The sequence below is a fragment of the Nocardia barduliensis genome, assembly GCF_013315795.1.
Taxonomy (GTDB): Bacteria; Actinomycetota; Actinomycetes; order Mycobacteriales; family Mycobacteriaceae; genus Nocardia; species Nocardia barduliensis.
The window spans coordinates 1-54,367 of sequence record NZ_JABLTE010000038.1 but is presented as its reverse complement, the minus strand read 5'-3'; the positions used below and the strand labels follow the sequence as shown (position 1 = coordinate 54,367).

The following is a 54,367-nucleotide window of genomic DNA, read 5'->3' as shown; positions in this document are numbered from 1 at the left end:
GACGCGCAGGCCGTAGTCGAGTACGCGTCCGTGGTCGACGGCCAGACGGCGGATCCACTCGAGTTTCCTGCTCACCGCCAGCAGCGGCTCGCCCCAGGTCAGGTAGGTGTCGCTGTAGCGGGCCGCGATCGGGCCCGCCGGTTCGGAGGAACCGCCGAAGAACACCGGCGGCACCGGATCGGGACGGTTGCTCAGCAGTGCCTGGCGTACCCGGACGTGCTCGCCCTCGAACGTCACCGGCTCGGTGGAGGTCCACAGCTCCCGGACCACGTGCAGGAACTCGCCGGTGCGTGCGTAACGCTGGGTCTTGTCCAGGAAGTCGCCGTATGCCTGCTGCTCGTGTGGTTCGCCGCCGGTCACCACGTTGAGCAGTAGCCTGCCTCCGGAGTGCCGCTGGAACGTCGCCGCCATCTGTGCCGCGAGCGTCGGGCTGACCAGCCCGGGGCGGAAGGCCACCAGGAACTTCAGCGTCTCGGTGGTCTCGACCATCATGGCGGTGGTCAGCCAGGCGTCCTCGCACCACGCGCCGGTGGGGGTGAGCACGGCCTCGAAGCCGTTGTCCTCGGCCGCGGCGCCGATCTGGTTCAGGTACCGCAGGGTGGCCGGGCGGTCGCCGGACATGAAGGTGCCGTGCCCGCCCGCGACCAGCCCGCGGGAATCGCCGTAGGTGGGCAGGAACCAGTGGAACGACAGACTCATGCGGAGCCAACTCCCTTCCGGAGACCGCGGCCGGGTCACCGTGTGACCGCCGCGCGTGCGAAGCACTGGTCCGCGCCGATGACGGACCCGATACCTCGGATAGCGGGACAGAACGAGACGGTGCGCCTTGTGGGCGCGCCGCAGTGCTCAATGCTGGGCGCTCGACCGGCCCGGGTCACGGGTTGGAACCAGGCCGGTTTTTATTCGTGTGCCGGTGCGTGTCACTATTCCGGGCCTAGACGTAACCCCGGATAACACGTAATCTGGCTTCAGCACGCACCCCACGGTGTGCGAGGCGGACGGACGAAACGAGTACCTCAATGACGCGGCATGTCGACGTACTGATCATCGGCGCTGGGCTGTCCGGAATCGGCATGGCCTGCCATCTCACCAAGGAGCAGACCGGACGCAGCTACGCGATCCTGGAACGCAGGACCGCCATCGGCGGCACGTGGGACCTGTTTCGCTACCCCGGCATCCGTTCCGACTCCGACATGTACACCTTCGGCTACGGCTTCCGTCCGTGGAACGGCACCAAGGTCCTCGCCGACGGGCCGAACATCCGCCGGTACATCGAGGAGACCGCGGCCGAATACGGCGTCACCGAGCACATCCGGTTCGGCCGCAAGGTGACCACGGCGCGCTGGTCCAGCGAGACGGCCACCTGGACGGTCGAGGCGCTCGACGAGCAGACCGGTGAGACCGAGGTCTACACCGGCAACTTCCTGGTCGGCTGCACCGGCTACTACGACTACGACAACGGCTACCGCCCGACGTTCCCCGGTGAAGAGAACTTCGCCGGGCAGATCGTGCACCCCCAGCACTGGCCCGAAGACCTCGACTACACCGGCAAGCGGGTCGTGGTGATCGGCTCCGGTGCCACCGCGATCACCCTGATCCCGGCCATGAGCGACGCGGCGGCGCACGTCACCATGCTGCAGCGCTCGCCGACGTACATCACCGCGCTGCCCGCCGAGGACCCGGTCGCGGTGGGGATGAAAGCCGCCAAGGTGCCGGAGAAGCTCGCCTACCGGATCGGGCGGGCGCGCAATATCGCCCTGCAGCGCGCCAGCTTCCAGCTGTCCCGGACCAATCCGGAGGCGGCCAAGAAGCTGCTGCTGGCCGCCGTGCGCATGCAGGTCGGCCGGGATATCGACATGCGCCACTTCACCCCGTCCTACAACCCGTGGGATCAGCGCCTGTGCGTGGTGCCCAACGGTGACCTGTTCAAGGTGCTGCGCAATGGCAAAGCGTCCATCGTCACCGACCGCATCGAGACGTTCACCGAGACCGGCATCCGCCTGGCCTCCGGCGAGGAACTGCCCGCCGACCTGGTGATCAGCGCGACCGGTCTGAGCGTGCAGATGCTCGGCGGCATGAGCGTGGAGATCGACGGCGAGCCGGTGGTCACCCGCGAGCGGGTGGTCTACAAGGGCGCGATGCTCGACGGCGTGCCGAACGCGGTGATGGTGCTCGGCTACACCAACGCGTCCTGGACGCTGAAGGCCGACCTCGCCGCCGAGTACTTCTGCCGCGTGCTCAACCACATGAAGGCGCACGGTTTCACCCGGGTCGAGGCCGTGGCCACCGACCGCGATCGAGGCGCCGATTCGGTGATGGGCGGTGCGCTGACCTCCGGCTACATCCAGCGCGGTGACGCGGTGATGCCGCGGCAGGGCACCAACGGCCCGTGGCAGGTGATCAACAACTACTTCCGCGATCGCAAACTGCTGCGCAAGGGCGCGCTGGAGGACGGGGTGCTCTCCTTCGGTCGCGCCGAGCAGACGCCGACCGCCGCCCGGCGGCTGGAAGGCACGCGCAGCGCCTGAGCGCGGCCCGGCGGTTCACCGCGGCGGGCACGACGAGGTGCCCGCCGCGAGCTCGGACAACTGCACGGAACGCCGAACTCGGCGCGGACCGGAAGCGTCGCGCGCGTCCTCGTGCGCTACAGACCCAGCAGAGTTTCCGCAACCGTCGCCATGGCGTCGCGATACTCGGCGCGGGTCGGCTCGTCGGCGTTCCGTCGGGCCAGCACGCCCGCGGTGAGGGCGTAGCCGATGGTCTCCGCGATCACGCGCGGCGCTACCGCCGGCGCGACGCGGCCCGCGTCGAGCTGGTGCTGGAGATACCGGGTGAAGCGGCGGATCGGGCGCTCGGTGATCTCCTCGGCCAGCGCGGCCACCTTCGGATCCACCGCTCCGCGTTCGTCGATCAGGCGCAGCAGCGGTCCCGCCGCCGCGACGGCGTCGGCGAAGGACTCGATGGTGGCGCGCAACATCGTGCGCGGGTCGTCGTCCTCGATACCCGGCTCCTGGGCGGCGAGGAAGTCGTCGCGCACCCGCTCGGCCAGCGCGAAGAAGATCTCCTCCTTCGAGGCGAAATAGACGTACATCGTCGCGCGGGAGACGCCCGCCTCCGCCGTGATGGCGGCGACCGTGGTGTTGTCGTAGCCGCGCTCGGCGAAGACCCGGGCCGCGGCGTCGAGCAGGTCGCGATGCCGGGAGGTCTGCGAGCGCTCTCGCGCGGCGCGCACCGACCAGGTGGACTGGGTCACGCGGCTCATCGTCGCGCATATTGACGTTGACGTCAATGTCAACGACACTGTGCGGCATGCAGGTCGTCGTGGTGAACAGGGGAGAAGTGGCGGTTCGGGTGCTGCGCACCGCCCGGGAGCGGGGTTGGCGCACCCTGGCGGTGTACACCGCCGAGGAACAGCACGCGCTGCACGTCCGCCTGGCCGACGAAGCCGTGGAGTTGCCGGGCATCGGAGCCGCCGCCTATCTCGACGTTGCGGCGGTCGTCGCGGCGGCCAGGAAGGCGGGGCCGGGCGCGCTCGTCCACCCGGGCTACGGATTCCTCAGTGAGAGCGCGGAACTGGCGCGGGCGTGCGCCGCGGCCGGCCTGGTGTTCGTCGGGCCGTCGGCCGAGGCGCTCGGCGTCTTCGGTGACAAGACCGCGGCTCGCGCGGCCGCCGAGCGCGCGGGGGTGCCGGTGATCCCGGCAACCCGCCGCGGCGCGGAGATCGCCGAAGTCGAGAAGTTGTTGTCCGCGTATCCCGATGGGGTGATGGTCAAGGCCGCCGCGGGGGGCGGAGGGCGTGGCATGCGGGCGGTGCGCGACGCATCTTCCCTCCCGGACGCGTTCGAGCGCTGCCGCGCGGAGGCGCTGGCCGGATTCGGTGACGACGGTGTCTACGCGGAGGCGCTGATCACCGGCGCACGCCACATCGAAGTGCAGGTCGTCGCCGACGGCCGAGCGGCGGCGGCCGTGGGGGACCGCGATTGCAGTGTGCAGCGCAGACAGCAGAAGCTGGTCGAAGTGGCCCCCGCTCCCGAGCTGTCCGTGGCACTGCGGGAGCGGTTGCACAGCTGGGCCGTGCGGGTCGCCGAATCCGTCGGCTGTCGCGGTGTGGTCACCGTCGAGTTCCTGGTGCGCGGCGAGGACGCGTGGTTTCTCGAAGTCAACCCGCGTTTGCAGGTCGAGCACACGGTGACCGAAGTGGTCACGGGGCTCGATCTGGTCGCCGTGCAATGCGATCTCGCCCGCGGAGCCACGCTGGCCGACTTGGCGCTGCCCGATCCCGGTTCGGCACGCGGCTACGCGGTGCAGGCGCGTGTGAACGCCGAGATCCTCACCGCGGGCGGCGACGTGCTGCCCGGCACCGGCACGCTGACCCACTTCGCGCCGCCCACCGGCAGCGGCGTGCGGGTCGACACGGCCGCGTTCGCCGGGATGCGGCAGGACGCGCGCTTCGACTCCCTGCTGGCGAAGATCGTCGCGTCCGGTCCGTCGTATCCGGCGGCGCTGCGCCGATGCGCGGACGCGCTGGCCGAGACCGTCGTGGCCGGTGTGGACACCAATGCCGCGGTGCTGCGCGCGGTCCTGGCGGAGCTGGCGGACGCCCGCGTCGTGCCGACCACGTGGTTCGAGCGGCACCTCGATGAAATGGTGCGACGCGCCGCGGATTTCCCGAGTCTCGTGCCCGCCGCGCCCAGCGCGGGAGCCGCGGCGACGGCCCTGACGCTGGCCGACGACGAGCACCCGGTGCTGTCGCCGATGGGCGGCACGGTGGTCGCCGTCGCCGAGCCGGGCGCGATCGTTCCCGCGGGTGGCGAGGTCGCGGTGCTGGAAGCCATGAAGATGCAGCACGTGGTGCGCGCCGAACGGGATCTGCGGGTGTGCCGCCAGGTCGCGACGCCGGGCGCGGTGGTCGATCCGCACGCGCCGCTGCTGGTCTTCGTGGCCGCCGAACACGACGGAGAGGTCATCGACCAGGTCGCGGTGGATATGGACTCCCTGCGCGCCGATCTCGCCGAGGTCGACGCTCGCCACCGTCTCGTGCAGGACGAATCCCGGCCGGAGGCGGTCGCGAAGCGGCATCGGCTCGGGCGGCGCACCGCGCGCGAGAACATCGCCGACCTGGTCGACGCGGACAGCTTCGTCGAGTACGGCGCGCTCGCGGTCGCCGCGCAACGACTGCGCCGCAGCCAAGAGGACCTGATCGCGAACACGCCGGCGGACGGGCTGATCGCGGGCGTCGCGACCATCGACGCCGAACGATTCGGTCCCGACCGGTCCCGCGCGGTGGTGCTGTCCTACGACTACACGGTGCTGGCGGGCACGCAGGGCATGCGCAACCACGTCAAGACCGATCGGATGCTCGAACTCGCTCGCGAGCAACGACTTCCGGTGATCTTCTTCACCGAGGGCGGCGGCGGCCGGCCGGGCGACACGGACTACTCCGGCATCTCCGGCCTCGATGTCACCACTTTCCGCGCGATGGGCGCGCTCTCGGGCCGGGTTCCGCTGATCGGCATCGTCTCCGGGCGGTGCTTCGCGGGCAACGCGGCACTGCTCGGCATGTGCGACGTCGTGATCGCCACGCCCGACGCGAATATCGGCATGGGCGGTCCCGCCATGATCGAGGGCGGCGGGCTCGGTGTGTACGCCCCGGAGGACATCGGGCCGGTCGAGGTGCAGCGCCGCAACGGCGTCGTGCACATCGTCGCGGCGGACGAAGCCGAGGCCGTCGCCACCGCCCGCCGCTATCTGGCCTACTTTCAAGGCGCGATCGAGGAGTGGACCGCGCCGGACCCGCGCCTGGCGCGGCACGTGGTCCCGGAGAACCGATTGCGCGCGTTCGACATTCGCGCCGCCGTCGAGTCCGTCGCGGATGTGGGGTCGGTACTCGAGTTGCGCCGCGACTGGGGTGCGGGGATCGTCACCGCGCTGATCCGCGTCGAGGGGCGGCCCTTCGGATTGATCGCCAACAACTGCCATCATCACGGCGGCGCGATCGACGCTCCCGCCGCGGACAAGCTCAGCATGTTCCTGCGCCTGTGCGACATCCACGGGTTGCCGATCGTCTCCCTTTGCGACACACCGGGCTTCATGGTCGGACCAGAAGCGGAAAAGGACGCCACGGTCACGAAATTCAGCCGCCTTTTCATCGACGCGGCCGCGCTCTCGGTCCCGCTGGGAACCGTCATCGTGCGCAAGGGCTACGGCCTCGGCGCGCAGGCCATGGCCGCGGGCTCGTTCCGCGCGCCCCGATTCGTCGTCGCCTGGCCCACCGGGGAAATCGGCGGCATGGGCCTGGAAGGCGCTGTCCGTCTCGGCTTCGCCAAGGAGTTGGCCGCGATCGACGATCCGAACGAGCGTCAGAAGGCTTTCGACAACCTCGTCCAACTCGCCTACGCCAACGGCAAGGCCCTCACCGCCGCCACCGTGCTCGAGGTCGACGACGTCATCGACCCCGCCGACACCCGCCGCTGGATACGCACGTTGCGCTGATCAGCGACGGGTGCGGGGCGTCAGGCGTTCGAGCGGATCACAAGGAGCGGCCGAGGAAAGCGGCGAGCCGGTCGGCGGGAGTCGCGGTGGCCGGAGCTTCCACCGAGGGGCCGAAGAGTCCCACGCCGTCGGGGCCGCGGTACTTGTCGTCGACCCAGTTTCGCGCCGCGGCGAGAAGTGCTCCGGCCAAGTCGGGGTCCAGATCAGTGGACTGTCCGGTGGCGCGTGCGAGATCCCATCCGTGAACGAACTGATCCTGCGTGGACATTGCCAGCAACCCGGCCGCGGACAGACCGCCGAAAACCGCTACACCAGCGTCCTCGATGTCGTCGAGGGCCGCGAGCGCGGCCCGGCCGCTGTCGTCGTAGGCGTCGAGGTGCTCGCTCGCCGCGTAGTTCCTCGCGCCGCTGGGTTCGGTGCCGCGGACCACGTCGGCGATCCAACGCGCCGATCCGATGAAGTGTGCGATGAGGGCGCTCACGTCCCAGGACGCGCACGGCGTCGGCGCGGCCAGCTGGTCGGTGCGAACTTCCGCGAGCACGGCGCGCGTGCTGGAGAACGCACGCCGCAGCGGGGCGGTGTCGAGGGCGGAGGAGTTGGTCATCGGCCGATCCCGTCTGTGAGCGCGGGTCGTTGTCCCGCAACGTATCTCACTGTACGAGTTGTCTAGACGATTTGTATAGACAACTCGTGCAGGTGCTCTGCTACGGTGACCCGATGGCGGCAACGGGTGATTCGGCGGACCGGCGTCCGCGCCGGGACGAAGACAGGGTCGTCCGGCGGCAGATCCTGGACGCCACTCGGGACCTGTTGGCGAAGCGGCGGTTCGACGAACTCAGCGTGGCCGACATCCTCAAGCAGGCCGGGGTCGCCCGCGGCAGCTTCTACTTCTACTTCGCAGGCAAGAACGACGTCCTGGCCGAACTGGTGCGCGAAGCCGTGGCGCGCGGACACGAAACCGCGCACCCGCTACTGGGCCGCGCAGGGGAGGACTCGCGCCGCGCCACCGTGGCGCACGGCGTCGCCGCGAGCGCCCGGTTGTGGCGGGAACAAGCCCCCGTCCTGCGCGCGATCGTGGAGAACTGGCGCAGCGACCCGGCGCTCACCGCGCTGTGGTCCGAGCAGATGGACACGTTCACCCGAGCGACCACCGCGGGCCTCGAAGCCGACCGCGCCGCCGGCCTGTTGCGCGACGACATCCCCGACACGAAAGCGCTCGCCACAGCGTTGACCTGGATCGGGGAACGCCTGCACTACTTGGCCGCCGTCGAGGAGTCCCCGTTCGACGACCAGGAAACGCTGGTCGAGGCGCTCACCCACATCTGGATGAGCACCCTGTATGCCCGGTGACACGAGCTGCGGCGCGCCGCCCGACGGATCCGCGCGGAAGTCATCGCACGCTCAGCCGGTGGACCCGGCGCGCCGCGGCTGCGCGGTCGTAGGCGACACCGCGGGCGCTCGCCAGGCAAGTCCGACGGCGGCGGAGCGGGCGATGAGCGCCCCGCAGCAGCGCTACCCGCGTTCCGAGCCACCTGAGCGCCGACCGGTCGCGTCGAAGCGGGACGGAACTTGTCGTGGTGGACCGCGATACTCGGTCGACCGATCCTCGTGGACGAACTGGAGGTGCGCATGGCGCGCGAACTCGACGACCTGCCCTACGCGCGGTATCTGACCGACCTGGACGGCGACCTCGAGGCGGAAGGTGACTACGACTGCCTCCGGGTGGACGGCGGCGAACTGGACGACCTCGACGTGCGGCACGCGCGATTCAACGAGTCGGTGTTCACCTCGGTCGGCTTCACCAGGGGCAGTCTGCGCTACAGCCGCTTCACCGACGTGTGGCTGCGTCACGTGCGCTGGGTGGGCACCGAACTGGCCGACACCGGCTGGTTCGACGGGGAGGTGGTCTCGGGTGCGATGTCCGGCGTCGACTTCGCGGGCGCGAACCTGCGACGGATCCGTTTCGAAGGGTGCAAGTTCGACTCGGTCAACTTCCGCGGGGCTCAGTTGCGCGAGGTGTCCTTCGTCGACTGTGTGCTGCGCGATTGCGATTTCGCCGAAGCCGCCCTGACCGAGGTGACGGTGCCCGGCTCGGCGTTGGTCCGGCTGTCGTTGCGCAAAGCCCGGCTGGCGAAGGTGGACCTGCGCGGTGCGACCGCGCTCGACGTCACCGACGGGCTCGACAGCCTGCGTGGCGTGACGATCACCAGTCTGCAACTGATGGATCTCGCGCCCGCCTTCGCGCGTTCGGTCGGCATCACCGTGCGAGATTGAACTCGACCGCGCGGATCGAAAAAGACTGTGCCGCAGTAGCTGCCGGACGCCATTTCGGCGAACCGCCGATGCGCCGGACACCCGATTGATACATTGCGCCGATACCGCGCAGTACCGCTTCATCGAGGACGCGAGCATGGTCGATCGGGATTCCCTCCGCAGTACCGTCGGCGTGCGCGCTCTGGTGCGCATCGCCGGAGAGCGGGGCGTGGCGCCCGCGGAGTGCCTGGCCGGTACGGCGCTGGCGCCCGCCGAACTGGGTGACCCGTCCGCCGAGATCACCGCGCACGACGAACTGCGGATCGTGCACACGGTGCTCGGCCGCTTCGGCGACGAGCCGGGGCTCGGTCTCGCCGCGGCGGTCCGCCACCACCTGCGGTCGCGCGGGCCGTGGGGGCTCGCGCTGCTGGGCAGCCGGACGCCGCGCGAGCTGATCGAGGTGGGACTGCGGTGCGTAGGTCGCACGGTGCCGTTCGGACGGTTGACGGTCGAGGAAGCTGACGGCGAAGCGCGACTGGTGTTCCAGGACGGCGACCTCCCGGTGGGCACGCGGGCGTTCTTTGCCGAGGCGACGCTGGCGGGGCTGCCGGCGTTCGACCGAGAGCTGTTCTCCTTCGGCGTCCCGGTGCGGCGGGTCAGTTTTCGCCACGCGTCCCCGCGCGACCTCACGCGCTATCGCGACATCTTCGGCGTCGCGCCGGTTTTCGGCGCACCGGTGAGCGCGGTGGTCTTCGATCGCGGGATGCTGGACCTGCCGCTGCCACCGGCGAACGACGCGGCGCGGGACACCTGCGGGCAACTGTGCCGCGACCTGCTCGACAAGCGCCGCGCGCGCACCGGCGTCGCGGCGTCGGTGCGCGCGCGCCTGGTGCGCACTCCCGGTGAGATCCCCGATCAGGCGACGGTCGCCCTGGATCTGTACATGAGCTCGCGCACCCTCTCGCGGCGGCTGCACGAGGAGGGGACGTCGTTCCGGGCACTGCTGGACGAAGTGCGCCACACCATGTCGGAGGTACTGCTCGCGCATACCGACATGACCACCGAACAGGTCGCCGCCCGGCTCGGCTACGCGGAGGCGGCCTCCTTCATCCGCGCTTTCCGCCGCTGGCAGGGCTGCCCGCCGCAGACGTTCCGCTCCCGCGGCAGGCAATCGCGCCGCACGCCCGAATTGGTCTGAGCCACAGCGGCTCCCCACCGGGCGGGCCCTCCGGCGGAACGAGCCGTACCGCGGCGGCGCGGGCAGACCGTCCGCTATCGTGCTGCCGGGCAGCGCCCGGGTCGATCCAGTACTGGGATTCGACCCCGGGCACGCTCCCGTACTATCGCGATCGGAGTCGGCCTGCCGGGGAGATGAAGGAGGAGGGTGTGGAAGTTCGCACCAGCAACGAGCCACTGTGGTTACGGTTGGGCCAACGACTTCCGGAGCATACCGCGGGCGCCACGGCGCCCTCGGCGAGGGAAACGGTCCGATGAGCGAGGAGAGCGCCGACCTACGCTGCGCGGGATGCTCGGCGGCCGGACTCGACAGCCGCCGATGCGCGTCGTGCGGCCGCGAACTCGGATATCGGTACGTCGCGCTGCCCGGGCCGGATTCGGCGCCGTGCGCCGAGTGCGGGGGAGACCGCTTCCACGACGACGGCCGCTGCGCGCAATGCGGCCGGTCCCGCGCGCTGCCGGATCGCTTCGACACCGATCTCGGCGCGGTCGCGGTGCTCACCGATCGTGGCATCGTCCACGCGCGCAACGAGGACGCGGTGGCCGCCGGGGTGCTCGAAGCCGTGGTGCCCGGGGCGCCGACGACCGTCGTGATCGCGGTGAGCGACGGCGTGTCGACCTCGTCGCGACCGCAGGTGGCCTCCGGCGCGGCGGTCCGGGCGGGCGTCGGCGCCACCGCCGCCGCGCTCGTCGCCGGACAGCCCGCGACCGAGGCGATCATGGCCGGACTCGCGGCCGCGGCGCAGGCTGTGCGCGATGTCGACGTTCCGGACGGTCCGGCGCCCTCGTGCACCTACGTGTCCGCGATCGTCTCCCATCACGGCGCCGAGACCGACGTCACCGTGGCCAACGTGGGCGACAGCCGGGCATATTGGCTGCCCGCCGCCGAGGGCGGCGAGCCCGCCCAGCGGTTGAGCGTGGACGACTCGTGGGCGCAGGCGCTGGTCGACGCCGGGGCGATGGACGAGCGCGCCGCGATGGCCGACCCCAGGGCGCACACGCTGATCCGCTGGCTCGGCGCGGACAGCCCGGCGCAGCCGTGGGCGGACAACTGCGTGCGCACGGCGCGCTTCGGCGGACCCGGCATGCTGCTGCTGTGCTCCGACGGGCTGTGGAACTACGCGCCCGCTCCCACCGCGCTGGCCGAGCAGGTGGGCGACGCGGCTCCAGGGGCGGCGGCGACCGCGCTGGCGGAGTTCGCGCTGCGTTGCGGCGGCGGTGACAACATCACGGTCGCGCTGGCTCCCGTCCCGTGGGAAAGCCGTTCCGCAGTTCCATAGACAGCGGTGTTCATGGTTGCGTATGGTCGTCGACTATGACGAAGTTCGCCGGGAAAACCTGTCTGATCACCGGCGCGGCCAGCGGTCTCGGTCGCAGCACGGCGCTCGCGGCCGCGGCCGAGGGCGCCGCGCTCGTGCTGACCGACATCGCCGCCGAGGGACTGGCCCGGACCGCCGCCGACGCGCGCGTCGCGGGCGCGACCGTCCACTTGGCCACGGCCGCCGACGTCAGTGACTACGACCAGGTCGTCGCGCTGGCGGCCGAGGCGCACGACGTGGTCGGCAGCGTCGACATCGTCATGAACGTGGCGGGTATCGCTACGTGGGGCACCGTCGACCGGCTGACCCACAGCCAATGGCGGCGCACCATCGACATCGACCTCATGGGCCCGATCCACGTGATCGAATCGTTCGTTCCGCCGATGATCGCGGCCGGACGCGGCGGCCACGTGGTCAACGTGTCCTCCGCCGCGGGCCTGTTCGGATTGCCCTGGCACGCGCCCTACAGCGCGAGCAAGTTCGGCCTGCGTGGCGTGTCGGAGGTGCTGCGCTTCGATTTGGCGCGCCACCGCATCGGCGTCAGCCTGGTGTGCCCCGGCGCGATGGCCACGCCCATGGTCGACAGCGTCGATATCGCGGGCGTGGACCGCACGGCCGAGGCGGTGCAGCGTGGCATCGCGCTGTTCATGCGGCACGCGGTCACCCCGGAGGCCGCGGCCCGATCGATCGTGCGCGGCGTCGAGCGCGACCGCTACCTGATCTTCACCTCGCCCGACATCCGCGTGGGCTTCTGGGCGCAGCGGTACTTCCCGCCCGCCTACATCCTCGCGATGCGCGGGCTGAACTGGGCGATGCACCGCTATGTCCAGGAGAAGACCGGCGCCGCGGCGAGCTGAGCCCACCGGAGCCGACGACCGGAAACCAGTGGACGTCGCCGCGCCCGATCGCCAAGATCGACGCCATGACATCGGCTGTCTACCTGGTCACCGGCATCCAGGCCGCGGGTAAATCCACCGTCGCCCAGGCACTGGCCGAACGGCTGCCGCGCTCGGCGCACGTACGCGGTGACGCGTTCCGCCGCTTCGTGGTGCGCGGGCGCGCGGAGATGAGCGCAGACCCGTCGCCCGAGGCGCTCGCCCAGTTGCGGTTGCGGCATCGCCTGGCTGCGGCGACGGCCGACGCGTATGCCGAAGCCGGATTCACGGCGGTCCTGCAAGACGTCGTCCTGGGCGAATTCCTGCCTTGGACGGCGGAACTCATCCGCACCCGGCCGCTCTATGTCGTCGTGCTCGCGCCGCGCCCCGCGGTGGTCGCCGCACGGGAGGCCGGGCGCGGCAAGGACGCCTACGACGAATTCACCGTCGCGGCCCTGGACAGGGTGCTGCGCGAGAGCACGCCCCGCATCGGCCTGTGGCTCGACACATCGGATCTGACGGTCGCGGAGACGGTCGATCGAATACTGACCGAGGCCGAGCCCTTGCGGGACTGACTCGTCGTCCCACCGCTCCGGTGCGCTCACTCGGAATCGCGCGGCACCTGCAAGGGGGTGAGCGAACTGGTGGCCGGGCCCTCGAGCAGTGTGCCGTCGGCGGCGAAGCGCGAACCGTGCAGCGGGCAGTCCCAGGTGCGTTCGGCGTCGTTCCAGTTGACGATGCCGTACAGGTGCGGGCATACGGCGGAGACCCGGTTGGTGCTGCCGTCCACCGTGCAGACGGCGGTCGGATGCAGGCCCTCGCGCAGCACCGTGCCGCAGCCTTCGGGCGGAGCGCCGCCGTCGTGGTGCGTCGCGACGCGCAACCAGCCCGCCGAAAGATGCTGCGCCACGGAGCCGTTGGCCTTCGTGACCGCGGGAAGCGCTTTGAGTTCGTCGGTCCGCCAGCTGGCCAGCGCGCCCGCCCAGCGGGGCGGCGCTCCGGTGAGCCGTCCGGCCAGGGCGATGGCCGCGGCGACGCCATTGGTCAGGCCCCACTTGGCGTAGCCGGTGGCCACCTGGATCTCCTGCTGTCCGGGCAGCAGCGGACCCACGTAGGGCAGTTCGGCGACGGGCGAGTAGTCCTGGGCCGACCAGCGGTGCGTCGGCTCGGCGCTGGGGAACCAGGTGCGGGTCCAGCGCACCAGGTCTTCCACCTTCTCGCGGGTCGATCCGCCCCGTCCGACGACGTGGCCGTTGCCCCCGACCAGCAAGAGTTCGCCGTCCGGCCCCTGAGCGCGACGCAGGGAGCGGGTGGGGCTGCCCGCGTTGATGTACATGTCCCGCGGAATCGGCTCGTCCAGGGTGAACGCCGCCAGATAGGAACGTTGCGGGACCAGACGGGCGAAGAACCCGCCGCGGTCGAGGATGGGTATGCCGGTGGCCAGCACCACCCGGCGCGCGCCGAGGTCCCCGTGCTCGGTGGAGACGACGAGATCGCCCTTCGCGCCGTGCTGCACGCCGCGTACCAGGGTGGATTCGTAGATCGGCGCGCCGTGGGCCTCCACATCGGCCGCGAGCGCGGCCAGCAGCGCCATCGGGTCCAGTTGTGCCTGGTCGGCCAGGCGGACCGCGCCGTGCGCGGGGAACGGGACGTCCAGGTCGCTCAGCAGTTCGGTGGGCAGACCCGCCTTCTGGGTGGCGGCGTATTCGGCGCGCACGGCCGACATCTCGTCCTCGCTCTGCGCGTAGGTCAACGCGGCGACGCGATCGACCTCCACGCCGTGCGCGGCGCAGAACCGCAGCAGCCATTCCTGGCCTTCGCGATTGGCCGCCACATAGTCGCGCAGCACGTCGTCGGAATGGTGCCGGGCGATCTGCTGAGCCCGAGTCCCTTGCAGCAGGCTGACTTTGCCGGTGGTGGCGCCGGTCGTCCCCGCTCCCACGCGCCTGCCCTCGACGACGGCCACCTCGACACCGCGTTCGACCAGCAGCAGCGCGGTCACCAGCCCGGTGAGCCCACCGCCGATCACCACCGTGTCGAAGCGCGATCCCGGCGTCAACCGCAACCGCGCCGGGACCTGCGCTTCGTGCAACCATAGGGACGTCATAAGCCCGGCATAGCCGGTCTCGACGGGGTGAAACGCCCTGGCCGCATCCTCGTCACACCCGCACCGCGCGGCTGAGCTGTCGATCCGCTGCGGCGAGCACTTCGGCGGCGCTGATCATCTCCAGCCCCGGCGCGGGAGTGCCGACCGGTGCGTCGCCTACCTGTCCGGCCCAGAGGGCGACGTGTGCCGCACGCTCCGGCGGCGGTCCCCAGATCGCGGGCGAATCAGGGCCGAAGATCAGCACCGACGGGGTGCCGAACGCGGTGGCCAGATGCCCGACACCGGTGTCGCCGCTGAGCACGAGGGCCGCGTCGGCCACTGTCACGGCCAGCTGGCGTAGCGTGAGTTGTCCTGCCAGCACGGTGCTTTCGGGCAATCCGGCCCGTTCGGCGACTTCGCGTGCGAGCGGACGGTCGGTGGCACTGCCGACGACGCGCACCGGGCAGCCCCAGTCGCGCAGGCCGGCCGCCACGGCCGCGAACCGGTCGGCGGGCCAGCGCCGGGCGGGCGCACCGCCTGGATAGACGACGATGTCGCGTCGCTCGCCGGTGCACTCCGCGGGCGGTCTGATGTCCAGTCGCGCCGGGTCGGCGGCGATACCCGCCCATTCCAGCAGTCGGCACCACCGCACGGTCTCGTGCAAGCCGGGCTCCCACCGCGGGCCGGGCAGCTGGGGAAAGTCTTTGTGGCGATGGGTGATCGTCCGCTCCGGATCGGTCGCGACCAGTGCACCGATGCCGTCGGCCGCGCCGCTGTGCAGGTTGACCGCGAAAGTGGGCGGTGGCGCGTTCCAGCGCAGGGCTTCCGCCATCGGGGTGGCGTGCAGGTCGTCGACGCAATCCGCCAAATCGATCACCGGCCGCAGCCAGCCGGGTGCGGCGAGGACGAGCCGGTGGCGCGGCTCGGCCTCGTGTAACGCGCGCAGCGCGGGAATCGCGGTCAGCAGCTCCCGCAGCCCGTGAGCGCGCAGCGCGAGCGTGACAGTCACAGGATGCCTCCAGATTCGGCGCTCGGGGCATGGACCCGCCGCCGGATCGACGTCGTCGGCGGTCCGGGGCGGGTGTGCCACGAAGCTTCGAGGTAGATGCGTCTCGAAGCCCGCCGGTCAGTGCGTCCTCGACGCCGTTGGCGAGGTTCGCGCAGCAGTCCGGCGGTACTCCCACCGGGTTCGGCGCCTGATGACCCTGGCGGGAGCGGTCTTTGCGAGGGCGCTATTTCGGCACGAAGATGCCGGTGAGATCGGCTTTGCGGATCGGGGTGTCCGGGTTGGCCTGGGCCGCGCACATCAGCTTGATCGCCGCGATCGCGGCATCGACGGTCCTGGCGTCGGGTGTCCCGTCGCCTTCGCGTTCCTGTTCGAGGAATTTCTCGGTGGTGACGCGCTGCTTGTCGGCGTCCTGGGCGACGTATTCGTTGCAGGGGGTGTCACCGCCCTTGTTCACGATCTTCTCCGGCTCGTCGCCGCATCCGCCCGCGCACACCGCCAGCGCCGCCAGCACGGCGATGCCCATCCGGCCGGGCCTGCCCGCGCCGCTCATCGGCCGAACCCCGCCAGCGCCGAGGCCAGATCCGGCACGTCGAGCGCCTCGACCGCCTGCTGGCGCACGTCCGGGCAGTTCTGCGTGGTGACGGCGTCGATACTGCCGCGGTCGGTGACGACCACGTCGTTCAGGCCGCCGTTGCGGGCCGCCCAATTGTGCACGGTGCCGTTGAACGTCACCTTGGCCACCGTGGCGCCCTGATCGCGCCAGGTGCCGATATCGGCGCGCATCATGTCGCAGAGCTGCTGCGCGGCCTCCGCGGTGATCTGGTCGGGGTTCGGTACCTGCGCGCTGGTCGGGCTCGGAATGGTGATCGAGACCGTCGCGGGCTCCTGCGTCGCCGCACCCGGATCGCTGTCGTCGTTCGAGCATGCCGTGAGCGCCGAACCCGCCGCCAGCGCGCCCACGAGCAGGGCGAGGCGGCCGAAGGACCGGTTGAGCTGTTTCGTCATTCTCTTCTCCCTCGAAGTCGAGCCGCGTTCTTCCGGCGCAGCGCCCTAGCGCTGCGCCTGCGAGAACGGGCGACCGCCCGATTCAGTGACCGGCGGCGTCGCGCAGCCGTCTGCCTTCGCGAACCTTGATCCGGCGGTGCTCGGCGATGATCACGAAGACGCCCGCGAGGATGCACACCGCGCTGACCACTCCCGCGATCACCGCCCAGCCCTCGAATCCGTATCCGGCGGCGGTGAGCGTGAGCGCGAGGCTCACGATGCCGATCGCGACCAGGATGATCCCCGGCCAGTTGCGCGCGTCCTCGATGGACTCTCCGGCGTGCGTGCGGGAAGTGCGGGTGTCGTCGGGAAATGTGTGGGACCGGTGCTGCTCCCCGGCGCCGGATCCCGCGCTCGACTCGTTCGGTGCTGGCAGCATCGGATGTCCTTTCTCCAGAGCGGCAACGATTTCGATGCGTGGGCGACCCCGGTTCCGGAGCGGGAGACTCGGGCCATCGGGGGCGGCCATAACGGACGGATGCCCGCGTTAACGGATCCGAAACGGGGGTACGACGTGAGCGAGTAGCCCGATCGATGGGCGCTCGTACCGGCGAGAGTCCCAGGAGGACCCCGATGACAACAGCACGGGACATCATGACCCCGAACGTGGAATGCGTCCGGTCCAGCGACACGGTGGTCGCGGCCGCGCAACGAATGGCGGAGCTGAATGTCGGCGCCTTGCCGATCTGCGGTGAGGACGACAAGTTGAAGGGAATGCTCACCGACCGTGACATCGTCGTCAAAGTGATCGCCCAGCGCAAGGACCCGCTCGGGGTGGACGCTGGCGAACTCGGCGGGGAGTTGATCACCGTCGAGGCCGACGACGACGTGCGCAAGGTGATGTCGGTGATGTCGCAGCATCAGGTACGCCGTGTGCCGGTGCTGGAGAACGGCCGGCTGGTCGGCATCATCGCGCAGGCCGACGTCGCGACCACGGTCGAGAACACCCAGTCCGGCAGCACGGTGGAGGCGATCTCCACCGACTTCTGAGCGGCCCGCTCAGACCGCGGCCGGGTGCAGGTCGTAGACCGCGTACGCCGCACGGATCACCGGCTGGGCGACATTGCGCACCCGGATGCCGCCCGGCGTGGTGCCCCGCTCCGCTCCCGCATGCGCGTGACCGTGCAATGCCAAGTCGGCGCCGTGCTCATCGATCGCCTCGCCGAGCAGGTAGGAACCGAGGAACGGGTAGATCTCCCTCGGCTCGCCGTGCAGGGTGTCGCTGATCGGGGAGTAGTGCGTGAGCGCGATGGTGACGTCGGTGTCCAGGCTCGCCAGCGCATCGCCGAGCGCGGCGGCCACGTCCACGGTGTGCGCGGCGAATTCCCGCATGATGGGTTCCCCGAAGACGCTCGCGCATTTGCCCGCGAATCCGCCGCCGAACCCTTTCGCGCCCGCGACCCCGAGCGTGCTCCCGTCGAGGTCGAGCGTCACCGCGGAACCTTCCAGGACGGTGATGCCGTTGTCGTCGAGTACGGTGGCGATCTCCTCGTCGGCGTCGCCGTGGTAGTCGTGATTGCCCAGAACGGCGACGACCGGTATGCCCAAGTCGGCGAACTCCGCCGCGACGACCCTCGCTTCGTCGACGGTGCCGTGGCGCGTCAGGTCGCCCGCGAGTAACAGCACGTCCGCGCGCGTGGGCAGGTCGTGCAGGGCGGGCCGCCACTGCCCTTGCGAATCCACGCCTAGATGTACGTCGCCGACCGCGGCTATCCGCATGCCGCTCAACTCCTTTCGGGTCCGTCCGCTTCCAGCGTCTCGGTGTCGACCGGCGCCGCGGGGCGGGTGACATGGACGTCGTTGTGGATTCGCGCGTGCGGAAGCTGCTCGCGCACCACGGTTTCCATCTGCTGCTTGCGCTGATCGCTGCTGACCTCACCGCCGAGCACCACGACGTCGCCGCGGATCGTCACCTGCACACCGAGTTCGGCGGTGCGGGGATCCTCGGCCAGCGCCCGGCGCAATCGTGCGACGAGGTATTGCGGCTGCTCCATCTACTCCACCTTTCCGGTGCGGGTGATGCCGAGATCGTCGAGCAGGCCCATGAACGCCCGCGCGTAGGGCGAGGCCTTGGTCTGCTCGCGTGCCGACTCCCAGTCCACCTGTTCGCGCAGGTCGCGCGCGATGTGCAGGATCGGGCTCAGGTCGAGGCGGTGCGCGTCGAAGACGAGCATCTTGTCCACCATCAGATCGGTGCCGCTGATCACCGGAGCCTTGGCGGGCCCGATCCGCATCACCGTGGCGCGGTCGAGCAGTTCGTCGGTCACGTCGCGATCGTTGGGACGGTGGATCACGTCGACGAGGATGTCGTCGGCGTAGACCTTGCGCAACCAGTTCTCCGGCGGGTCGCACACCCGCAGGCCCGCGCGGGCCAGTGTCTGGATCGCCCGCGCGCTGTCCTCCGGTTTGACGAAGATGTCGACGTCGTGCTGGGAGGCGGGGCCGCCGCGCGCATAGACCGCGCAGCCGCCCGCCACCGCGAAACGGATGTCGGTCGCGGCCAGTGCGTTCACCGTGCGGGTGAGCGCGTGTAGCAGTTGATCGGTAGTCGCAACCATGCAGCGGTGGTACCCGGCGGACACCGGGTTAATCGGCGTTTCTCCGGGTATGCGACCGGATACCGAAGGCTCGCACGCGTCATCGTACCGGGCTTCCGGACCGTCGGTTCGGGAAAGGAGAGACTCATGCCGAAGACGACAGCACGCGGTGGAGTCGAGAAGTCCGAGTTGCCGAGCACCCTGGCGCGGTCGGAAGAGAAGGCGCAGCGCACCTTCGCCAAGGCGCACGACGCCGCGCTCGAACAGTACGACGGCGACGAGGAGCGCGCCTACCGCGTCGCCTACGCCGCGCTGAAGCACAGCTACGAGCGGGTCGGCGACCATTGGGAACCCAAACCCAGCCGTGGCCCCTCCGACGAACGCGCCGAACAAGGCGGCCCGAACGCCAGGGGAGAGACCGCCGAAGGCGTCGACGCCAACGCTTCGAAGGAGCATCTGCTCGGCATCGCCCGGCGGCTGGCGATCTCCGGGCGATCCCGGATGACCAAGGACGAACTCGTCGAGGCGATCAAGAAGCGCAATCGCCGGGAGGCCGCGCGTGCCCGAGAATGACGACGCCTGGGCGCGCCGCGCGCGAGGGGAGACCGAACTCGAACGGCTGGACCGGAACTGGGGCAGCCTGGTGCAAGAGTTGCGCGTCGTGCAGACCGGTGTGCAGTTCCTGTTCGGGGCGCTGCTGATCCTGCCGTTCCAGGCGTCGTTCGGCACGCTGTCGCCGGGCATGCGGGCGCTGTACCTGGCCACCTTCGCCGCTGTGCTGGGGGCGACGGTGTTCCTGATCGCGCCGGTGTCCTGGCATCGGATCCTGTTCCGCCGTCATCGGCTCGGCAATGTCGTCGCCGCGGCGCATCGGTGCGCGATGGCAGGCGTCGCGCTGCTGGGTCTCGCGTTGATCGGCGCGGTGATCCTCGTGGTTGACTACGTGACAGGGACGCTCGCCGCACTGATATCCGCGGTCCTCACCGTCGCGTTGTTCGTCGCGACATGGCTCGTCGCGCCGTGGCGCTGGCGCAGCGCCTCGGAGGACGCCGCGCCCGACCGGTCCTGACTCACCGGGCCCAGGACACCACCTCGCCCGCCCGGGCCGGAGCGCCGCGGTGGTAGGCGCTGAGCGTCTCGGTCGCCACCCGATCCCACGAATTGCGGCTCGCGGCTCGCTGATAGCCGGCGGCCCCCCACGTCTCGCGCAACGTCGTGTCGGTCAGCAGCGGACGTACTGCCCGTGCGATCGCGTCGGGCTCGGGCGGGGCGACGAATCGGCCGGTGACACCGTCGACCACGGTATCGAGCAGTCCGCCGACCGCCGTGGCCACGACCGGCTTCCCGCACGCCATCGCCTCCAGCGCCACCCGGCCCGACGGCTCGTACCAGGGGGTGCAGAGCACGACGTCGGCGGAGCGGTACAGCCGCGGCAGCATCGGCCGCGTCACCGCGCCGGCCAGTCGAAAGCGTTCGCGCACACCATGATCGGAGGCGATACGGCGCAGCCTGCGGCCTTCGGTGTCGTCTTCGTCGTCGGCGGCGGGTCCGCCCGCGATCACCAGTTCGGTGTCCGGGAGTTCCGGCAGCGCTTTGATGACCGGGTCGAAACCGCTGCGCCGCACCAACTCTCCGGACGCGACCAATCGGTGCGTCGCGTGCCGCTCGGCGGCGGCGCCCTCCGGGGTGAACGTGGTGAGGTCCACCCCGCAGGGCACCATCGAGGTGCGGAAGCGTGGCACACCCATCCTGGCCAGCTCCGCGACCTCTTCGGAGCAGGTCGCCACGACGTGCGCCGCGCGCGTCGCGATGAGCCGCTCGAACCGGATACGCGAGCGCGGGCTCGGGTCGGCGAGACCTTCGCAGCGCCGCTGCACGGTGCCGAGCCCGTGGAAGGTCAGCACCACCGGGATGCCGTGCGCACGTGACGCCAGCTCCGCGGCGAGCCCGGACTTCCAGTAGTGCGCGTGCGCGATGTCCGGTTGCTCGGCGGTCCAGTGCCGCCGCAGGAACGTGCCGAACTCGCCGAGATAGGGCAGGGTCCGATCGGACGGCAGCGGAGCAGGCGGTCCGGCTTGGACGTGCACGACCCGGTAGCCGCCTTCGGCGAACAGTTCGGCGGGGGCGCGCGGACTGGTCCGCCGGGTATACACCGTCACCTCGTGCCCGCGTCGCGCGTACGCCGCGGACAACTCCGCTACGTACCGGCCGCGGCCGCCGCCACCGGCGGGACCTTCTTCGGCGAGTGGGCTGGCGTCCTCGGAAACCATGGCAATCTTCACCGGGTGCTCCGTTCTCCTCGCGGGGCGCCGCGCGGACGCGCGGATCCGCGCGGCTGCCCTACGACCGGCATCGCGTGACGTTCGGGATATATGTTCGGTATATGCCCGGACGTGGCCGGATGAAACCCCACGTCAGAGCTCGGTTTGCCAGCCGAACGGTCGGTTCGTACCGGCGGGCGGGCCCTCCGGCGGCGGTCACGTTCTCCTACCGAACGCTGTCGATAGCGGGTCGGCCGTGCCACACTGTAGGGAGGTTGAGATCACAGCCGACCCCGGTTCGACGCATACGGCGCAGCCGGTCGATGGGACGGCACGGCAACCGATTCGCGTTCGCGCCGCCCTCGCCCCGAAACGCTGCCGAGGACTGGATACCCCCTATCCGGGAGGTTCGACTTGTCTGCCATTTCTCTGCTACGGGAGCACGCGGAGGGCGTGCATCTCAATGGTTCGGGACCAGGACGTCGTCGGGACGGCCGGTTGTGGGCACAGCGGGTGGACCGCCGCCGCGAATGCGTGGTGGTTCGAGTCGAAGGCGAGTTGGACGCCGCCGTGTCGGCCGAGTTCTTCGAGACGGTCGACCGTGCGTTGCAGTCACCGTGTGATGCCGTGGTGATCGATCTGCGGGCCGCGAGGTTCATGAGCCTGCGCGCGGCCGCGCGGCTCGGCGCGCTGCGCAGGGACGGGGTGGGCCGTCCTGATCTGCGAATCGTCGCGGGCGGGTCGGGAGTGGAGCGCGCGCTCGAGGTGACCGGCGTGCGGTCGTTGTTCCCCAGCTACCCGTCCATGCGGACCGCTCTCGACGCCTGAGCGGGGTCGCCGCCGAACCCGCCGGTGTGGCCCGCGCCGATCCGGTCACGCCGCGCGCATCGGCATCGGATACTTCAGCGGTGAGAGATAGTGAGTCGGTACAGCCCGAGGACGCCCTCGCGCTGGACCGAGTGATCGGCATGGGAACGCCGCAGAGCGTAGGCAGTTTCCGATTCTGGTTCGCCGACCAGCGCTGGGAATGGTCGGACGAGGTCGCGTCGATGCACGGCTACGCGCCGGGGACGGTGACGCCGACGACAGAGTTGTTGCTGACACACAAACATCCGGAGGATCGCGACGCGGTGGCCAGCGCCTTGGCGCGGTCGATCGCGGACGCGGAACCTTTCTCCAGCAGGCACCGCATCATCGACACCACGGGCATCGTGCACCACGTGATCCTGGTCGCCGATCGGTTGGCCGACGAGTCCGGCGACGTGGTCGGCACCTCCGGCTACTACATCGACGTGACCGAGACCCTCGAGGAACACCGGCAGGAGACGCTGGACGGCGCTCTGCCCGAGCTCTACGCCGCCAGGGCGGTGATCGAACAGGCCAAGGGCGCGCTCATGCTGGTCTACGGCATCGGCCCCGAACAAGCCTTCCGGGTGCTGAGCTGGCGATCGCAGGAAACCAACGTCAAGCTGCGCACCCTGGCCGCGCGCCTGGTCGCCGATCTGCCCGGACTCGCGGGCATCACGCCCGGTATGCGGACCGAATTCGACCATCTACTGCTCACCGCCCACGAGCGGATCGACGGCCACTGACCCGCGTTTCGATCCGCCCTCGGCGGGTACGTCCTCCGACGAGGAACGCGGCGGCCTTTCTGCTCCACTGTCCGCGGCGTCTGCGGTGTTCCGGTCGCTCAGGGGCGCCCGCAGCGGAATCCAGGCCACAGTGGAGTGCTGCGAGGACAAGGTGGTGATGGGCAAATGGGGGAGTGGACGTACCGATCCTCTACCGAGACGACGACAGTCGGGGTGCGGGTGCCCGCCAGGCTGGAGCAGCTGACCATGCTGCGCGCGCTCGCCGAGACGGTTGCCCTCATCGCCGACTTCGCCTTGGACGAGGTGACCGACATCCGGCTGGCGCTGGACGAGGTGGCCACCTCGCTCATTCTGGACGCGGCCGCCGGTTCGATGCTCGACTGCGAGTTCACCTACGACACCGACAAAATGTTCGTGCACGTGTCGTCGGTCGCGGCCACCGACTCGGTGGTCGGCCAGGCGGGCTTCGGCTGGCACATCGTGCGGACCCTGACCGACTCGATCGCGGCCGCCCAAGGCTCCTACGACAGCGTGCTCGGCGGATATCCGACCGTGATCGATTTCAGCTGGGTGCGGGGTGCCCCGAATGGCGGGTGAGCCGAGGTCGCGGGGGGACAGCTACGACAACATCGAGCCGCTGTTCGAGAAGATCGCCGCGCTGGATTCGGACGATCCGCGCCGCGAGCCGATGCGCCAAGAGCTGATCGAACGCTGTCTGCCCCTGGCCGAGCACATCGCCCGCAAATTCGCCGGGCGCGGTGAGAACTTCGACGACCTGCTGCAAGTCGCACGCCTTGGCTTGGTGCAGGCCGCGGACCGTTTCGACGTGGCGCGCGGGTCGTCGTTCCTGTCCTTCGCGGTGCCAACCATCATGGGTGAGGTCCGGCGGCATTTCCGGGACAACACCTGGGCCGTGCGGGTGCCGCGACGGACGAAGGAGATCCAGCTGAGCATCGGCCCGACCGTCGAGGCGCTGTCGCAGCGACTGGGCCGGATGCCACGAGCCAGGGAGATCGCGGCGGAGCTGGATGTCGACCTGGTCGAGGTGACCCAGGCCCTGATCGCGGGCAACGCCTACCAGTCCTCGTCCATCGACGCGGTGGTCGGCGCGGACACCGAGAGCGCCCCGCAGCCCCTGCTGGACAGCCTCGGGATCGAGGAGTCGTCCTATCACCTGGTCGAAGACGTCATGGCGGTGAAACCGCTGCTCGGCGAGCTTCCCGAGCGCGAGCGCCAGGTGCTGATCATGCGATTCTTCGAGTCGTTGACGCAGAATCAGATCGCCGAGCGGCTGGGCGTCTCCCAGATGCATGTCTCGCGCATTCTGTCCAGGACGTTGAACTCGCTGCGCGAGCAGGCGCTGCGGGACTGAGCCGCGGGCGCTACACCGGATTCGGCGGCGCGGGGTCCGGTGACGGCCCGGGCAGTCCCGGGTCCGGCGTCGGCGGCCGCGGCGCGGGGCCGGGCACCGGCGGCAACGGATGCGGATCAGGTTCCGGCGGAATGGGATTCGGGCCCGGAATAGGGTCGGGCTCGGGAACCGGCGGCACCGGGTCGGGGTCGGGAATGGGCGGCACCGGATCGGGTTCGGGAATGGGCGGCACCGGGTCCGGCTCGGGTGTGGGTGGAACCGGTTGCGTCGCGTCGACGCTGGACATGCGAACTCCTCCTGGTTGTCGGTCGATCGCCGGGCGCTACGTCCGCGGACTCGCGCATCCGGCCGATCATCGGCCGGTTACCCATCGCCCACCGGACGAACCCGGCAGGGCTCGGGCAGCCTACGGTGCGGCCGACCAGTTTGCGGATCACGCCCGCCGGGTAGTCAGACAGGAGCCGGACAACAGATGCCGATGCCTCGAGGAGCTCGTCATGACCGACCAGCGCCGACTACGCACCCGGAATCAACGGTTCGGGCCGGGGGATGCCGGGGCGCCGCCCCGGGCCGAGGGGATTTCCGTCACCAGGAATCACGACGTCATCCGTCGCTGGGCCGAACAGCGCGGCGCCCGGCCCGCCACCGTGCCGGGCAGCGAGTACAACGGACGGCTCGGGGTGCTGCGGTTCGACTTCCCCGGGTACGGCGGCGCCGTGTTGCGCCGGGTGGGGTGGGACGAGTGGTTCGCCACTTTCGACGACCGGGAACTGCGTTTCTGGTACCAGGAGCCGAGTGCCGACCGTCCGCCGAGCAACTTCAACCGCTTGGAGCCGCCGCGATAGCCGGGAGACCGCTGGAAAGGCCGTGAGACCGGTCACCGTCTTCCGCCGCCGACCGGAGCACGCGAACTATGTGACGCAGAGCACGGATTCGTGGTGAGCTTCGTTATCGACCCTGGGGTCGGTGCTGGCGCAGACCAGTTCGGCTCCATGCTCGAAATTTCCCGCTGTACAGCCATTTTCGTGCCGGAGTCCGCCTTCGGCGGGCATGTGCCGTGTCGGAATCCCGAGCGGGGAGACAGCCCCCCGCGCCCTGTCGCGTCGGCCGGGCGTATAGCGTCGAGGGACGAACCAAGGGGCCCGAATCGGTCTGCCGGACGTTTACCGGCTGCGACTCCGGGTACTCCAGGCCGAGCAAGGGTTGCTCGAAAGCGGAAGGTCGCGTCGGTATGGGGATGCGGTTGTCCGCACCGTGACGCGCTTCCGCATGTCTGCAAGGGATAAGGTCTTGAGCGCAAACCTGATGATCGTGGAGGACGACGACCGGGTCCGTGGCGCGTTACGACTCGCCATGGAGGACGAGGGTTACGACGTCGACGAGGCGGAGGAAGCCGAAGACGCGCTCACACATCTGCGCAGCAATGGGGTTCCCGACGTCATGATCGTCGATCTGATGCTCGGTGGCATGGACGGATTCGAGTGTATTCGCGAGATCCGCCGCGACCACGATGTTCCCATCATCGTGGTCAGCGCCCGCGACGACACCCACGACGTGGTGGCCGCGCTGGAGGCAGGCGCCGACGATTTCGTCACCAAGCCGTTCGAGATCAAGGAGATCACCGCCCGCATGCGCGCGGTGCGCAGGCGTTCCCGCCCTGCCGCGGAACGGGAGTCGCCCCAGGAGATACTGCTCGAGGCCGATGACACGGCGCCGCTGGTGCTCGCCCCGGACAGCGGCGTCGTTCGCCGCGGGGACGAGGAGATCCGGCTCACGCTCACCGAGTTCCGCTTGCTGTGTGAACTGGCCGAATCGCCGGGGCGGGTGCTCAGCCGTACCGTGCTGCTCGAAAGAGTCTGGGATCGTGGGTTTTTCGGCGACGAGCGCATCGTGGACGTGCACATGCGCCGGTTGCGCACGAAGATCGAACGGGATCCGTCCGATCCGCGCGTCGTGGTGACGGTGCGGGGGCTCGGCTACCGCCTCGATGTCCGGCGCTGAGCGCTGCCTCGACGCCCCCCGCTGGAGTCCGAACGCCTGGAGTCTGCGTGCCCGCGTGACGGCCGTCTTCGCGACGATCGCCGCGCTGATGTCGCTGGTTCTGGTCGTCTCGGTGTTCGTGATCAGCCGCAGCTACCTGGAGGCGCAACGAGCGAACGCGGGCACCGAGTCGCCCGCCGATCTCGACGCCGATCTCGATCTGCTGCGCAACGTGCTGATCGGCTGCGCGCTCGTGGTCACCCTGATCGGCGCGGCGGTCGGCTGGTGGGCGAGCAGGCGGGTGCTCACCCCGCTGCACCAGCTCGCCGGCGCCGCCGCGCGGATCGCCTCCGGCGACCTCGGCCTGCGGCTGCCCGCCACCGGTGACCAGGACCTCGCCATCACCGTCGAATCGTTCAACACCATGGTGGACTCGCTGCAACGCCGCATCGAGCGCGAACACCGGCTCTTCGGTGACGTCAGCCACGAGCTGCGCACCCCGCTGACCACCCTGATGGCCGGCGTGGGCGTGCTCAACCGGCATCGCGCTGATCTGCCGGAACGTTCGCAGCGGGCGCTGGGCCTGGTCACCGCCGAGGTGGAGCACCTGCGCAAGCTGCTGGACGATCTCCTCGCGCTGGCGCGGGTGGAGGCGGGGATGCACCACGGCGACGCCGAGCCGCTATCGGTGCGCGACCTGCTGGTGCACACCCTGGCCGACCGGCGCTATCCGGGCGAGCTGCTCACGGTGGTACAGGACGTCACCGTGCGCGGGCGCAAGGTGGAGCTGGAACGTGCGGTGGCCAATCTGCTGCACAACGCCGACCGGCACGGCGGCGGAGTGGTCGCGGTCACCGTCGACCGCGACGGCACCGACGCGGTGCTCACCGTTGACGACGCGGGTCCCGGCGTGGCGCCCGCGGACCGGAGCCGGATCTTCGAACGATTCGCGACCGCCCGCAGCGGCCGCCGCTCGCCCGACGGGACGGGCATCGGCCTGGCGTTGGTCGCCGAGACGGTCGCCACGCACGGCGGCCGCGTGGACTGCACCGACCGGCCGGGCGGGGGCGCGCGATTCGTCGTGCGGTTGCCCCGGCTCGGCGACACACATCCGTAATACGACCGTAAAGAAGTCGACTGGTCGACCTCAAAGTCGCTTCGTAAGCCTGGATAAGTACTGCTGACCGACGAGGAGTTGTATGTCTGTGCCAACCCTGTCCCCAGCGGAGATCGAGCGATCGCGCGTCGACAACGCCGCGGCCGCCCTGGGAGTCACCCCGAACCGGAAAGACACCGGGCGGGCCGTGGTCCTGCGCACGCCCCGGTTGGGCGACGGCGCTCCGATGTGGCGAATCGCCAAGGATTCCGCGGTGCTCGACGTCAATTCGAGCTACGCGTACCTGATGTGGTGCCGGGATTTCGCCGGGACATCGGTGGTCGCCGAAGTGGACGGCCGCGTCGTGGGATACGTGATCGGCTTCGTCCGCCCGCAGGCCCCCGACACCGTCTTCGTCTGGCAGATCGCGGTGGATCGTGCGCAGCGTGGCCGCGGCATCGCCGCCGAGCTGCTGCACACCCTGCTCAACAGTGTTGCCGCGCAGGGCGTCTCGGTGCTCGAGACGACGATCTCGCCGGACAACGCCGCTTCCGTCGCGCTGTTCACGTCGGTGGCGAAGGAGCGGGACGCGGAACTGACCAAGCGCCCCTTGTTCGACGCCGGAGTCTTCCCCGACGACCACGCACCCGAAGACCTGTATCGCATCGCCCCGACCGCCCGCCCCACCGAGGAGGATCACCGATGATCAACACCGACACCACCGTTTTCGAGAGCCTGGAGTCGAACGTGCGCGGTTACTGCCGCGCCTGGCCCACCGTGTTCACCACCGCGAAGGGCAGCTGGCTGCGCGACGAGGAAGGCAAGGACTACCTGGACTTCTTCGCGGGCGCGGGCGCGCTGAACTACGGCCACAACAACGACGTGCTCAAGCGCTCGCTGCTGGACTACATCGCCGGCGACGGCATCACCCACGGGTTGGACATGTCCACCGCGGCCAAGCGGGACCTGCTGGAGGCGTTGCGCGACACCCTCTTCACCCCGCGCGGCCTGGACTACAAGGTCCAGTTCCCCGGCCCCACCGGCGCCAACGCGGTCGAGGCCGCGCTGAAGCTGGCGCGCAAGATCACCGGCCGGGAGACGATCGTCAGCTTCACCAACGCCTTCCACGGCATGACCCTGGGCGCGCTGTCGGTGACCGGTAACGCGGCCAAGCGCGCGGGCGCCGGTGTGCCGCTGGTGCACGCCGCGCACATGCCCTACGACGGCTATTTCGACGGCACCACCGCGGACTTCCAGTGGATGGAGAAGGTGCTCGACGACACTTCCTCCGGCTTCGACCGCCCCGCCGCGGTGATCGTGGAGACCGTGCAGGGCGAAGGCGGCGTCAACGTCGCCCGCGCGGAGTGGCTGCGCCACCTCGCAGGCCTGTGCGCGGAGCGGGAGATCCTGCTGATCGTGGACGACGTCCAGATGGGCTGCGGCCGCACCGGACCGTTCTTCTCCTTCGAGGTCGCGGGCATCACACCCGACATCGTGACGCTGTCGAAGTCGATCGGCGGCTACGGGCTGCCGATGGCGCTGGTGCTGTTCAAGCCCGAGCTGGACGAATGGTCGCCGGGTGAGCACAACGGCACCTTCCGCGGCAACAACCCCGCGTTCGTCACCGCGACGACCGCGTTGCGCCACTACTGGTCCGACGACGCGCTGCAGACCGCGACCCAGACCAAGGGTGAGAAGATCGCGCGCACCCTGGGTGAGCTGGCCGGGTACTTCCCCGGGATCGCCACCCGTGGACGCGGCCTGGTGCACGGCGTCGTGTTCGACGACCCCTCGCAGGCGGGCAAGGTCTGCCAGATCGCCTTCGAGCGCGGCCTGCTGGTGGAGACCTCCGGTTCCACCGACGAGGTCGTGAAGCTGCTGCCGCCGCTGACGGTCACCGAGCAGGAACTCGACCAGGGCCTGCACATCCTCTCCGGCGCCGTGGAGTCGGTGTGCGGCGGCATGGGGGCGGTCGCATGATCGTGCGCACGACCGCGGAGATCACCGGCACCGAGCGTGACGTGGCGGGCGAGGGCTGGCGCAGCAAGCGCATCGTCCTCGGTGGCGACGGCGTCGGTTTCTCCTTTCACGAGACCACCATCGACGCGGGGACGGTGCACGAGTTCCACTACGTGCACCACGTGGAAGCCGTGTGGCTCATCGAAGGCTCGGGCACCCTCACCGATCTGGACAACGGCGTCACCTACGAGCTCGCACCCGGCTCGATGTACCTGCTCGACGGACATGAACGGCACCGCTTGGAGGTGCGCACCACGATGCGGATGATGTGCGTGTTCAATCCGCCGGTGACCGGGCAGGAGGTTCACGACAGCGACGGCGTCTACCCGCTGGTCGCCGCGACGATCGGAAGTTGAGCACACCAATGGTTCTGCAGGACACCGAAACCCGGCCCGAGACGGCTCGCTACGATCGCTACCCGACCCGTCTCGGCGCGCCCGCTCCGCACCTGGAGCGTGCCGATCCCGCGGTGTGGGGAGAGGTCGAGAGCCCGGAACTCGCCTCGTTCGACGCCGACGGGTTCGCCATCCTCGACCAGTTGCTCGCCCCCGACGAAGTGGCCGAGTTCAGCGGCGAGATCAGCAGGCTCGCGAACGATCCGGCCCTGCGCGATGACGACCGGGTCATCGTGGAGAAGTCGTCGAACCGGGTGCGCTCGGTCTTCGAAGTGCACAAGCTGAGCGAGGCGATCGCCGATCTGGTGCGTCAGCCGCGGGTGCTCCAGCTTGCCGAGCAGGTGCTGGGGTCGCCGGTGTACGTGCATCAGAGCCGGGTGAACTACATGCCCGGTTTCCGCGGCACCGGTTTCTACTGGCACTCCGATTTCGAGACCTGGCACGCCGAGGACGGTATGCCCGCGCCGCGTGCGGTGAGCCTGTCGATCGCGCTGACCGACAATTACCCGATCAACGGCAGCCTGATGGTGATGCCCGGCTCGCACCACACCTTCGTGCCGTGCCTGGGCAGCACCCCGGCCGAGCATTATCGGGAGTCGTTGCAGGAGCAGGAGATCGGCGTGCCGACGACCGACGACATCACCGCGCTGGCGAACCGCTACGGGATCAGTCAGTTCACCGGCCGGGCGGGCTCGGCGCTGCTGTTCGATTCCAATCTGATGCACGGGTCGTCGAACAACATCACGCCGTTCCCGCGGTCGAACATCTTCGTGGTGTTCAACAGCGTGCACAACACGCTGGTCGAGCCGTTCGCCGCGCCCGCGCCGCGACCGGGCTACATCGGCAGCCGCGACTTCACGCCGCTGTCGGTCTGATCGAGAGCCGCCCCGCGCGTGCGGCCCGCCCAGCCGGTGGGCCGCACGCGCGGGGCGTTTCGCATGGGCGCGAGTACGCGCGTGCCGACTCAGGAGACGCGCCGGATCGCCTCCGGAGTGAGGTCGGCGATCGTCGGATACCCGTCCACCGCCATGAGCAGGTCGGCCTCGGCCAGCAGCGAGCGCAGCACGTGCACGAGGCCGTCCACCCCGCCGAGGGCGAGTCCGTACGGGTAGGGGCGGCCGATGCCGACGGCCGTCGCGCCGAGCGCCAGCGCTTTGACGATGTCGGCGCCGGTGCGGACGCCGGAGTCGAACAGCACCGGCAGTCCGTCGGCGGCCGCCGCCACTTCCGGCAGATGCTCGATCGCCGGGATGCCGCCGTTGGCCTGCCTGCCGCCGTGATTCGAGCAGTAGATGCCGTCCACGCCCGCGTCTACGGCCCGCCGGGCGTCGTCGGGATGACAGATGCCCTTGAGCACCAGCGGCAGGTCGGTCATCGACCGCAGCCAGGTCAGGTCCTCCCAGGTCAACGGGTTGCCGAACAGTGAGATCCAGGTCAAGATGGCGGTTTTCGGGTCCTGTTCGGGCGGGCTGGGCAGCAGGGCGCGGAACACCGGATCGCTGAAGTAGTTGGCCAGGCAGTGCCCGCGCAGCTGCGGGAAGTTGGACACCGCCAGATCGCGCGGGCGCCAGCCGGGCACCCAGGTGTCCAGGGTGACCACGATGGCCTCGAAACCCGCGGCTTCCGCCCGGCGGACCAGGCTTTGGGCGAGGTCGCGATCGGTCGGGGTGTAGAGCTGGAACATGCCCGGGGTGTCGCCGAACTGGGCGGCCACCTCCTCCAGCGGATCGACGGTGAGGGTGGAGGCGACCATCGGCACGCCGGTGCGCGCCGCGGCCCGCGCGGTGGCGATATCGCCGTGCCCGTCCTGGGCGCACAGTCCGATCACGCCCACCGGGGCCAGGAAGATCGGTGTCGGCAGCGTCATCCCGAACAGCTCGATCGAGAGGTCGCGCGTCTTGCTCGCGCGCAGCATGCGAGGCACCAAGCCCAGCTTCTCGAAAGCCGTCACATTGGCCCGCTGGGTCAGTTCGTCGCCCGCGCCACCTGCCACGTACGACCAGATGCCCGGTGGCAGTGCCGCCCGCGCCTTCGCCTCCAATTCGGCGTAGGTCATCGGAAGCTCGGGCAGCACACCCCCGAGTCCTTGGAAGTAGATCTCGTTCTGGTAGTCGCCGAAGTTGGTCACGCCACTCCTGTCCTCGTCTCGATGCATGAATGTATCCGATACGTTTCTGTAGCGATCGCGATTCCGGTCAGGCGCGCAGCGCGCGGTAGAGGGTCAACCAGCGATCCGGGGAGACCAGCCCGACCGGCCGGTCGAGCGGTATCCCGGCCGCTTCGCAGGCGCTGTGCACGGAGTGGGCCGGGAACTCTCGACGCAACGACGCCGCGACGCTGCCCCCGACGCCGGAGAAACCCAGTTCGACCACTCGGCGGTAGTCCCCGAATCGCTCACGCGGCAGCAGCGGAACGGGCCGGTTGCGTATCCGCAGGACGGCGGCGTCGACCTGGGGCACCGGATGGAAACTGTGCTTGCCGACACGCGCGCCGATTTCGATCGCCGTCGTGGGCCAGTGGCCGACGGTGAGCTTGGTCCACCGGCCGTAGGCGCCGGAGTGCTTGCGGGCGAACTCGAGCTGGGTGAGCAGGGTCGCCGAGGTGAGCTGTGGCGCGGCCAGGCACCAGCGCACGATGTCGGTCGTGATGGCGAACGGCACGTTGGCCACGACCGCGAACGGCTCGCGTGGCGGACGCACGGTGCGGAAGTCTTGATGGTACAAGCGGATTCCCGGATCGTCGGCGTATCGGCGGCGCAGCAGGGTCGCGTAGTGCCGGTCCTTCTCATAGGCGCGCACCCGGCCGGCCGCGCCGAGCAGCTGCCTGGTCAGCATGCCGTCACCGGGGCCGATCTCGAGGACGAGGTCGTCGGCGGTGACGCCGGAGGCGCGCACGATCAACCGGGCGGCGCGGGCATCGGTGAGGAAGTTCTGCGACAGTCGTTTACGCGTGGGCGCGGCGTGGCCTTCGCCGCGGGCATGCGAAAGAGAACGTCGACGGGACATGGGTGTCCTCCGAACGGAGTGGTCGAATCAGGAAGAGTGATTCGCCCGGACCCATGCCAGGGCACGAGGAGTCCAGCGGCCGCTATCGGCCGCCGACGTGGATTCCGATCGAACGGATCAGCGGATCGGAGCGTTACGGTGCGCCGGCAGAGCCCGAGCCTCCGTACGCAGCCGGATGTAGTACGCGCCGACCGCGTACCCTCCGTTCACACCAGGACTGCCACACATGCCCCGCAACCTACGACATCCGCGCATTCGGATGCCAGTTCTTTTCGGGACGGGTGCGCCGATACCCCGCCGAGGGGCTCAGCGCGACGTCGACTGACCGACCACGTCCGGGTCCTGCTGCTCCGCGGCGTAGGTCCGCCAGGACTTGGCCTCCGCGTGCTTGCCCAGCTGATCGAGCAGATCGGCCAGCTCCGCGATGGCGCGAGGTTCGCGACGGTCGGCGGCGGTGCGCCACCAGGATTCGGCTCCCATGGGATCACCGCGCCGCAGTCGCACCATGCCGAGTTCGTACGCGGCGCCCGCGTGCCCCGCCTCGGACGCCTGGGCCCAGAGGCCGCACGCCTGTTCTTCCTCACCGCGGCGGTACATCGCGACGCCGAGGTCGTAGAGCGCGCCGCGGTAGCCGGGGTCGCCCGATTGCCCCGACTTGCTCGCGCGTGGCGAGGCATCGGCCGTCGCGACGGGCTCTCTGAGCCTGTCCGGTGCCGGAGCGGTGTCGGGAACTCGGGTGATCGGCGCGGGATGAGTGTTCGTGCGCTGTGAGCCGGGTGCGTCGACGGGGCCATCGGGCGCGTGACCGGGTGAGATCGCGGGCCCAAGCGTGCGATACGGCTCCGGCGGCAGCGGGCCGGATGCGGTCTCTGCTGTGTCCTGGGTGTGCGTGCCCGCCGGGTCGAAAGCGCGGAAGGAGTCGGCGGGGAGCGAAGGGCTCGTGGCAGGCGGGTTGGCACCGGTGTGCGGACCAGCAGCGGTCGGAGCTGGTGCGGAGCCGGGAATGACCAGGGCGGGATGCGCTGGTGCCGGGTCTGGATCGCGTGGCGCAGTGTGCGTCGGAGCCAGGTGCTGCGAGCCTATGGGGTCGAAAGCGCGGTAGGAGTCCGCGGGTGGACTGGGGTTCGTGGCTCGCGAGTTCGAGCCGGTGTGCGGACCATCGGCGATGGGACGGGCAGCCGCGAAAGGTGGAGCCCCGTGCGATTCTGCGGGAGGAGCGGAGGCGGGCGGCGCGGCCTGCGCCACGCCGTCGACAGCGCGAGACCGGTCCGCTGTGGGCCGGGCGAGTGCGGAGTCCGCGAAGGTCGTAGCGGGAGTTTCTGCAGCTGTGCCAGGGGCGCTCGGCAACGTCGGTGCCGGGGCTGGGGTGCGCGCTCCTGCGGGGTCGAACGCGCGGTACGAGTCTCCCGTGGCCCGGGGGTCCGTGGCGAGTGGGCCGGAACCGGTGTGCGGACCATCGGCGGCTGGTCGGCCGGTGGTGAAGTCCGGGAAGACCGGGGCGAGCGGTGAATCCGCTGGCTGCGGGCCGGAAGGTGGCAACGCTTGTCGCGGTGCTGGGGTATCGGCGACCGTGGGATCGAACGCGCGGAATGAGTCTCCGGTGGTCCGAAGGTCCGCTGCGACTGGGCCTGAGTCGGTGTGCGGATCGTTCGGTGCGGGTGGGGTGGTGGTGGAGTCCGGGAAGACCGGCGCGGGCGGTGAATTCGCTGGCCGCGGGCCAGAAGGTGGCAACGTGTGTTGCGGTGCTGGGGTGTGGGTGACCGAGGGGTCGAAGGCGCGGAATGAGTCTCCGGTGGTCCGAAGGTTCGCGGCGAGTGGGCCTGAGCCGGTGTGCGGATCGTTCGGTGCGGGTCGGGTGGTCGGGGAGGGCGGCACTCCCGGTCCAGACGGCGGGTTGCCGATCAGCAGGCCGGCAGCGTGGCGTGCCGGGTCTGCGGGGGGATGCGTATGCGCGACCGGAGGGCCGAAGGCGCCGTAGGAGTCCCCGGTGGATCTACCGCTCTCGCCCCGGGAATCGTGCGCAGAGCGCGCAGGTGAGTCGGTCCGCGGGCGCGGGACCAGCGAGCCGGGCGCCGGGTTCGCGGCCTCTGGTTTCGGCGGGGTGGCGGCGAGTGGTGCGCTGTCCATGACGTCCGCGACCGACGATCCATTCGATCGGCTCGCCGTGGGCTGCCCATGGTCCGGCGGTGCGTCCGGAGCTAGCGCCGACGAAGAATCGGGGGTTGGCGAAGCGGATCGTCCAGGGCGGGACGACTGCATGTTCGCGAAGAGGCTGCCCGCGCCCCGGACCTGGCTGCTCTCTGGCGCTTGCCCGTTCGCGGGCCGATGCCCGTTCCCCGCCACCGGCGGCTCGGGGGCGAGCGGCTCGATCCGGGCTGCCGGTCCGGTCGGGGCGGGCGCGGCGTCGATACGGGGAACCGGCATGGTGGGCGCGGTGGGCGGACCTGACGAAAAGGTGGGCGAGGCCATCCCGATCGGGGTAGCGGGCGCCGCCGGTTTCACCGCGACGGTCGAGGCGGCGGTGGAGACCTCCACGACCAGGTTCGCGAAATTCGGCGGCCCCTCGCCGATGCTGCACCACAGGACGACGCGACCATTGGGCCGGTGCTCCACTACGATGCCGTAATTCCCCGACCAGGACTTCTGCGTGCCGAATTCGTCCACCCAGACCGGGGTCAGGGTCACCAGGGTCGCCGACGCGGTAGGCGTGACGTCGAAGCTGACGCCGGCGGCCAGGGCGTCGCTCCATGCGTCGACCCCGGCCAGCGAACGCCCGTGCAGGTCGAGATAGCCGTCGACGACCGAGAGTCCCATACCGAGCCCACGCAGTCCGGCGGGCGGCGCGGCGGAGATCATCGTCAAGGTGACCGTGGTGGGCGCAGGGCCGACTTGCTCGGTGTACATCGGATAGACCATGCTGCCGGACCAGACGATCGGGTCCGCGCTCGTGTAGCGCGCGGCCAGCGGCAGTTCTTCGGGCGAATTCCGGGCGGCCCACGACGAATATCGCTCGTTCACTGTCGCGCGCCTGCCTTTCCACCCGATCCCGACCGCCGTCCCCGCGCCGGGCGGCGGGGTATACCGTACTCGCCGCGAATCAGAACCGCGCCCGATCCCCTGGCGGTCGGTGATGCCCCTGGCGTCAACGCTACCGGGGAGTTCACTCCATTTCCCAATGGTGCGCAGCGGCGTGTCCACCCCGCTCTCGATGCTCGACCGGCTACCGCGGCGCGATCTCCGCCGCGCGGAGAGAGACCCGCCACGGGCTGGCCGCTGAGGCGGCGTGGGCCCATTCGCGGGCGCCGCGGTGATCGTCCGGGCACCAGGCCCGGGCGCGGGCTACCGGCGCCCGGCGGCGAGCCGTTCCAGCGCGGCCAAGTCCTTTTCCAGCATCCGGAACAGCCAGTACACGCCGATGAACGCCACCGCGGTGCCTGCGCAGAGCACGCGGAGCGGCACGATGACGGCGGGGATGTCCGCCGGCGGGATGAAAGTCGCGCCCGCGACGCCGAGCAGCGGGACGGCGGCGGCGAGGACGAGAAAGTATGTGCTGTCGGCGTCCAGCTGCCGCAGGCGGAGCGCGTCCTCGGCGCCGAGGCCGCTGTGCGGGAGGAACATCGGGTACAGCGACCGCACCGCGTAGAAACTTACCAAGAAGTACGGGTAGGCCATCGCGATGGCGCCGCAGACGATCTGGGTGAGGAAGAAGTGCAGGTAGGACGCTGCGGTGATCTGATTGCCGGACACCTGGACCGACACCGGGACCGCCACGCCCGCGACCGCCCAGAGCGCGAAACACGTGAGCACGTTGCGTCTGCCCAGTCGCAACGTGTCAGCCCGGGCCCCCGCGAGGGCCTGCCAGCCGTACGGTCTGCCCTTGCGCAACCCGCGCGCGATCGACCAGAGCGGGGCGATCAGCAGATTGGTCACCACGAAGCCGATCAGGAAGCACACCGCGTAGGTCCCGAGCGCGACCTGGTCGAAGCGGTGCTGCGCTTGCGCGTCGAGTTTGTCGATGATCAGCGTGCGATTGTGGTTGTAGCCGTACCAGATCGCGAGCGCGTTGGGTACGGCGATGGCCAGCGCCATGATCGGATGCATCAGCAGGCGGGCGCGCAGCCGCCAGCTGTTCGGCGGCGGGTCGACGAGATCGCGGGCACGGGCGTCGAGGCTGACCGCGAGCTGCTGGGCCATGTCGGCGCCGGTCGGCCAGCGGTGGGCGGGGTCCGGGTCGAGCGCACGGACGAGGGCACGCTGTAACGCCTCCGGGCAGTCCGGGGGCAGGTCGGCGTAGGGCAGATCGCGCGGGCTGTGGGATCGGCGTTCGAGCATCGCGTCGAGGGCGGTGCGGTCGCCGCCGGTCACCGCGTCGTCGTCGAAGGGCTTGCGGCCGGTGAGCAGTTCCCAGAGCACGACGGCCAGGGCGTACAGATCACTGCGGGTGTCGAGATCCGCGGCGGTGGCGGGCAGGTCCGGATGCACCGCGGCGAGTTGCTCGGGTGACATGTACGCCAGCGAACCACCGAAATACGCGACCGGGCTGGCACCGGAGACGTTGCCGCTGAAGCTGATGTTGAAGTCGGCCAGTTTGGGGACGCCGTCGGCGGTGAGCAGGACATTGGCCGGCTTGACGTCGCGGTGCAGTACTCCGGCCCGGCCCGCGTAGTCGAGCGCCTCCGCCAAGCGCCGCCCGAGCCAGGCGACGGTCTCGGGCCAGGACAGTCCGGCCAGTTCGGCGCGCAGCGGCGATTCACTGGGCCGGATCTCGCCTTTCGTGGCGAGCACCCCGTCGATGACTTCCAGCAGCATCGCTCCGCCGCGCTGTGCCTGTGGTGTCGCGCGCACACGTTCGAGCACCGTGAACAGGGTGCCGCCCGGCACGTACTGCATGTACAGCAGGCGCAGTTTCCGGCTCACCAGCACGCGCTGGTCGAAGACGCGCACGATGTAGTCGTGGTCGAGCTGGGCGAGCGTCTGTGGCTCGGCGCCTTTGTCGCGGGAGATCTTCAGCGCGACCAGTCGCTGCATCGACCGCTGCCGGGCCAGGAAGACCCGGGCGAACGCGCCGCGGCCCAGCCCGGTCATCAGGTCGAAGTCGTCGATCTTCTGTCCCGCGGCGAGGGCGTCGAGATCGGCAGGTTCGGCGGCCGTCGTCAGCGTGCTGTGGTAGTCGTCGGTGGCGAGCAGTTCCGAGAGCTGGTCGGCCTGGTCGGGGTAGGCGGCGGTGTATTCGGTGACGTCGACCGAGCCGCCCGCGCGCCTGCGGACGTGGAACTCCTCGTAGATCAGGTCCGGCGGCAGCGGCCAGGTGCGCAGTTCCGGGAGTTCCTCGACATAGTCGGCCAGCCGTTTCGGCGCGGTTCCACGACTCCACCGGTTGGCCAGGTCGACCTTGATCAGTTCGATCAGCGAGACCCGGCGGATCGCGGGCGAGTCCGGCAGATACGCGGCCAGTTCCGGGGGAGTCTCCGCCGTGCGCCACGCGTCGGCGAAGCGTTCGACCACCTCGGCGACGCCGATGCCCCGCGCTTGCCCGGGCGATCGGCCCGCTTCGGCCGTCGCCCCCCGAACCGGCGGGGCGGGGTGCGCCATGGGGGCATCGTATCGGACGCGAGCGGGCTTTCGCGGAACGCCGAACGGCTGACCAAGCGCTTGCTACGCTCGATCGATGATCTCCACGGTGGTCTGGGGCACCGGCAACGTCGGCCGGGCGGCTATCCGGGCCGTCGACGCCCATCCGGCGCTGCGCCTGACCGGCGTGCTCGTGCACGCTCCGGCGAAAGTCGGTCGCGACGCGGGCGAACTCGCCGGGTTCGGGCGCGAACTCGGCGTCGCCGCCACCGACGACATCGGCGAAGTGCTCGGTGCGCGCCCGGACGCGGTGGTCTACGCGGCCTCCGGCGACATCCGCCCCGACGACGCGCTCACCGACATCGTGCGCGCACTCCGCGCGGGCGCGGTGGTCGTCACCCCGGCCCTCTACGCCCTCTACGACCCCCGCAACGCACCGCCGGAGATACGGGATCCGGTGCTGGCCGCGATCGCCGAAGGCGGCGGATCGCTGTTCGTCTCCGGCATCGACCCCGGCTGGGGCAACGATGTGCTGCCCCTGCTGATCAGCGGGCTCGGCAGCACGGTGGAGACGATCCGCTGCCAGGAGATCTTCGACTACTCCACCTATGACCAGCCGGACTCGGTGCGCTATCTGGTCGGCATGGGTCAGCCGATGGACTACGAGCCGCCGATGCTCGCGCCGTCGGTGCCGACCATGGTCTGGGGCGGGCAGATTCGGCTCATGGCTCGGGCGCTCGGTGTCGCACTCGACGAGATCCGGGAGACGCTGGACCGGCGCGCCCTGGACGTCACCGTCGCCACGGCCGCCATGGGCGAGTTCGCGGCGGGCACCCAGGGAGCTGTGCGATTCGAGGTCCAAGGCATCGTCGAGGGGCAGCCGCGTCTGGTCGTCGAGCACGTCACCCGCATCCATCCGTCCTGCGCGCCGGACTGGCCGACGCCGGCCGACGGCGGCGCCGGCGCGCACCGGGTGATCATCGAAGGACATCCGCGGATCGAAGTGACCGTCGAGGCGACCGACGAAGACGGCAACCGGTCCGCGGGCGGGAACGCCACGGCCGTCGGCCGCCTGGTCGGCGCCATCGACTGGCTGGTGGCCGCGAAGCCCGGACTCTACGACGCACTGGACATTCCTTTGCGTCCCGCGGTCGGCAAACTCGGAAGGAAACACACATGATCATCGACATTCCCGAGGGGAAGGATCCGATCGGCTACGTCTGGGGCGAGATGGTTCCCGGAATCGGTGTGGCCGCCTCGAATTTCTCGCTGTCGGTGTATTCGCACAGCACGCTGGGACTGCGCGAATTCGAGGCCGCGAGGCTGCGCATCGCCCAGATCAACGGCTGCCTGTTCTGCATGGACTGGCGCACCGAGCGCGACGGAGCGAAGGTCGAACCCGAATTCGCCGACGCCGTCGCCAATTGGCGCACCACCGACGCCTTCGACGAACGCACCCGGCTCGCCGCCGAATACGCCGAACGCTACGCCATCGATCACCACAATCTGGATGCGGAATTCTGGAGCCGGATGTTCGCCGGCTACAGCCAAGCGGAAGTGGTCGAGTTGAGCATGAGCATCGGCTCATGGCTCGCTTTCGGGCGGCTCAATCACGTCCTCGGCCTGGACGCGGTCTGCGTGCTGCCGAGTCATGCCACCGGCCGGTAGCACGCCGCCAGGAGTTCACACCGGAATTCGCGACACCCACGCGGGCTGCCCATCGACCAGGCCCAGTTCGAACTCCTCCGGAGCGTCGAGCACGGCGCCCAGTTGACGCAGCGCTTGATCCGCCGAGATCTCCGCGGGAAAGCGGATGTATTCCAGAGTGGCGCCGGATATCCGGGCCCGGAATCGGTACCGGAATTCCACCTGGCCCGCGTAGGTCAGCGCGATGCGTCCCTGCCAGTCGATGTCGTGCCTGCCGTCGGCGCGCCGGGTGAAGAACACTTCCTGGTCGGCGACCGAATCGTGCCCGAGCAGATAGATGTTGAACGCCAGGCATTCCACGTCGTCGGCGTGGGCCAAGGGCAGCGGATCGACCGTGAGGCGTTGCGGCTGGTCGGATCTCAGCAGAAAGGGGCGGCCCGGCGCGGCAGCCCGCAGCCCGGTGGCGTCGTCCTCGCCCCAATACGTGGACGAGAGCGTGCAGCTGTGATAGTTCTGCCAGACGATCGGCGACAGCCAGCTTTCGCAATCCTCCTCGTCGTCACCGGGATCGCGTTCGGCGTTGTATGCGGCGGACCGAAGATGCAGATCGAACCACAGGCCGCCGGCCTGGTCCATGCGGCCGGTCCACGCGAACTCTTCGATCGCGTGCCCCTCCGGCCACGGATTTCCCGGGAAAACGATTCTCCCAGCCGGCGAAAAACACACCAGGTCGGTCCTTTCCATGCCGACACACCCTAGCGACCGAGGCCGACAAACTCGACATGCCAGATCCGGGAAGCCGCGTCCGGCTCGCCGCGCCTCAGGCGCCGGCCTGCGCTTGCTCCTCCGGCCTGTCGGTGGGCGGCTCGTCCACGGTCCGCTTCGGCCCGGTGAACCAATCGCGGGCCGACACCAGCCACCAGATACCGATCGCGCCCACCACGCCGACCAAGGTGATCGGCGCGTAATTCACGGTGGTCCAGGTGAACTCGCTGTGCCAGGGGTAGCCGCGGGCGTCGGTGGGCAGGATGAACAGGAAGCTGATCAGCGCGATCCAGATCAGCGCGACCACACCGATCGGGCGGTACCAGGCCCCCAGCTGCCATGGGCCGGTGCGGAATCGAGCCCCGTGGCGCTGGCGCAGCAGGATCGGAATGCCATAGGCGATGTAGAGCCCGATCGTCGCCACCGAGGTGGCCGCGGCGTAGGCGGTCGGCGCGTTCGCCGCAGGCACCAGCATCGAGGGGATCAGCAGCACGAAGGCGAAGAACGAGATGAACAGCACCGCGTTCACCGGCACCCGCCGCGCGGAGAGCCGCGACCAGAACTTCGAACCGGGCACCGCGCCGTCGCGGGCGAAGGCGAACAGCATCCGGGAAGCCGAGGTCACCGAGGCGTATCCGCAGAACAGTTGCGCTACCGCCGCGATGATCAGCAGCAGTCCCGACCAGAACCCGCTCAGCGAGTTCTCCAGGATGTAGATCACGGGGTATCCGCTGTTCTTCTCTGGATCCAGCGCGTCGTCCAGATTCGGAATGGCGAAGGTCACCGCCATGATGAGCAGATATCCGGCGATCGCCGAGACGACGATCGTGTTGATGATGCCTTTGGCCGCCATGCGGGACGCGTCGTGCGTCTCCTCCGACATATGGGCGGACGCGTCGTAGCCGGTGAACGTGTACTGCGCGTGCAGCAGCCCGAGCAGGAAACTGAACGCGACCCCGCCGAATCCGATCGCACTGTTGTCGACCGTCTCGGTGAACACGAACTCGGCGCTCTGGTGCTGTCGCGCGCCGAAGCCGAGCACCACCACGAAGATCGCCACGCCGCCCACGTGCCACCACGCGGATACGTTGTTGATCACCGCCGACAGATGCGGGCCGAGGACGTTCAAGACGGCGTGCAGCACCAGGATCGCGGCGAACACCAGGAAGATCGCGGTGCGGTCGGTGCCGATGTCGATTCCGACGACGTTCAGCACGACCGTGGTGAAGATCGCCGCGCCGTAATCGATCGCCGCGGTGACGGCGATCTGCCCGATCAGGTTGAACCATCCGGTGAACCAGCCCCACACCGGTCCGCCCAGTTCGGCGGCCCACCAGTACAGCCCGCCCGAGGTCGGGTAGGCGGAGGCCAGTTCCGCCATGGCCAGGCCCACCAACAGCACCATGACCGAGACCAGGGGCCACCCCCAGGCCATCGTGATCGGCCCGCCGTTGGCCAAACCGATGCCGTAACTGGCCAATCCACCGGTGAGGATGGACACGATGGTGAAGCTGATGGCGAAATTCGAGAAGCCGGACCAGGATCTGGCGAGTTCTTGTTTGTAGCCCAGTTCGGCCAGCCGACGTTCGTCGTCGGAAGGGGATCGAGTCTCGGTCATATCGTGCTCCCGGGTGAAAACGCTGCCCTCATACCGCGTTTGCCAGACGTTCAGTGTGAAGTACCGATCGGTCAACCGCACGGCAACCAGCGAATCCGCGAAACAACCGCCCCGGCGCCCGGGTGGTGCGCGCCGAACGTAGCGTAGGACCATGAGCGAGCGACTGGTGGTCATCGGCGGTGACGCGACGGGGATGTCGGCAGCCTCGCAGGCGCGCCGGATGAAGGACGCGAACGCGCTGGAGATCGTCGTCTTCGAACGCGGCGGATTCACCTCGTACTCGGCCTGCGGCATCCCCTACTGGGTCGGCGGGCAGGTCGCCGAGCGGGACGACCTCATCGCGCGCACACCGGAGGAGCACCGCTCCCGCGCCATCGACCTGCGCCTGCACACCGAGGTGACCGAGATCGACGCCGACGCGGCCCGGGTGCGTTACCGCGACAGGGAATCCGGCGCACCGGCCTGGCTGCCCTACGACCACCTGGTGATCGCCACCGGCGCCCGTCCGCTGCGCCCGGCCCTGCCCGGCATCGACGCTCGCGGTGTGCACGGCGTGCAGACCCTCGACGACGGGCAGGCGTTGCTCGAGACGCTGGAGCAGACGCGCGGCAACCGCGCCGTGGTCGTCGGGGCAGGCTACATCGGCGTGGAGATGGCCGAGGCCCTGATCCGGCGCGGCTACGACGTCACGATGGTCAACCGCAGTGCCGAACCGATGTCCACGCTCGATCCGGACATGGGCGCCTTGGTCCGTGACGCCATGTGCGGAATGGGCATCAAGGTGGTCGGCGACGCGCAGGTGTCCGAGATCCGGACCGGTGCCGACGGCCGAGTCGCCGCGGTGGTCACCGACACCGCGGAATATCCCGCGGACGTCGTGGTGCTCGGCATCGGCGTGCGACCGGAGACCGACCTGTCCCGCGCCGCCGGTCTGCCGCTCGGGCAGCACGGCGGGCTGCGGACCGATCTCGCCATGCGGGTGCGCGGGTACGAGAACATCTGGGCGGGCGGCGATTGCGTGGAGGTGCTGGACCTGGTCTCCGGCCGCGAACGCCACATTCCGCTGGGCACGCACGCCAACAAGCACGGTCAGATCATCGGAGCGAACATCGGCGGGGGATACGCGGTCTTCCCCGGCGTGGTGGGCACCGCGGTCAGCAAGGTCTGCGAACTGGAGGTCGCCCGGACCGGTCTCCGCGAGAAGGACGCTCGCGCGGCGGGCCTGCAATACGTGACCGTCACCGTCGAATCCACCAACCGAGCGGGCTATTACCCCGACGCGGCGCCGATGACGGTGAAGATGCTCGCCGAGCGTTTCACCGGCCGCTTGCTCGGGACGCAGATCGTGGGACGCGAGGGTGCGGGCAAACGGGTGGACATCGCGGCGGTCGCGCTGACCGCCAGGATGACCGTCGAGCAGATGACGATGCTCGATCTCGGCTATGCCCCGCCGTTCTCGCCGGTATGGGACCCGGTTCTGGTGGCCGCGCGCAAGGCCGTCACCGCGGTACGCGAGCGCGGGTAGTCGCGCTCAGGCGTCGAGCTGCTCAGGCGTCGAAGAGTTCGAGCACGTCGGTCTTGCCGAACATGACGGCGGCGGCGCGGGCGGACGGGGTGCCCGCGTCCGGGTCGGCGCCCGCCGCCGCGAGCTGCCGCACGATCTCGGTCTCGCCCTTGAACACCGCTCCCGCCAGTGGAGTCTGGCCCTTGTCGTTGGCGCGGTTCGGATCGGCCGACCGCTTCAGCAGGGTCGCCACCGCATCGGCGTGCCCGTGGTAGGCGGCGAGCATGAGCAGCGTGTCGCCCGACTCGTTGGTGAGGTCCACCGGCACGCCCGCGTCCACGTAGGCGGCCAAGCTCGCGGCGTCTCCGCGCCGCGCGAAGTCGAACACCTTGGTGGCCAGCTCGAGTAGTTCCGGATCGAACTCGTCAGCGCTCATCTGCTCACTCCTATCATGGATGCGCGGGGTCGCCCGAACTCAGCGCTTCGCGGCGGGCTTTCCCAGTTGTTCCCGCACGATGCGCAGATCGGCGACGAATGCCTCGTAGGCCGCCGTCCGATCGGGAGCGCGCAACACCGAAGACGGGTGCACCGTGGCGATCACGCGGAAGCCCGCCGTCTCGACGATCTCGCCGCGGCGCTCGCTGACCTTGAACGACGGGCCGAGCACCGCCTGCGCGCCGATCGCGCCGAGGCACACCACCAAGCGCGGTCGCAGCAGGTCGAGTTCGGCGTCCAACCACGCCGAGCACGCGACCACCTCGGTGCGGCCCGGCTGCTTGTGAATGCGCCGCTTGCCACGCTCCACGAACTTGAAGTGCTTGACCGCGTTGGTCACGTAGACCGCGTCGCGGTCGATGCCGACCTCCGCCAGCGCCCGGTCGAGCAGCCGTCCCGCCGGACCGACGAACGGCCGGCCCAGGACGTCCTCCTGATCGCCGGGCTGCTCGCCGATCAGCACGACGTCCGCGTCCGGGGGACCGGCGCCGAACACGGTCTGGGTGGCGTGGCGGTAGAGATCGCAGCCGTGGCAGTCACAGGCCGCTTGCCGCAGGCGCGCCAGATCCGCGTCCTCGGGCACGTACATCGCGGCGCCGGGTGCCTTCATCGCTGCTCGCCTCCTGCCTTCACCGGGGCAGCGACCGGCGTTCGCCGACCTCCCGCACCGGCTGGTGCTGGTGGCGGCTTACCCGTTTCCCCGGCCCTCACGCCACCGGCGCCGATCCGCCTCCCATGTGGTGAAGCAGCGGAGGCAGGTCGGTATAGTCGCCGCGGATGAGTAGTGTCACCGCCGCCGCCGCAACGCCGATGTCCCGGAACCGTCGACTCTGGCGTGTGATGCGGCTGGCACCGGTCCTCTCGGTCGCGTTATCGGCGTACTGTCTGCTGACACCGGTCTGGCCGTTCCACGAGATCACCGGCGGGTTCATCGACCTGCAGGTGTATCGGCTGGGCGTGGACGCCATGCGCCACGGCGCCGACATGTACGGGCAACTGCCGCAGACCACCATCGGTGCGGGCCTGCCGTTCATCTACCCGCCGTTCGCCGCGCTCGCGCTGGGTCCCTTCGCGATGCTGCCGTGGGACGTGGCCGCACTGAGCTTCTTCGTCTCCTCCGTGGCCGCTCTCGCCCTGACGCTCTATCTGGTGGCGCGGCGCGTCTGGCCCGACGAGGCGCAGCGGCGGCTGGCGGTCTGGGCCACCGCCTGTGCCGCCCCGCTGGGACTGCTGCTGGAACCGATCCATTCCACGCTGGATTTCGGTCAGGTCAACCTGCTGCTGATGGCGCTGGTCGCCGCCGATTGCCTCACCCACAAGCCGCGCTGGTCGCGGGGCATGCTGATCGGCGTCGCGGCCGCGATCAAGCTGACGCCCGCCGCCTTCGTGCTCTACTTCCTGGTCCGCCGGGACTACCGCGCCGCCGCGACCGCCGCGGTCACCGGTGCGGCGGCGACGGCGCTGGGTTTCGCGATTCTGCCCAAAGAGTCGGTCAAGTACTGGTTCGGCGGCCTCGGCAACGTGTCCGGGCTGAGCGGCTCGGCATTCCACACCAACCAGTCGATCCAAGCGGTGTTCGCTCGATTCGAAGTGCCCGAGCCCGCGTTCACCGCCCTCTGGGTGGTGCTCGGCGCGTTGGTGCTCGCGCTGGTCGTCACCGCGATGCGCCGCGCCGCCGACCTGCCCGCGCTCGCGCTGGCCATCAACGCCGTGTTCACGCTGCTGGTCTCGCCGATCTCCTGGTCGCACCACTGGGTATGGATCGCGCCCGCCTTGTTCGCCGTCGCAGGCTACGCGACCCGGCTGCCCGCGAGGCGGGCGATCGGCTGGTGGGCGACGTTCGTGGCGACCGCGGCGGTGTTCGTCATCGGCCCGCACAACTGGCTGCCCGACGGCGAGCATCGCGAGTCCGCGTGGACGCCTTGGCAGCATTTCATCGGCAACACCTACGTGTGGTTCAGCGTGGTGCTGGTCGTGCTGTTCCTGCTCACCAGCGGGCGGTCGGTCGCCAAGAGCGCGGAGCCCGCGCAGGCCGAGCCGACGCACCGGTCGGACGAGCCCTCGGCGGTGTCCGCGCGCTGAGGCGTCCGCGGCGATTTCCGGCCGCGTCAGCCCGTGCCGGGGGCGGACGGCGCCACGAAGAGAAAGCTCTTCTCCTCGACGCGCGATTTGATACGCCACTTCCCGTGGACACGGACGAACGTGTCCAGGTACCAAAATCCGCAGAACATCATCGTGGGCGGTCCGTCACCGCCGGACACCATCATGGGGTTGTGGCACATCGTCCGGCCGGTGGCCGTGTCGCCGTGGACTTCGATGGACGAGTTGCTGATCAGGTGCTGAAACGCCGGGAAGTTCGGTAGCACGGAGGCGAGGAAATCCTTCGTCGCCGCCAGATCGCCCACCGAGCCGCCCATGGCCGAATAGTCGATGTGCGCGTCCGGGGTGAACACCTGGTCGAGCAGGTCCCATTGCCGGGTGTCGACCGCGTGCGAATAGCGCACCATGAGGTCTTCGATCTCGAGTCGATCCGAAATCTCCTGCAACGACAGCATGCCCGCCTCCGATCGACGTCGTTCCGGGTAGATGCCACCAGGATTCGGCGTGCGAGGCAAGATCCGCGCGGGCTAGGTCCGGTGCGGCAGGATGTTCAGTACCAGTGTGAGCCCCGCCACGATGCTCACACACGCCACGACAGTCGAGAACACGGACTGCGTGATCGTGGCGATGCCGATCGAAAAGGCAAGGCACGTGGCCAAAGCAAGCGCGCCGGTTCCCGGTTCCACACCGGCGATCCGGGTTGGTCGGTGATCCGTCATAGCTATGTAATACCCAGCGCCGCCCGTTACGAAACCGTGATAGACAGTCGGTTTTCCGCCCCGGGCGTGTTCGCAGGTCACTGGGCCGAGAGCGGTCGGCCGGATCGAGCGAAAACCCCAGATGTCACAGTTGGGGGGCGGCCTCGCATCGGTCTATCTCTGCGTAACCACCTGACGAGTACCGGCTTTCGCGGGCGGGACGAGCAGCGCCCGGGAGCGGTCGTGGCCGCGGCTGGTCGCCACCGACGGGTTGCCTTTCTCGCGCACCTTCTTCTGAGCGCACTCACGGCGTACAGTACGTACGTACGGTTTGTTGGCGAGTTCACGGAGCGGCCGATGTGGGATCCACAGCAGTACCTCGCGTTCGACGACCATCGAACGCGGCCGTTCCTCGATCTGCTGAGCCGGGTGACGGCGGCCGAGCCGCGGGTGGTGGTCGACCTGGGTTGCGGACCCGGTCACCTCACCGAGATCCTGGCGCGGCGTTGGCCCGGTGCGACCGTGCGAGCGCTCGACTCGTCCCCAGAGATGGTGGCGGCGGCGCGTGATCGAGGCGTCGACGCGACGCTCGGTGCGGTGCAGGAATGGCAACCGGGCGCGCGGACCGACGTCGTCGTCTGCAATGCCGTCCTGCACTGGGTGCCCGGGCATCCCGGTTTGCTGACCGAGTGGATGCGGCGCCTGCCCACGGGCGCGTTCCTGGCCATCCAGGTACCCGGCAACTTCGACGCTCCGTCGCACCGGGCGATCCGGCAAGTGGCCGCGCGGGACGAGTGGCGCGACGCGCTCGGCGGAGCGGGCATCCGCGAGCCGCGTGCGGTGCTCGATCCCGCGGGATATGCCGACCTGCTCGCCGACTCGGGCGCCGCGGTCGATGCTTGGGAAACGACCTACCTGCAGCGCTTGACGGGTGAGGACCCGGTGCTGGAATGGGTCACGGGCACGGCGCTGCGACCGGTGCGCGGCGCTCTCGACGACGCGCGGTGGCAGGAGTTCACCGCACAGCTCGCCCCGCTGCTGCGCAGCGCCTATCCCCGGCGTGCCGACGGCACCACCTGGCTGCCGTTCCGGCGTGTGTTCGCCGTCGCCCGGAAGCGGTAGCGCACCCCGTCCCTGCGGTACGGACAATCGCAGGACAATCAGCTGTCCCGAGTCCGGGCTGCGGCCCCGGATGTCGGCGGATGGAACGGCAGGTGCCCTTCGCCGGGCGGCGGATCGTCACCGGTCTGCTCGTGCGCGGTCGACAGCAGCCGGGTGACGCGGGTGCGCAGTTCGCCGGGTACCGCGCGCACGCCGATCGACGGCAGTTCGGCGGCCACGTTGGCGGCGAGCACCCGCAGCTTGGTGTTGGTTTCCTGGGATCGAACGCGCAGCAGCGTGAACGCTTCGTCGGCGTCGACCCCGTAGACCAGCATGACCGCGCCTTTGGCTTGTTCGATCACCGCCCGCGCGGCTACCGGATCCAGGTCGCCCGTCGCTGCGCCGTCGCCGTGGTAGCTCACACCTCCGCACTACCCGGCCTCGGCGATTCGACACCGATTGCAGGGGTAGCAGTCGATCCCGCGGATGTCCTATTGCCTCATAGGAGGCTTGACGACAACCGCCGAGATCGCGATACTTCGAACGTCATAGCGATTGCGTATAACTTGCCCTGCGGAAACGCGACGGAGACAGATCAATGATGATCCATACGGCAGTCGAAGCATTGCTCATGGCCCAGGTGGAGGACCCCGTCCCCGAGGCTCCCCCGAACTCGGAGAAAATCCTCCAGCTGTTCCGGTATTTCACCTGGTTCGTGATTCTCTCCGGTGTCACCGGCATCGCCTACGCCGGAGGAAAGTTCGCCTGGGAGAAGTGGAACGGTGGTCCACTCGCGTCGGCGAAGATGGTCGCGGGTGGCATGCTCGGTGGCGTGATCGCCACCAGCGCGGGGACGATCATGAACGCGCTGATCGGTTGACCCGGTCGACGGCGCGGTGCAGCCGGATGCGGCTGCGCCGTCCGTCGAATGCGTCCGGTCGGCCGTCGCCGCTAGTCGGTGACCTCCAGTTCGACCAATTGAGCTGAGGATTTCTCGCGCCGGTCGGTCTCCACGCCGAAGACCGCGACGACGAGATCGCCGCCCGGCTGGACCACTCCCGCTTGCGTGAGGGTGCCGTAACCGACGACGGATTCGCCGACATGGTCGCCGAGTTCCGCAGCCGGGATTCGAATTGTCCTGCCCATGGGGCACCTCTATCGGGTCGAAGTGTCACGGTCTGCTGTGTCACTGTTCGCGGAACTCGATCCTAATCCGCGAAAACAGGCGCAGAACCCCCCGCGTGCCGCCGAGACCGCGCACGGCGGCGGTGCAGTGGCAAACCCCACCCTCACGACGTATTTTCCTGCGCTATAACAATTTACCCTCGCGGCCTCGACCGGTTCGTGACCAGGACGAGCGCGTCGGCGACCTTGGCCCGGAAGTGTGGACACTCGCGGAAGTCCGCGGCGTCGCAGTCGAGTGCGTGCGCAATGGTCGCCAGCGCCGCGGTGTCCCGGCTGATCCGGTGCGCGAGCTGGTCGCGATGCGCGCGCAGCAGTTCGCGGCGAGCGGTGCGGTCGGCGGCCTCGGCGAACAGCGCGGCGAGTTCGTCCAGCGACAAGCCGACCTGCTTGCCGAGCAGGATCATCGCCACGGTCTCCGCGTCGTCGGGGTGATACCGGCGACGCCCTGCGCCGTCGCGCCGCGGCGCGAGCAATCCGACCTCCTCCCAGTGCCGCAGCACATGAGTGGCCAGCCCGAACCGCGCCGCGAGCTCACCGATCGACATGTCGCCGCCCGCCATACCCGCACTCTAAGCGGCGCGGGCGGTGAGCCGCGAATACAGCCCGATCGGATGGCGCCGGGGGCGCACCGGCTCGCGCCGCACCGTCGCCGCCTCGAAGCGACGGCGCAAGGCGCTGAGCGCGGCCCCCGAGCGCACGAATCGGAAGTCGTAGATCGCCACCGCCCCGCCGGGACGCAGCACGCGCGCCAGCTCCGCGATCGCCTGGTCGACCCGCGGCCATTCGTGCATGCTCAGGCTGGAGACGACCAGGTCGAAGCTGTCGTCGGGATAGGGAAGCGCGCCGACGTCACCGACCGAGAGTTCGGCCGCACCGGACAGCCTCGTCTCGGCGAGAGCGATCATGTGCGGTGACAGGTCGACGCCATGCGCTCGCAGATCGGGTCGCCGGGCAACCACCTGCTCCAGCAGCTTTCCCGGCCCCGTCCCGACGTCGAGCACCCATGCGCCCGGCCGCGCGGCCGCGTCGACGTCGTTGGCGATGTGGCGGTACAGGCCGCCGAGCAGGCGAGTCGCCCGCTGGTCGTAGCCCCGGCTCTGCTTTTCTCCGAAAGTGGTCATGGCTGCCTCTCCTCGTGGTGCGCTAAGCTTGCGAGTTGAGGTCGACCTGAAGTCAAGCCGAAAGGGCGGGGCCTGCCGCGCGGGCTCGATCGAGAAGGACCGGCGAGGGCACACCGGTCGTGGCGGTTGGAGCCCGAGCGGCCCGAGGTCACGGCTGGACGGGATACTTCCGGTCGAGCCATTGCCCGAATGTCGGCCCGGCGATGATCGCATCGGGTCCGGGCAAGAGAGCGCCGGTGGCCTGCAATTCGTGATTCGGGTCGTCGGGGTCGACGATCTCTTCCACTCGAGCCGGTTCACCCCGTCGCGCCGCCACTTCGGCCGCGGCCGCGGCGAGGTCGAATTCTTCCGGCCCGGCGATCTCGGCCGATTCCGGCGCGGACGGCGCCACGGCAGATTCGGCCAATCGCTCGGCGACCGTTCGGGCGTCGACGAGCCGCGCCCGGTACTTCGGGACATAAGCCGTGTCGCCGCGGGTCGTCCAGTCGAGCATCATTTCGGTGAATTCGTGGAATTGGGCAGCGCGCAGGATGCGTACCGGCACCGGGCCTTTCAGATAGGCGTTCTCCTGTGCGAGTTTCCCGGCGTAGTGCCCCGAAGTGAATCGGTCGATGCCGATGATGGAGATCAGGGCGATCCGCCGCACCCCGGCGGCGGCTGCCTCGCGTTGCACATTCCGCGCGATGGTGCGGAAGAAATCGGTCACCGCTTCGGTGTCGGTGGTCGTCGCGTTGACCGCGTCCACCACGACATCCGCGCCGGCCAGTGCCGGCGCCAAGCCATCCCCGGTATAGACGTCCACCCCGGTCGATCGGGCGATCCCGACGACATCGTGGCCCTGGTTCCGCAGTATGCCGATCACCTCCCGGCCGATCAGCCCGCTAGCCCCGATCACTGCTACTCGCATCGCAACCTTCCCTCAACTCGTTGGTCCGATGAGTAGACGAAGCGGCCTCGACCGGTGTGACATGACCAGGTTCCGATCACAGCTGCGCCGCATCGGTCGATCCACGCGCGGCGGCAGCTGCTCGGTTGTGCCTCCAGACGTCGGTTTCGAGTGCGAGTCGGCGACATGCCCGGCACATCGCTGGCCCGGACTCGCGCAGATGTAGAAACGGATTCGTGCGGCCGCTCTATCTCCGGTGCGGCCGCACCGTGGGACTCAGATGCACCAAACGACGCTGCCGAGCGGAACGCACAGAACGACCGAGCCCCATACCGGCGTCGCTGCGTCCGACGGTGTTTCTGCGGAAACGGCGGGAGCTGCGATGACGCCCACGGACAAGGCCATTGCGGTCGCGGCGACGATTTTCGTGATTCTCATGGACATTTGTACATCCTTTGGCTCGAGTGAAACTTATCTATGACTCACGGATTTCATGCTTCACCCTAAGGCCGGGCAGCACCAGGCAAAGTAATGTCAAGTTCCCCGGCGTTGCGTAACAGGAAGATCACCACTTGTGCCTTTTTCGGGGTAGCGGCATCGAACCAGGGCGGGAAACAAACCGAAAGAATCCTTATTCCCCACGGTATGCCCGGATTGTGTACTTCGATCAGCGCTCGAGATCTTCTTTGCCGCGTGGCGCGGTTCGGACGGTGCGCCAACCTCCTCCGACCGGGCGCTACCGTGGCCGAGCGCGGTCGAACCGGCCGAGCGACGAAGGGGTAACAGTCGGCCACGGGATCGTTACGTCGGGGGAGCGGATGCGGATTCCGTCGTACCGCTCCCAGCCGAACGGGCAACGTCTGCCGACCCACATCCGCCGACGAAGCCCGAACGTCACAGGGCAGCTCGTACGGCCCGCCGTTATTGCCGTGTGCACTTCCCACTGGCGGTGAGCCACACCCGAATTGCGCGGTCGGCCGCCCCTAAACTGGAACGATGGTGCAGCCGACGCCCTGGCAGTCGAAAGAAACTGGAGACGGCCGTCCTCCCCAACAGAACTGGGCGGAGCGGGGTGCCGTACCGGCAAAAGCAATTCTGGTCGCGCTGCGCGGGTATTGGGGCTACGTGTGGGCCGCGGTCGGCAGCCTCGTGACGCTGGTGTTGCTGTTCCAGCCGTGGATGACCGCGCGCGGTGCGGACGGCAGCGTCAGCACCAACGCGTTCGGCCGGATGCAGATCACCACCAAGTTCCTCAACGTGTGGTCGAAATCGGGTCCGCGCCCCGCGCATATCACCGGCTTCTGGGCTCTGCTCGCCTGTGCCGCCATCGTCATCACGATCTTGGCGATCGTGATCAATCTGCGCCTCCGCATCGAGGCACTCAACCGATTGGCGACGATATCCGCCTTGCTCGCGGCGCTGTTGGTGGTGTTCACCGTGCTCTACGTGAACAGCAAGGGCGGTGAGCTGAAAGCGATGGTGGGACGCCGTACGGACCTGGGCGGCCAGGTCGGGTCGTTCATCAACTGGGCGTTCGGCAACGGCAGACTCGTGGTGCCGGGTGTCGGGCAAGTCGCGTACTCGTCCGCGGGGCTCACCCCGTGGGCGCTGCTCGCCGGCGCGTCGTCGCTCGGCTCGGCCGTCGCCGCCGTCGCCCAGTGGATCCGCAACAGATCGGGCAGTCTGTTCCGCCTGCCGTGGCAGGTCCAGGTCGTCGCGTCGAAGCGGCCACCCGCCGAACCGGAAGACAAGGACTGACCGTCGGCCGCTGACCGCACCGAGCGGGCCGGAGTAGATCGCCCGGATCACTACGTGAGTACGCGGTTCGAGGCGGTATCGCATGGTCGGTACAGAGGTACTCAGATCGTGTGCGTGAACGGCGTCGAGGTGGCCGGAAGGAACTGACGGTGCCCGCGGACGTGCCCTACGCGTTCGTGGTCCCTCTTGCGACGACGGACCTCATCGGGTACGCCGGATATCAGGAGGTGTTCGATGCCATCCGCGCCCCGGTCCCCGACGCGGACCGAAGAGGTCATCGTGCCGTCGGAAAGCATCCGGCTGGCGGGGGTACTGGCTGTGCCACCGGAACGCACCGCCCTGATCGCCTTCGCGCACGGCAGCGGCAGCGGCAGGCGCAGTCCGAGAAACCGGTTCGTCGCCGAGGTTCTCCAGCGAGCGGGGTTCGCGACGATGCTGGTCGATCTGCTCACCCTCGACGAGGAGGGTGACCGTTCGCATGTCTTCGACATCGAGCTGCTCGCTCGACGCCTGGTCGATGTGACGCACTGGCTGCGGACGCGGCCGGACCTCGGCGGCCTGCCCACCGGATACTTCGGGGCGAGCACCGGCGCGGGCGCCGCACTGTGGGCGGCGACCGAGCCGGGTATCGAGATCGCGGCGGTGGTCTCGCGGGGCGGTCGGCCGGATCTGGCCGGTCCGCGGTTGGGTTCGGTCCGCGCACCCACACTGCTCATCGTCGGCGGCAACGACCGGAGGGTGCTGGAAGTCAACCGGGACGCCCAGCTACGGATGCCATGTCCGAGCGAACTCGACATCGTCCCCGGCGCGACCCATCTGTTCGAGGAGGCCGGCGCGCTCGAGCAAGTCGCCGACCTGGCCGCTCAGTGGTTCGCCCGCCATCTCACCGCCGTGCCGCACTGAACACCACCGGCAGGTCGTCGGGTCGAACGGTGACGCGGGTGCCGAAGCCCCGGCTGATGTCCTCGATCTTCTCGCACAGCCACCGGGATTCGCTGCGCGGCGCCCACTCCAGGCGCATGTGCCGCTCGCGCAGGGGGATCAGCCGGACCTCCGCCGAGCCGGGATCGACGCGCACCAGATACAGCGGATGTAGATCGGCGTGGTATCGCTCGTGGCCGCGGATGCCTTCGTAGTCGTCGATGACATCACCGCAGCCGTACAGGATCGGTTTGCCGCGATAGATCTCGATGGGCCGCGGATGGTGCGCGGAGTGCCCGTGCACCAGATCGATTCCGGCCTCGATCAATCGGTGCGCGAACTGCGTTTCGGTGCGCGCTACTTCGTAGCCCCAGTTCGGTCCCCAATGCACGGAGACGATGCCGATATCGCCGGCGCGCTTGTGCG

The 54,367-nt window shown here is 69.5% G+C and carries 59 protein-coding genes and 1 pseudogene (1 of these 60 cut by a window edge); 31 read left to right on the top strand and 29 right to left on the bottom strand.

Annotated features, from left to right (window positions below):
• Nucleotides 1-699: the 5' portion of an LLM class flavin-dependent oxidoreductase gene (locus HOV91_RS18230; protein ID WP_174186601.1), read on the bottom strand. Its footprint begins 447 nt before the window's first position; 699 of the gene's 1,146 nt are visible here — the first part of the coding sequence; the start codon lies at nt 697-699; its stop codon lies beyond the left edge, outside the window.
• A 320-nt stretch (nt 700-1,019) separates the two neighbouring features.
• Here HOV91_RS18230 and HOV91_RS18225 point away from each other — a divergent pair, with 320 nt between their 5' ends.
• Nucleotides 1,020-2,528: a flavin-containing monooxygenase gene (locus HOV91_RS18225; RefSeq protein ID WP_174186600.1), complete on the top strand. Its 1,509-nt coding sequence runs from the start codon at nt 1,020-1,022 to the stop codon at nt 2,526-2,528.
• 116 nt (nt 2,529-2,644) lie between these two features.
• Here HOV91_RS18225 and HOV91_RS18220 read toward each other — a convergent pair whose 3' ends face one another.
• Nucleotides 2,645-3,253, bottom strand: coding sequence for a TetR/AcrR family transcriptional regulator (locus HOV91_RS18220; RefSeq protein ID WP_174186599.1), 609 nt, complete (start codon nt 3,251-3,253; stop codon nt 2,645-2,647).
• Between the two features lie 35 nt (nt 3,254-3,288).
• Here HOV91_RS18220 and HOV91_RS18215 point away from each other — a divergent pair, with 35 nt between their 5' ends.
• Nucleotides 3,289-6,492, top strand: a complete 3,204-nt coding sequence (locus tag HOV91_RS18215; protein WP_246350353.1) for an acetyl-CoA carboxylase family protein — start codon at nt 3,289-3,291, stop codon at nt 6,490-6,492.
• Nucleotides 6,493-6,529: 37 nt separating this feature from the next.
• On the opposite strand, the gene HOV91_RS18210 is transcribed toward HOV91_RS18215, so the two are convergent.
• Entirely contained in the window at nt 6,530-7,096 is a 567-nt protein-coding gene (locus tag HOV91_RS18210; protein ID WP_174186598.1) for a TIGR03086 family metal-binding protein, read from the bottom strand.
• Between the two features lie 113 nt (nt 7,097-7,209).
• On the opposite strand from HOV91_RS18210, the gene HOV91_RS18205 reads away from it, so the two are divergent.
• From HOV91_RS18205 to HOV91_RS18180, 6 genes are all read left to right on the top strand, one after another.
• Nucleotides 7,210-7,842, top strand: coding sequence for a TetR family transcriptional regulator (locus tag HOV91_RS18205; RefSeq protein WP_174186597.1), 633 nt, complete (start codon nt 7,210-7,212; stop codon nt 7,840-7,842).
• Between the two features lie 258 nt (nt 7,843-8,100).
• Nucleotides 8,101-8,766, top strand: coding sequence for a pentapeptide repeat-containing protein (locus HOV91_RS18200; protein ID WP_312884676.1), 666 nt, complete (start codon nt 8,101-8,103; stop codon nt 8,764-8,766).
• Nucleotides 8,767-8,902: 136 nt separating this feature from the next.
• A complete protein-coding gene (locus HOV91_RS18195; RefSeq protein ID WP_174186596.1) occupies nt 8,903-9,943 on the top strand; it encodes an AraC family transcriptional regulator in 1,041 nt (346 codons plus the stop codon).
• A gap of 292 nt (nt 9,944-10,235) precedes the next feature.
• Nucleotides 10,236-11,261 carry a PP2C family protein-serine/threonine phosphatase gene (locus HOV91_RS18190; RefSeq protein ID WP_246350351.1) on the top strand — a complete coding sequence of 342 codons (1,026 nt, stop codon included), beginning with the start codon at nt 10,236-10,238 and terminating at the stop codon, nt 11,259-11,261.
• A gap of 35 nt (nt 11,262-11,296) precedes the next feature.
• Nucleotides 11,297-12,157, top strand: coding sequence for an SDR family oxidoreductase (locus HOV91_RS18185; RefSeq protein WP_174186595.1), 861 nt, complete (start codon nt 11,297-11,299; stop codon nt 12,155-12,157).
• A 65-nt stretch (nt 12,158-12,222) separates the two neighbouring features.
• Nucleotides 12,223-12,750 carry an AAA family ATPase gene (locus HOV91_RS18180; RefSeq protein WP_174186594.1) on the top strand — a complete coding sequence of 176 codons (528 nt, stop codon included), beginning with the start codon at nt 12,223-12,225 and terminating at the stop codon, nt 12,748-12,750.
• Nucleotides 12,751-12,776: 26 nt separating this feature from the next.
• Here HOV91_RS18180 and HOV91_RS18175 read toward each other — a convergent pair whose 3' ends face one another.
• The 5 genes from HOV91_RS18175 to HOV91_RS18155 form a co-directional block, all read right to left on the bottom strand.
• The gene (locus tag HOV91_RS18175; protein WP_174186593.1) at nt 12,777-14,282 is read right to left on the bottom strand and encodes an FAD-dependent oxidoreductase; all 1,506 of its coding nucleotides are present in this window, start codon (nt 14,280-14,282) and stop codon (nt 12,777-12,779) included.
• A 52-nt stretch (nt 14,283-14,334) separates the two neighbouring features.
• Nucleotides 14,335-15,270: a glycosyltransferase family 9 protein gene (locus HOV91_RS18170; RefSeq protein ID WP_174186592.1), complete on the bottom strand. Its 936-nt coding sequence runs from the start codon at nt 15,268-15,270 to the stop codon at nt 14,335-14,337.
• 223 nt (nt 15,271-15,493) lie between these two features.
• Entirely contained in the window at nt 15,494-15,820 is a 327-nt protein-coding gene (locus HOV91_RS18165) for a hypothetical protein (protein WP_246350349.1), read from the bottom strand.
• Nucleotides 15,817-16,275, bottom strand: a complete 459-nt coding sequence (locus HOV91_RS18160; RefSeq protein ID WP_174186591.1) for a hypothetical protein — start codon at nt 16,273-16,275, stop codon at nt 15,817-15,819. The genes HOV91_RS18165 and HOV91_RS18160 overlap by 4 nt, the downstream gene beginning before the upstream one ends.
• Nucleotides 16,276-16,357: 82 nt before the next feature.
• Nucleotides 16,358-16,693, bottom strand: coding sequence for a hypothetical protein (locus HOV91_RS18155; protein ID WP_174186590.1), 336 nt, complete (start codon nt 16,691-16,693; stop codon nt 16,358-16,360).
• Nucleotides 16,694-16,887: 194 nt separating this feature from the next.
• Between HOV91_RS18155 and HOV91_RS18150 the strand changes: the two genes are divergently transcribed.
• Nucleotides 16,888-17,304, top strand: coding sequence for a CBS domain-containing protein (locus tag HOV91_RS18150; RefSeq protein WP_174186589.1), 417 nt, complete (start codon nt 16,888-16,890; stop codon nt 17,302-17,304).
• A gap of 9 nt (nt 17,305-17,313) precedes the next feature.
• Here HOV91_RS18150 and HOV91_RS18145 read toward each other — a convergent pair whose 3' ends face one another.
• From HOV91_RS18145 to HOV91_RS18135, 3 genes are read right to left on the bottom strand one after another with little or no spacing between them, the layout of a single operon-like run.
• A complete protein-coding gene (locus HOV91_RS18145; RefSeq protein WP_174186588.1) occupies nt 17,314-18,033 on the bottom strand; it encodes a metallophosphoesterase family protein in 720 nt (239 codons plus the stop codon).
• Between the two features lie 5 nt (nt 18,034-18,038).
• Nucleotides 18,039-18,308, bottom strand: coding sequence for a BON domain-containing protein (locus HOV91_RS18140; protein ID WP_174186587.1), 270 nt, complete (start codon nt 18,306-18,308; stop codon nt 18,039-18,041).
• Nucleotides 18,309-18,872 carry a nucleotidyltransferase family protein gene (locus HOV91_RS18135; protein ID WP_043725713.1) on the bottom strand — a complete coding sequence of 188 codons (564 nt, stop codon included), beginning with the start codon at nt 18,870-18,872 and terminating at the stop codon, nt 18,309-18,311.
• 126 nt (nt 18,873-18,998) lie between these two features.
• On the opposite strand from HOV91_RS18135, the gene HOV91_RS18130 reads away from it, so the two are divergent.
• On the top strand, nt 18,999-19,424 hold the full coding sequence (locus tag HOV91_RS18130) for a ChaB family protein (protein ID WP_174186586.1): 426 nt from the start codon (nt 18,999-19,001) through the stop codon (nt 19,422-19,424).
• Complete coding sequence (locus HOV91_RS18125; RefSeq protein WP_312884675.1) at nt 19,411-19,920, top strand: DUF6328 family protein; 510 nt, start codon at nt 19,411-19,413, stop codon at nt 19,918-19,920. Before HOV91_RS18130 ends, HOV91_RS18125 begins: the two co-directional genes overlap by 14 nt.
• A gap of 1 nt (nt 19,921) precedes the next feature.
• On the opposite strand, the gene HOV91_RS18120 is transcribed toward HOV91_RS18125, so the two are convergent.
• On the bottom strand, nt 19,922-21,133 hold the full coding sequence (locus HOV91_RS18120) for a glycosyltransferase (RefSeq protein ID WP_174186585.1): 1,212 nt from the start codon (nt 21,131-21,133) through the stop codon (nt 19,922-19,924).
• 393 nt (nt 21,134-21,526) lie between these two features.
• Here HOV91_RS18120 and HOV91_RS18115 point away from each other — a divergent pair, with 393 nt between their 5' ends.
• From HOV91_RS18115 to HOV91_RS18100, 4 genes are all read left to right on the top strand, one after another.
• On the top strand, nt 21,527-21,940 hold the full coding sequence (locus HOV91_RS18115) for an STAS domain-containing protein (protein WP_174186584.1): 414 nt from the start codon (nt 21,527-21,529) through the stop codon (nt 21,938-21,940).
• Nucleotides 21,941-22,080: 140 nt separating this feature from the next.
• Nucleotides 22,081-22,704 (top strand): PAS and ANTAR domain-containing protein, encoded by a 624-nt coding sequence (locus tag HOV91_RS18110; protein ID WP_174186623.1) that lies wholly within the window; start codon nt 22,081-22,083, stop codon nt 22,702-22,704.
• 165 nt (nt 22,705-22,869) lie between these two features.
• Nucleotides 22,870-23,301: an ATP-binding protein gene (locus tag HOV91_RS18105; protein ID WP_174186583.1), complete on the top strand. Its 432-nt coding sequence runs from the start codon at nt 22,870-22,872 to the stop codon at nt 23,299-23,301.
• Nucleotides 23,291-24,076: an RNA polymerase sigma factor SigF gene (locus HOV91_RS18100; RefSeq protein ID WP_174186582.1), complete on the top strand. Its 786-nt coding sequence runs from the start codon at nt 23,291-23,293 to the stop codon at nt 24,074-24,076. The genes HOV91_RS18105 and HOV91_RS18100 overlap by 11 nt, the downstream gene beginning before the upstream one ends.
• Before the next feature lie 10 nt (nt 24,077-24,086).
• Here the strand turns inward: HOV91_RS18100 and HOV91_RS18095 are convergent, their stop codons facing one another.
• Nucleotides 24,087-24,362 carry a hypothetical protein gene (locus tag HOV91_RS18095; RefSeq protein WP_174186581.1) on the bottom strand — a complete coding sequence of 92 codons (276 nt, stop codon included), beginning with the start codon at nt 24,360-24,362 and terminating at the stop codon, nt 24,087-24,089.
• 211 nt (nt 24,363-24,573) lie between these two features.
• On the opposite strand from HOV91_RS18095, the gene HOV91_RS18090 reads away from it, so the two are divergent.
• The 7 genes from HOV91_RS18090 to thpD all read left to right on the top strand — a co-directional run bounded on the left by HOV91_RS18090 (nt 24,574) and on the right by thpD (nt 30,441).
• On the top strand, nt 24,574-24,921 hold the full coding sequence (locus HOV91_RS18090; protein WP_217440668.1) for a hypothetical protein: 348 nt from the start codon (nt 24,574-24,576) through the stop codon (nt 24,919-24,921).
• 445 nt (nt 24,922-25,366) lie between these two features.
• Complete coding sequence (locus HOV91_RS18085; RefSeq protein WP_174186580.1) at nt 25,367-26,077, top strand: response regulator transcription factor; 711 nt, start codon at nt 25,367-25,369, stop codon at nt 26,075-26,077.
• Nucleotides 26,078-26,132: 55 nt separating this feature from the next.
• On the top strand, nt 26,133-27,173 hold the full coding sequence (locus HOV91_RS18080; RefSeq protein ID WP_312884674.1) for a sensor histidine kinase: 1,041 nt from the start codon (nt 26,133-26,135) through the stop codon (nt 27,171-27,173).
• An 82-nt stretch (nt 27,174-27,255) separates the two neighbouring features.
• Nucleotides 27,256-27,858: a diaminobutyrate acetyltransferase gene (gene ectA, locus HOV91_RS18075; RefSeq protein WP_174186578.1), complete on the top strand. Its 603-nt coding sequence runs from the start codon at nt 27,256-27,258 to the stop codon at nt 27,856-27,858.
• Nucleotides 27,855-29,132, top strand: a complete 1,278-nt coding sequence (gene ectB, locus HOV91_RS18070) for a diaminobutyrate--2-oxoglutarate transaminase (RefSeq protein WP_174186577.1) — start codon at nt 27,855-27,857, stop codon at nt 29,130-29,132. The genes ectA and ectB overlap by 4 nt, the downstream gene beginning before the upstream one ends.
• The gene (locus HOV91_RS18065; protein ID WP_174186576.1) at nt 29,129-29,527 is read left to right on the top strand and encodes an ectoine synthase; all 399 of its coding nucleotides are present in this window, start codon (nt 29,129-29,131) and stop codon (nt 29,525-29,527) included. Before ectB ends, HOV91_RS18065 begins: the two co-directional genes overlap by 4 nt.
• Before the next feature lie 8 nt (nt 29,528-29,535).
• Entirely contained in the window at nt 29,536-30,441 is a 906-nt protein-coding gene (thpD, locus tag HOV91_RS18060) for an ectoine hydroxylase (RefSeq protein ID WP_174186621.1), read from the top strand.
• Between the two features lie 89 nt (nt 30,442-30,530).
• On the opposite strand, the gene HOV91_RS18055 is transcribed toward thpD, so the two are convergent.
• From HOV91_RS18055 to HOV91_RS18045, 3 genes are all read right to left on the bottom strand, one after another.
• Entirely contained in the window at nt 30,531-31,694 is a 1,164-nt protein-coding gene (locus HOV91_RS18055) for an alpha-hydroxy-acid oxidizing protein (RefSeq protein ID WP_312884673.1), read from the bottom strand.
• A gap of 67 nt (nt 31,695-31,761) precedes the next feature.
• On the bottom strand, nt 31,762-32,571 hold the full coding sequence (gene erm, locus HOV91_RS18050) for a 23S ribosomal RNA methyltransferase Erm (RefSeq protein WP_174186574.1): 810 nt from the start codon (nt 32,569-32,571) through the stop codon (nt 31,762-31,764).
• Nucleotides 32,572-32,877: 306 nt separating this feature from the next.
• Nucleotides 32,878-33,168 (bottom strand): SEL1-like repeat protein, encoded by a 291-nt coding sequence (locus HOV91_RS18045; RefSeq protein WP_174186573.1) that lies wholly within the window; start codon nt 33,166-33,168, stop codon nt 32,878-32,880.
• A gap of 1,660 nt (nt 33,169-34,828) precedes the next feature.
• Here HOV91_RS18045 and HOV91_RS18040 point away from each other — a divergent pair.
• A complete protein-coding gene (locus tag HOV91_RS18040) occupies nt 34,829-35,197 on the top strand; it encodes a hypothetical protein (RefSeq protein WP_174186572.1) in 369 nt (122 codons plus the stop codon).
• Between the two features lie 713 nt (nt 35,198-35,910).
• Here the strand turns inward: HOV91_RS18040 and HOV91_RS18035 are convergent.
• Nucleotides 35,911-38,163 (bottom strand): serine/threonine-protein kinase, encoded by a 2,253-nt coding sequence (locus tag HOV91_RS18035; RefSeq protein ID WP_174186571.1) that lies wholly within the window; start codon nt 38,161-38,163, stop codon nt 35,911-35,913.
• A 76-nt stretch (nt 38,164-38,239) separates the two neighbouring features.
• Between HOV91_RS18035 and HOV91_RS18030 the strand changes: the two genes are divergently transcribed.
• Together HOV91_RS18030 and HOV91_RS18025 are read left to right on the top strand one after the other, a co-directional pair.
• On the top strand, nt 38,240-39,322 hold the full coding sequence (locus HOV91_RS18030; RefSeq protein WP_174186570.1) for an NAD(P)H-dependent amine dehydrogenase family protein: 1,083 nt from the start codon (nt 38,240-38,242) through the stop codon (nt 39,320-39,322).
• Nucleotides 39,319-39,810, top strand: a complete 492-nt coding sequence (locus HOV91_RS18025) for a carboxymuconolactone decarboxylase family protein (protein ID WP_174186569.1) — start codon at nt 39,319-39,321, stop codon at nt 39,808-39,810. The genes HOV91_RS18030 and HOV91_RS18025 overlap by 4 nt, the downstream gene beginning before the upstream one ends.
• A 15-nt stretch (nt 39,811-39,825) precedes the next feature.
• Here the strand turns inward: HOV91_RS18025 and HOV91_RS18020 are convergent, their stop codons facing one another.
• Together HOV91_RS18020 and HOV91_RS18015 are read right to left on the bottom strand one after the other, a co-directional pair.
• On the bottom strand, nt 39,826-40,425 hold the full coding sequence (locus tag HOV91_RS18020) for a hypothetical protein (RefSeq protein WP_174186568.1): 600 nt from the start codon (nt 40,423-40,425) through the stop codon (nt 39,826-39,828).
• 184 nt (nt 40,426-40,609) lie between these two features.
• Entirely contained in the window at nt 40,610-42,172 is a 1,563-nt protein-coding gene (locus HOV91_RS18015) for an amino acid permease (RefSeq protein ID WP_246350347.1), read from the bottom strand.
• Nucleotides 42,173-42,323: 151 nt separating this feature from the next.
• Between HOV91_RS18015 and HOV91_RS18010 the strand changes: the two genes are divergently transcribed.
• Nucleotides 42,324-43,697 (top strand): FAD-dependent oxidoreductase, encoded by a 1,374-nt coding sequence (locus HOV91_RS18010; protein ID WP_174186567.1) that lies wholly within the window; start codon nt 42,324-42,326, stop codon nt 43,695-43,697.
• 22 nt (nt 43,698-43,719) lie between these two features.
• Here the strand turns inward: HOV91_RS18010 and HOV91_RS18005 are convergent, their stop codons facing one another.
• Both HOV91_RS18005 and HOV91_RS18000 read right to left on the bottom strand, forming a co-directional pair.
• A complete protein-coding gene (locus HOV91_RS18005; RefSeq protein WP_174186566.1) occupies nt 43,720-44,112 on the bottom strand; it encodes an ankyrin repeat domain-containing protein in 393 nt (130 codons plus the stop codon).
• 39 nt (nt 44,113-44,151) lie between these two features.
• The gene (locus HOV91_RS18000; protein ID WP_174186565.1) at nt 44,152-44,781 is read right to left on the bottom strand and encodes a UdgX family uracil-DNA binding protein; all 630 of its coding nucleotides are present in this window, start codon (nt 44,779-44,781) and stop codon (nt 44,152-44,154) included.
• A gap of 167 nt (nt 44,782-44,948) precedes the next feature.
• On the opposite strand from HOV91_RS18000, the gene HOV91_RS17995 reads away from it, so the two are divergent.
• The gene (locus tag HOV91_RS17995; protein ID WP_174186564.1) at nt 44,949-46,253 is read left to right on the top strand and encodes a glycosyltransferase 87 family protein; all 1,305 of its coding nucleotides are present in this window, start codon (nt 44,949-44,951) and stop codon (nt 46,251-46,253) included.
• Between the two features lie 26 nt (nt 46,254-46,279).
• Here HOV91_RS17995 and HOV91_RS17990 read toward each other — a convergent pair whose 3' ends face one another.
• Nucleotides 46,280-46,726 carry a nuclear transport factor 2 family protein gene (locus HOV91_RS17990; protein ID WP_174186563.1) on the bottom strand — a complete coding sequence of 149 codons (447 nt, stop codon included), beginning with the start codon at nt 46,724-46,726 and terminating at the stop codon, nt 46,280-46,282.
• A gap of 600 nt (nt 46,727-47,326) precedes the next feature.
• Between HOV91_RS17990 and HOV91_RS17985 the strand changes: the two genes are divergently transcribed.
• Nucleotides 47,327-48,091: a trans-aconitate 2-methyltransferase gene (locus HOV91_RS17985; protein ID WP_174186562.1), complete on the top strand. Its 765-nt coding sequence runs from the start codon at nt 47,327-47,329 to the stop codon at nt 48,089-48,091.
• A gap of 38 nt (nt 48,092-48,129) precedes the next feature.
• Here the strand turns inward: HOV91_RS17985 and HOV91_RS17980 are convergent, their stop codons facing one another.
• On the bottom strand, nt 48,130-48,492 hold the full coding sequence (locus HOV91_RS17980) for an ANTAR domain-containing protein (protein WP_312884672.1): 363 nt from the start codon (nt 48,490-48,492) through the stop codon (nt 48,130-48,132).
• 179 nt (nt 48,493-48,671) lie between these two features.
• Between HOV91_RS17980 and HOV91_RS17975 the strand changes: the two genes are divergently transcribed.
• Entirely contained in the window at nt 48,672-48,950 is a 279-nt protein-coding gene (locus HOV91_RS17975; RefSeq protein WP_043732364.1) for a hypothetical protein, read from the top strand.
• A gap of 71 nt (nt 48,951-49,021) precedes the next feature.
• On the opposite strand, the gene HOV91_RS17970 is transcribed toward HOV91_RS17975, so the two are convergent.
• From HOV91_RS17970 to HOV91_RS17950, 5 genes are all read right to left on the bottom strand, one after another.
• Entirely contained in the window at nt 49,022-49,216 is a 195-nt protein-coding gene (locus HOV91_RS17970; protein ID WP_174186561.1) for a hypothetical protein, read from the bottom strand.
• Between the two features lie 173 nt (nt 49,217-49,389).
• Nucleotides 49,390-49,815 (bottom strand): MerR family transcriptional regulator, encoded by a 426-nt coding sequence (locus tag HOV91_RS17965; RefSeq protein ID WP_217440666.1) that lies wholly within the window; start codon nt 49,813-49,815, stop codon nt 49,390-49,392.
• Between the two features lie 9 nt (nt 49,816-49,824).
• Nucleotides 49,825-50,376 (bottom strand): class I SAM-dependent methyltransferase, encoded by a 552-nt coding sequence (locus HOV91_RS17960; RefSeq protein ID WP_174186560.1) that lies wholly within the window; start codon nt 50,374-50,376, stop codon nt 49,825-49,827.
• 148 nt (nt 50,377-50,524) lie between these two features.
• Entirely contained in the window at nt 50,525-51,283 is a 759-nt protein-coding gene (locus tag HOV91_RS17955; protein ID WP_174186559.1) for an SDR family oxidoreductase, read from the bottom strand.
• A 255-nt stretch (nt 51,284-51,538) separates the two neighbouring features.
• Nucleotides 51,539-51,706 carry a hypothetical protein gene (locus HOV91_RS17950; protein WP_169334529.1) on the bottom strand — a complete coding sequence of 56 codons (168 nt, stop codon included), beginning with the start codon at nt 51,704-51,706 and terminating at the stop codon, nt 51,539-51,541.
• Nucleotides 51,707-52,258: 552 nt separating this feature from the next.
• Between HOV91_RS17950 and HOV91_RS17945 the strand changes: the two genes are divergently transcribed.
• Complete coding sequence (locus HOV91_RS17945; protein WP_174186558.1) at nt 52,259-53,020, top strand: hypothetical protein; 762 nt, start codon at nt 52,259-52,261, stop codon at nt 53,018-53,020.
• A 231-nt stretch (nt 53,021-53,251) separates the two neighbouring features.
• Nucleotides 53,252-53,923 (top strand): annotated as a pseudogene (locus tag HOV91_RS17940) (dienelactone hydrolase family protein); the annotation flags it as partial.
• On the opposite strand, the gene HOV91_RS17935 reads toward HOV91_RS17940, so the two are convergent.
• A partial coding sequence (locus HOV91_RS17935) for a CapA family protein (protein ID WP_174186556.1) occupies nt 53,904-54,367 on the bottom strand: 464 nt, incomplete at its 5' end. The pseudogene HOV91_RS17940 and the gene HOV91_RS17935 sit on opposite strands and share 20 nt — an antisense overlap.

Excerpts from the sequence above, each read along its gene's own strand:
- HOV91_RS17965 (WP_217440666.1), bottom strand. The coding sequence starts at position 49,815 with ATGGCGGGCGGCGACATGTCGATCGGTGAGCTCGCGGCGCGGTTCGGG.
- HOV91_RS17995 (WP_174186564.1), top strand. The coding sequence starts at position 44,949 with ATGAGTAGTGTCACCGCCGCCGCCGCAACGCCGATGTCCCGGAACCGT.
- HOV91_RS18190 (WP_246350351.1), top strand. The coding sequence starts at position 10,236 with ATGAGCGAGGAGAGCGCCGACCTACGCTGCGCGGGATGCTCGGCGGCC.
- HOV91_RS18010 (WP_174186567.1), top strand. The coding sequence starts at position 42,324 with ATGAGCGAGCGACTGGTGGTCATCGGCGGTGACGCGACGGGGATGTCG.
- HOV91_RS18035 (WP_174186571.1), bottom strand. The coding sequence starts at position 38,163 with ATGGCGCACCCCGCCCCGCCGGTTCGGGGGGCGACGGCCGAAGCGGGC.
- HOV91_RS18225 (WP_174186600.1), top strand. The coding sequence starts at position 1,020 with ATGACGCGGCATGTCGACGTACTGATCATCGGCGCTGGGCTGTCCGGA.
- thpD (WP_174186621.1), top strand. The coding sequence starts at position 29,536 with ATGGTTCTGCAGGACACCGAAACCCGGCCCGAGACGGCTCGCTACGAT.
- HOV91_RS18155 (WP_174186590.1), bottom strand. The coding sequence starts at position 16,693 with ATGCTGCCAGCACCGAACGAGTCGAGCGCGGGATCCGGCGCCGGGGAG.
- HOV91_RS18185 (WP_174186595.1), top strand. The coding sequence starts at position 11,297 with ATGACGAAGTTCGCCGGGAAAACCTGTCTGATCACCGGCGCGGCCAGC.
- HOV91_RS18135 (WP_043725713.1), bottom strand. The coding sequence starts at position 18,872 with ATGGTTGCGACTACCGATCAACTGCTACACGCGCTCACCCGCACGGTG.
- erm (WP_174186574.1), bottom strand. The coding sequence starts at position 32,571 with ATGTCCCGTCGACGTTCTCTTTCGCATGCCCGCGGCGAAGGCCACGCC.
- HOV91_RS18105 (WP_174186583.1), top strand. The coding sequence starts at position 22,870 with ATGGGGGAGTGGACGTACCGATCCTCTACCGAGACGACGACAGTCGGG.
- HOV91_RS18100 (WP_174186582.1), top strand. The coding sequence starts at position 23,291 with ATGGCGGGTGAGCCGAGGTCGCGGGGGGACAGCTACGACAACATCGAG.
- HOV91_RS18005 (WP_174186566.1), bottom strand. The coding sequence starts at position 44,112 with ATGAGCGCTGACGAGTTCGATCCGGAACTACTCGAGCTGGCCACCAAG.
- HOV91_RS18015 (WP_246350347.1), bottom strand. The coding sequence starts at position 42,172 with ATGACCGAGACTCGATCCCCTTCCGACGACGAACGTCGGCTGGCCGAA.
- HOV91_RS18095 (WP_174186581.1), bottom strand. The coding sequence starts at position 24,362 with ATGTCCAGCGTCGACGCGACGCAACCGGTTCCACCCACACCCGAGCCG.
- HOV91_RS18160 (WP_174186591.1), bottom strand. The coding sequence starts at position 16,275 with ATGACGAAACAGCTCAACCGGTCCTTCGGCCGCCTCGCCCTGCTCGTG.
- HOV91_RS17970 (WP_174186561.1), bottom strand. The coding sequence starts at position 49,216 with ATGGGCAGGACAATTCGAATCCCGGCTGCGGAACTCGGCGACCATGTC.
- HOV91_RS18045 (WP_174186573.1), bottom strand. The coding sequence starts at position 33,168 with ATGTACCGCCGCGGTGAGGAAGAACAGGCGTGCGGCCTCTGGGCCCAG.
- HOV91_RS18000 (WP_174186565.1), bottom strand. The coding sequence starts at position 44,781 with ATGAAGGCACCCGGCGCCGCGATGTACGTGCCCGAGGACGCGGATCTG.
- HOV91_RS18030 (WP_174186570.1), top strand. The coding sequence starts at position 38,240 with ATGATCTCCACGGTGGTCTGGGGCACCGGCAACGTCGGCCGGGCGGCT.
- HOV91_RS18020 (WP_174186568.1), bottom strand. The coding sequence starts at position 40,425 with ATGGACCAGGCCGGCGGCCTGTGGTTCGATCTGCATCTTCGGTCCGCC.
- HOV91_RS18175 (WP_174186593.1), bottom strand. The coding sequence starts at position 14,282 with ATGACGTCCCTATGGTTGCACGAAGCGCAGGTCCCGGCGCGGTTGCGG.
- HOV91_RS18110 (WP_174186623.1), top strand. The coding sequence starts at position 22,081 with ATGGGAACGCCGCAGAGCGTAGGCAGTTTCCGATTCTGGTTCGCCGAC.
- HOV91_RS18140 (WP_174186587.1), bottom strand. The coding sequence starts at position 18,308 with ATGGAGCAGCCGCAATACCTCGTCGCACGATTGCGCCGGGCGCTGGCC.
- HOV91_RS18165 (WP_246350349.1), bottom strand. The coding sequence starts at position 15,820 with ATGAGCGGCGCGGGCAGGCCCGGCCGGATGGGCATCGCCGTGCTGGCG.
- HOV91_RS17985 (WP_174186562.1), top strand. The coding sequence starts at position 47,327 with ATGTGGGATCCACAGCAGTACCTCGCGTTCGACGACCATCGAACGCGG.
- HOV91_RS18130 (WP_174186586.1), top strand. The coding sequence starts at position 18,999 with ATGCCGAAGACGACAGCACGCGGTGGAGTCGAGAAGTCCGAGTTGCCG.
- HOV91_RS17945 (WP_174186558.1), top strand. The coding sequence starts at position 52,259 with ATGGTGCAGCCGACGCCCTGGCAGTCGAAAGAAACTGGAGACGGCCGT.
- HOV91_RS17960 (WP_174186560.1), bottom strand. The coding sequence starts at position 50,376 with ATGACCACTTTCGGAGAAAAGCAGAGCCGGGGCTACGACCAGCGGGCG.
- HOV91_RS18195 (WP_174186596.1), top strand. The coding sequence starts at position 8,903 with ATGGTCGATCGGGATTCCCTCCGCAGTACCGTCGGCGTGCGCGCTCTG.
- HOV91_RS17990 (WP_174186563.1), bottom strand. The coding sequence starts at position 46,726 with ATGCTGTCGTTGCAGGAGATTTCGGATCGACTCGAGATCGAAGACCTC.
- HOV91_RS18180 (WP_174186594.1), top strand. The coding sequence starts at position 12,223 with ATGACATCGGCTGTCTACCTGGTCACCGGCATCCAGGCCGCGGGTAAA.
- HOV91_RS18090 (WP_217440668.1), top strand. The coding sequence starts at position 24,574 with ATGACCGACCAGCGCCGACTACGCACCCGGAATCAACGGTTCGGGCCG.
- HOV91_RS18025 (WP_174186569.1), top strand. The coding sequence starts at position 39,319 with ATGATCATCGACATTCCCGAGGGGAAGGATCCGATCGGCTACGTCTGG.
- HOV91_RS18145 (WP_174186588.1), bottom strand. The coding sequence starts at position 18,033 with ATGCGGATAGCCGCGGTCGGCGACGTACATCTAGGCGTGGATTCGCAA.
- HOV91_RS18040 (WP_174186572.1), top strand. The coding sequence starts at position 34,829 with ATGTTCGCGAAGAGGCTGCCCGCGCCCCGGACCTGGCTGCTCTCTGGC.
- HOV91_RS17950 (WP_169334529.1), bottom strand. The coding sequence starts at position 51,706 with ATGTCCATGAGAATCACGAAAATCGTCGCCGCGACCGCAATGGCCTTG.
- ectB (WP_174186577.1), top strand. The coding sequence starts at position 27,855 with ATGATCAACACCGACACCACCGTTTTCGAGAGCCTGGAGTCGAACGTG.
- HOV91_RS17975 (WP_043732364.1), top strand. The coding sequence starts at position 48,672 with ATGATCCATACGGCAGTCGAAGCATTGCTCATGGCCCAGGTGGAGGAC.
- HOV91_RS18210 (WP_174186598.1), bottom strand. The coding sequence starts at position 7,096 with ATGACCAACTCCTCCGCCCTCGACACCGCCCCGCTGCGGCGTGCGTTC.
- HOV91_RS18150 (WP_174186589.1), top strand. The coding sequence starts at position 16,888 with ATGACAACAGCACGGGACATCATGACCCCGAACGTGGAATGCGTCCGG.
- HOV91_RS18065 (WP_174186576.1), top strand. The coding sequence starts at position 29,129 with ATGATCGTGCGCACGACCGCGGAGATCACCGGCACCGAGCGTGACGTG.
- HOV91_RS18205 (WP_174186597.1), top strand. The coding sequence starts at position 7,210 with ATGGCGGCAACGGGTGATTCGGCGGACCGGCGTCCGCGCCGGGACGAA.
- ectA (WP_174186578.1), top strand. The coding sequence starts at position 27,256 with ATGTCTGTGCCAACCCTGTCCCCAGCGGAGATCGAGCGATCGCGCGTC.
- HOV91_RS18215 (WP_246350353.1), top strand. The coding sequence starts at position 3,289 with ATGTCAACGACACTGTGCGGCATGCAGGTCGTCGTGGTGAACAGGGGA.
- HOV91_RS17955 (WP_174186559.1), bottom strand. The coding sequence starts at position 51,283 with ATGCGAGTAGCAGTGATCGGGGCTAGCGGGCTGATCGGCCGGGAGGTG.